A 56,432-nucleotide genomic window follows, 5' to 3' on the forward strand; every position below is an offset into this window, starting at 1 on the left:
GCAGCCCGAAGACTGGCTGGGAATGACTACGCCGGTGAACGTGCCGGGCACGGTGGATCAGTATCCTAACTGGCGGCGCAAGCTGAGCAAAACGCTGGAGGCGATCTTTGCCGATAAGGAAGTGAATGCGCTGCTCAGGGTGGTTAGCCAGCAGCGTCCATCAGGACAGAAAGAGAAGTAAGCAGGGCGCGGCAGCGGGGCTGCCGCGCTTTATCATCAGTAGAACGAGTGTTCGCCGCGCTGATGTTCGGTAATATCCCGCACGCCTTTCAGTTCCGGGAAGGCGGCCAGCAGCTCTTTCTCAATGCCATCTTTCAGGGTCACATCGATCATCGAACAGCCGTTACAGCCGCCGCCAAACTGCAGAATGGCGTAGCCGTCATCGGTGATCTCCATCAGCGAAACGCGACCACCGTGGCCCGCCAGCTGTGGGTTGATTTGCGCCTGCAGCAGGTACTCCACGCGCTCAACCATCGGCGCATCATCAGAGACTTTACGCATTTTGGCATTCGGCGCTTTCAGCGTCAGCTGTGAGCCGAGATTGTCGGTCACGAAGTCGATTTCCGCATCTTCCAGATACGGCTTGCTCAGCTCATCAACGTAGGCAGAGAGCTTTTCGAACTTCAGTTCAGTGTCGGTGGCTTCAACCGCATCGGGCGGACAGTAAGAGACGCCACATTCTGCGGTTGGCGTACCCGGGTTAATCACGAATACGCGAATCTGGGTGCCATCTTCTTGTTTGGATAGCAGTTTAGAAAAATGTTCCTGGGCAGAGTCAGTAATTCGGATCATGTCGATTGCTCAATAGTTGACTAATTTAGTTGGTTATAATACGCCCATCAATGACGCTCTACAAGGTACGGCACAGGCACCAGACCTGCACGCTGGCCGCGCCCTGCGCCAGTAACAGACGGCTGATTTCATCTACGGTACTGCCGGTAGTAATGACGTCATCCAGCAGGGCAATATGGCGTCCCTGCACCGCCATTTCAAGGCGGAAAGCACCGCGTAAATTGGTGCAGCGCTGGCGGGCGCTGAGTTGATGCTGTAATGCGCCCCTTCGCTGGCGCGAAAGCCCTTCACGCCATTCACATCCCAGCCAGTGCGCCAGCGGTGCAGCCAGCAGGACCGTCTGATTAAAGCCGCGTTGCCAGCGTCGTCGCCGATGCAGCGGAACCGGCAGCAGCAAATCGGGACGGGGCGCACTGCCACGCCGGTAAGCCTTCTGCCAGCTTAGCAAAAGCAGCCGCGCCAGCATCACCCTGAGTGCGGTTATGTGAGAAAACTTAAGCTGGTTAACCCACTGGCTGAACGGCGGGCAATAGTCATTAACGCAGACCAGCGCCTGCCAGGCGGGTGGCTTAAGCTGGCAGCGGCCACAGGCGACCTTCACAGAGCCTGCGGGTAATCCGCAGCGCGGACAGAGCAACGGTAACGGCGGCAATCCGCGCAGACAGTGGCTGCAGATGCCGTGCCGGGCGATGCGTAATGGCATCCGGCATAGCCAACACAGGGCGGGCATTGTTAGCATAGCGACCTCCTTATCATTTTCGGGATAGTAACTGATGACGTCGCTCTACTGGCACACCTGCGGAGAAGGAAAACGCGATCTTGTGCTGCTGCACGGATGGGGACTGAACGCCGAAGTCTGGCAAAGCATTATTCCGCGACTCAGCACGCACTATCGCCTGCATCTGGTCGATCTGCCCGGTTATGGCCGCAGCCAGCATTTCGGCGCGCTGACGCTGGAGCAGATGGCTGAGCAGGTGCTGCCTGCGCTGCCTCCGCAGGCCATTGTGATGGGCTGGTCGCTGGGCGGGCTGGTGGCAACGCAGCTGGCGCTGACCGCCCCAGACAAGCTGGGCGCACTGATCACCGTGGCTTCGTCACCCTGTTTCACCGCCACAGATCGCTGGCTCGGCATTAAACCGGAGACGCTGCAGAACTTTCAGCAGATGCTCAGCAACGATTTCCAGCGCACGGTGGAGCGCTTTCTGGCGTTGCAGACGCTGGGGACTGAAACGGCTCGCGCTGATGCACGGCAGCTGAAAGAGGTGGTGCTGTCACAACCGATGCCGGAAGTGGCGGTCCTGGATGGCGGTCTGGAGATTCTGCGTCAGGTCGATCTGCGCGCTGCATTACCGGATATTACCCTGCCGTTCCTGCGGCTGTACGGGGCATTAGATGGACTGGTGCCGCGCCGGATAGCCGCTGACATTGATGAAATGTTGCCAGATTCGCCGTCGGTGGTTATCGAAAAAGCAGCGCATGCGCCTTTTATTTCCCATCCTGATACCTTTTGTCAGCATGTTGTTAACTTTATCAGTGATTTACCGGGATAATGTTGCTTTACATTGGCAAAATCTCAGACAGCAGCAATACTTCTCTCTGTGAGCGAGGCCGCTGCAATTTTATGTGATTAGTCACGGAAAGGACTATGCCGTTCCATACTGCCTTGCGCGTTTAGCGGCTGCTTACATCTCACAATGGATCATGAATGAGGGTAAACATAATGAAGATTTTTAAATGGGTTGTGGCTTCAATGATGATGGGCGCGATTTCATTTTCTGCGATGGCAGCGAAAGAAGTCACCAAAGAAGAAGTTAAGACAATGAACCTGCAGAAGATTGGCACCGTGAATACCACCGCGGAAACCACCTCGCCAATGGATGCCAAAAAAGTGCTGTCTCAGCTCGCTGACGAAAAAGGCGGTAAATATTACCTGGTGATCGCCGGTCGCGAACACGGTAAGTTCAGCGCCACCGCTGAAGTCTACAAGTAATTAACGTAGCCACATGAACTGCCAGGCATCCAGCTTAACCGGCTGGGTGCCATCAATTTTCTCTCCGCTCACCACATCCTGTAACGTATGCGCCACCGGCAGCTGCGTCTCCACTGACCGTCCACTGAGATTAAACACGCACAGCAGCCCGTCGCCGCTGTCCGCCTGATGACGACGGAGCACCAGCAGGGCGTTTTCACTGTCATAGATCGTCATCGGATTATCGGGATGAAAGGCAGGCTGGCGACGTCGTAACTGAATTAACTGGCCAAGACGGGTGTAGACCTGCTGACGCAGCCAGTCACCGCCTGCCAGCGCCGTCTCAATCTGCTGTAAATCATACTTTTGCCGGTTTATCGCCCGGTTGTGTCCGGCGGCCCGCACGCCATCATAATGATTGCGACCGCCCAGGATGCTCTGGATATAGATGGCTGGCACGCCAGGAAAAACCAGCAGAATCGCATGGGCCAGCAAAAAGCGTTTCAGCCGCGTGGCATCGTCGTCAGCTTCGCTATTTAACGCATCCAGATAGGTAACGTTGATTTCATAGGGGCTGGTGGTGCCGTCCGGGTTGTTTTTATAGGAGACCAGTGCGCCTTCCAGTGCCAGATCGCGCACCAGTGCCACAATCTCCACTTCAGACAAAATGCCGCGCGCCGGATTAAGCCCGATGCCATCGTGTGACGCCAGAAAGTTGAAGAAGGTGGTGTCGTTGCTGCTGAGATCCAGGGTGCTGGCCCACTGTCGCAGCGCGCGCGCCGATCCGGTGTGAAGGGCATGCAGCACCAGCGGCGGCAGCGAAAACTGATAGACCATCTGTGCTTCATCGTGCCCGTTGCCTAGATAGCTGATGTTGTCCTGATGCGGCACGTTGGTCTCGGTGATAATCACCGTGCCTGGCGCGACATGGTTGGCAATGGCACGAAACAGCTTCACCAGCTGATGGGTTTTTTCCAGGTGAATACAGCGCGTGCCGGGCGTTTTCCACATATAGCCGACCGCATCGAGGCGCACATAATCAGCGCCACGTATCAGGTAGTCGAGCAGCACGTTGACCATGCGCAGCAACACCTCAGGATTGGCAAAGTTAAGGTCGATTTGGTCGGCACTGAAGGTGGTCCAGATAAAACGGGTCTCGCCTTCTGCCATCGTAAACGGCGTCAGCAGCGGCGAGGTTCGGGGACGCGTCACGGCGCTGAGATCGGTGGCGGGCGGCATGCTGATAAAGAAATCGTCCCAGCCGGGGTCCTGCGCCAGAAAGTGGCGGAACCAGGCGCTCTGCGACGACATGTGGTTGCAGACGAAATCAAACATCAGCCGGGTTTCCTGATGCAGCCGCGCAATATCCTGCCAGTCGCCGCACACCGGATCGACCTGATGGTAATCAATCACTGAAAAGCCGTCGTCCGACGACCAGGGGAAAAAGGGCAGCAGGTGAACCAGCGGGAAAGTTGATTGCAGATGCTGCTGATAGAAACGGGAAAAAGAACGGAGCGCAGGCTGACCGGCTTCACGAAACTGATCGGCGTAGGTAATCAGTACCACATCCTGCTCATCCCAGTGTGCTTTGCGCGGTAGCTTAATCGCCTTCCGGGCGGTCGCGATGTCGGCCAGCAGGCGCGCCAGCGTCGCGTCGGGAAAGGTGCCAGCATAAATCTTATCAATCAGATCGGTGATCGTTTCCATTGTGAATTGGGTGCCACAGCAGGTGTTGTTTTTATGACAGGCGTCTTTTTAGCGTAGCGCGATGGCGGGGATTTTCAACCGGGGTCGAGGGCGTTAAGAAGGGGCCAGAAGATGGCCCCTGAAAAGCTTAGCGTTTTTTACCGAAGGCTGCGGCCAGCGCATCACCCATCGCGCTGTTACCTGCGGACGCGCTCACCGGACGCGAACGACCTTTCGCGGCGGTCTGGCGTTTATCTTCACGCGGGGCGGCGTTTTTCGCGCCGCCACGGGCATTGCCTTCGCCGGGCTGCTCATCAAGACGCATGGTCAGGGCAATACGTTTGCGCTGGAGATCGACTTCCATCACTTTCACTTTGACGATATCACCCGCTTTCACCACCTGATGCGGGTCTTCCACAAAGCGGTCAGAGAGCGAGGAGATATGGACCAGGCCATCCTGATGTACACCGATATCCACAAACGCACCGAAGTTGGTGACGTTGGTGACGGCACCTTCGAGGATCATGCCTGGCGTCAGATCGTTCAGCGTCTCAACGCCTTCCGCAAACTGTGCGGTTTTAAATTCAGGACGTGGATCGCGGCCTGGCTTCTCCAGCTCTTTCATGATGTCGGTGACGGTCGGCAGACCAAAACGCTCATCGATGAAATCGCGGGCGCTAAGATTACGCAGGCTGCCCGCGTTGCCCATCAGATCGCTGAGGGCCTGTTCGGTGGCCGCCAGAATGCGCTCCACCACCGGGTAGGCTTCCGGGTGAACGGTTGAGGCGTCCAGCGGGTTATCGCCGTGGTTGATGCGCAGGAAGCCCGCACACTGCTCAAAGGCTTTTGGCCCAAGACGGCTGACTTTCAGCAACTGCTGACGGTTCCGGAAGCGGCCATTCTCATCACGCCAGCCGACAATGTTCTGCGCCATCATGCGCGTCAGGCCCGCGACGCGGGTCAGCAGCGGCACCGAGGCGGTATTAAGGTCAACGCCGACGGCGTTTACGCAATCCTCCACCACGGCGTCGAGCTTCTTCGCCAGCTGGCTCTGACTGACGTCATGCTGGTACTGGCCGACACCGATCGATTTCGGGTCAATTTTTACCAGCTCAGCCAGCGGATCCTGCAGACGGCGGGCAATCGACACCGCACCACGCAGCGAAACATCGAGATCCGGGAACTCCAGTGCCGCCAGTTCAGAGGCCGAGTAGACCGATGCACCGGCTTCACTGACAATCACTTTCTGCGCCGTAACCTGCGGGAACTGCTGCTGCAGATCCAGGAAGAAGCGCTCGGTTTCACGGGAAGCGGTGCCGTTGCCAATCGCCACCAGCTCCACCTGATGCTTCATGCAGAGTGCCGCAACCGCGGCTGCGGCTTTGGCAGTCTGGCCGGTGTGCGGATAGACGGTATCGGTCGCCACGACTTTGCCGGTGGCATCGACAACCGCCACTTTCACGCCGGTGCGCAGGCCGGGATCCAGTCCCATGGTGGCACGCATGCCAGCCGGTGCTGCCATCAGCAGGTCGTGCAGGTTGCGGGCAAAGACGTTAATCGCTTCATCTTCTGCACGTTCGCGCACCGTGCCCATCAGTTCGGTTTCCAGATGCAGCATCACCTTAATGCGCCACGTCCAGCTCACGACGGCTTTACGCCAGCTGTCGGCAGGGGCGTTATTCAGGCGCAGATTAAGATGCTCAGCAATCAGGGTTTCGCCGTGGCTTTCACGCGGGGCTTCATCAAACTGCGGATCGGCATTCAGCGAGAGTTGCAGTACGCCTTCGTTGCGGCCACGCAGCATCGCCAGCGCACGGTGCGACGGCACGGTGCTCAGCGCTTCGTGGTGATCAAAGTAGTCACGGAACTTCGCGCCCGCTTCCTCTTTACCTTCCACCACGCGTGACACCAGATGGGCATTTTTCCACAGATAGTTACGCACTTTGGCCAGCAGGGCGGCATCCTCGGCGAAACGCTCCATCAGAATGTAGCGGGCACCATCCAGCGCGGCACGGACGTCGGCGACGCCTTTGTCAGCATCAACATACTGCTCAGCCAGCTGCTCAGGCGTATGAGACGGGTCCTGCCACAGGGTGTCTGCCAGCGGTTCCAGACCCGCTTCGATCGCGATCTGTCCCCGCGTGCGTCGTTTCTGTTTGTAAGGCAGGTAGAGGTCTTCAAGCTCGGTTTTGCTGAGGGTGGTATTGATGGCGCGGGCGAGGTCGTCGGTAAGTTTTCCCTGATCGTCAATCGACTTCAGAATCGACTGGCGTCGCTCGTCAAGTTCACGCAGATAGCTGAGGCGGGTTTCCAGCTGGCGGAGTTGGGTGTCATCCAGCCCGCCGGTTACCTCTTTACGATAGCGTGCGATAAACGGCACGGTATTCCCTTCATCTAACAGGCGAACGGCGGCGTCAACCTGCTCGGCACGCGCCTGTAGCTCACTGGCAATTATCTGGCTCAGAACGTTCATCATCAGGACTGTCTTGCTTTCCGGGTTGAGAAATAGCCGACAGTTATACGGATTGATGGTTAAAATTGCCAGAGACGCGGGCGGCTTTCAGCGATAATCTGAATCGTTATTGCGGGTAGTCAATCGCGTTGACATACCACAGCGCCGGACCCAGCGGCGTCTCGACGGTGGCGGCATCGCCGACCTCTTTTTTCAGCAGCGCCCGCGCCATCGGCGAGTCGATAGAGATGTAATCTTTGCGGCCAAAAATCTCATCGTAGCCCACAATGCGGAAACGTTTGAGGTCGCCGTCCTCGTTTTCAATTTCTACCCAGGCACCAAAGAAGACTTTGCCATCCTGCTGAGGTGAATAATCAACAATACGCAGCTGTTCAAGACTTTTGGTCAGATAGCGTACGCGGCGGTCAATTTCACGCAGCCGTTTTTTGTTGTACTGATAGTCAGCATTTTCACTGCGATCGCCAAGGCTGGCAGCCCAGGTGACTTTTTTCGTCACTTCTGGTCGCTCTTCACGCCACAAATAGTCGAGCTCCGCTTTCAGCTTATCGAAGCCTTCGCGGGTAATAAGTCGGGTTTTCATGCTATACCGGCCAGAGAGATCTCAAGGGCAACAGTGTAAGGCAAACAGGGCGCGGCAAAAAAGAGTCGGGGAAAGGGTTTTTAAAGGCTAAAAACCCACGTTGATTTCCCCGGCGGCGAAAGGGTTGGTGCTCAATAGCAAACTGAAACCCGTTATCTGAAGCGGGTAAAAAGGGTGCCTGATGTTATTTTCCGGCGTGGGTCGCCGTGGTGGTCGACGTGCCGGTGCTGTGACCGTCACCGCCGCCGCCGCCCATGGTAGCCAGCGCAACGCCCAGCACGGCTGCGACTGCACCAACACCGATGGCGTCAGAGTTACCTTTTGCAGTTGTTGTCGCTGCGGCACCGGCTGCTTCACCGGTAGCTGTGGCAGCATAACCTGGGCTAACGCTGCTTAATGCCAGCGCGCTCAGCAGTAAAATTGTTTTTTTCATTGTGTGTAATCCCCGTTGAGACGTCGAATGTCGCCAGAGCAGTCTGGTTGAAAACGGAGAGGGCGAAAAGTTGGCTTTACTGATTGATTTAAAGGACTTTACTTTAAACTGGCCTTGCTGATGACACCCCTGAAACTATTCCGAGAGGAGCGTGAGGTGTAAGAGGGGTTTGCTGGAATATTATGCTGCCGCCTGACTCCTGAGGTAGATTATCTGGAGCTTATCAGCCGTGATGGCTGATCATTAAGTCAAATTATCTGCTAACTCACTGAATTGATTCGTTGATTAAAAACTGGCTCGCTTCTGACGCCAGCCATACAGAGAAACAGGGCCGTTTTTTCAGATTTGCCGTATCAGGCGCTGTGCGGGGAGAAACGCGTTAAAACGGGCCCGAAATGACCCGGATTCAAATATAAGCTCCTGTTTAATATGCTTTGTAACAATTTTGGCTAGAATATAAACCAATAATGACTGTCACTATAAGGCATCTTTTTTTAACAATGTTGGCTCAGGCAATAGCGCCTTTGGGAGTTGAAAATGCAAGAGAACTACAAAATTCTGGTCGTCGATGATGATATGCGTCTGCGTGCACTGCTTGAACGCTATCTCACCGAGCAGGGCTTTCAGGTGCGCAGTGTCGCTAATGCCGAGCAGATGGATCGTCTGTTAACCCGTGAATCCTTTCATCTGATGGTGCTCGACCTGATGTTGCCAGGCGAAGATGGCCTTTCTATCTGCCGTCGTCTGCGCAGTCAGAGCAACCCGATGCCCATTATTATGGTGACCGCTAAAGGCGAAGAGGTGGACCGTATCGTGGGGCTGGAAATCGGTGCTGACGACTATATTCCTAAACCCTTTAATCCGCGTGAGCTGCTGGCGCGTATCCGTGCGGTGCTGCGCCGTCAGGCCAACGAGCTGCCAGGCGCACCCTCCCAGGAAGAGGCCATTATCGCCTTCGGTAAATTCAAACTTAACCTCGGCACCCGCGAGATGTTCCGGGAAGATGAGCCGATGCCGCTGACCAGCGGTGAGTTTGCCGTGCTGAAAGCCCTGGTCAGCCATCCGCGTGAGCCGCTGTCACGCGATAAGCTGATGAACCTGGCGCGTGGCCGTGAATACAGTGCGATGGAACGTTCTATCGACGTCCAGATCTCCCGCCTGCGTCGCATGGTGGAAGAGGACCCGGCACATCCGCGCTATATCCAGACCGTCTGGGGTCTGGGCTACGTCTTTGTGCCGGACGGCAGTAAAGCATGAAGCGACTGCGCTTCTCGCCACGCAGTTCGTTTGCCCGCACCCTGCTGCTGATCGTTACCCTGCTGTTTGTCAGCCTGGTAACGACCTATCTGGTGGTGCTGAACTTCGCCATTCTTCCCAGCCTGCAGCAGTTCAATAAGGTGCTCGCTTACGAAGTGCGTATGCTGATGACCGACCGGTTGCAGCTGGAAGATGGCACGCAGCTGGAAGTGCCCCCGGCGTTCCGCCGGGAAATCTACCGCGAACTGGGGATCTCGCTCTACACCAATGCAGCAGCAGAGGAGAGCGGATTGCGTTGGGCGCAGCACTATGAATTCCTGAGCGAGCAGATGGGGCAGCAGCTTGGCGGGCCGACCGATGTCCGGGTTGAGGTGAATAAAAACTCGCCGGTGGTCTGGCTGAAAACCTGGCTGTCACCCGATATCTGGGTGCGGGTGCCGCTGACAGAGATTCATCAGGGCGACTTCTCGCCGCTGTTCCGCTACACCCTGGCGATTATGCTGCTGGCGATTGGCGGAGCCTGGCTGTTTATCCGCATCCAGAACCGACCGCTGGTCGATCTGGAGCATGCCGCCCTGCAGGTCGGGCGCGGGATTATTCCGCCGCCACTGCGCGAATATGGCGCGTCAGAAGTGCGGTCGGTGACCCGCGCTTTTAACCAGATGGCGGCCGGTGTGAAGCAGCTGGCCGATGACCGCACGCTGTTAATGGCGGGCGTCAGCCACGATCTGCGTACGCCGCTGACCCGAATTCGTCTCGCTACCGAGATGATGAGCGAGCAGGATGGCTATCTGGCCGAATCGATTAATAAAGATATCGAAGAGTGCAACGCCATCATTGAACAGTTCATCGACTATCTGCGAACCGGTCAGGAGATGCAGACCGAGCGCGCCGACCTGAACAGCGTGCTGGGTGAAGTGGTGGCGGCGGAAAGCGGCTATGAACGTGAAATCGAAAATGCGGTGATGCCGGAAGAGTTAATGCTGGATATTAACCCGCTGTCGATTAAACGGGCACTGGCTAACCTGGTGGTTAACGCTGCGCGTTACGGCAATGGCTGGATCAAGGTCAGCAGCGGACGTGAACTGCATCGCGCCTGGTTCCAGGTGGAAGATGACGGGCCTGGCATCAAGCCGGATCAGCTGGCGCATCTGTTCCAGCCGTTTGTGCGGGGCGACAGCGCCCGCAGCACCAGCGGGACCGGTCTGGGCCTGGCGATTGTGCAGCGTATTATTGATGCCCATCAGGGCTCGCTGGAAATTGGCGAGAGCGAACGCGGGGGATTACGTATTCGTGCCTGGTTGCCGTTAATGGAGAATATGGCGCTGAGCCACAATAACGGCAGCAACAGCGTATCAGGCTGATAAACGCGGCGCGGCTTTTATTGCCGCGCCGGTTCTTTTAGCGTTGCGGGCCTGCTTTCACCAGTGCAGCACCTGCGGCGTTATCTGTGTACTTGTCGAAGTTATCAATAAAGCGCTGTGCCAGATCTTCGGCGGCAGCGGTCCACTTCTCTTCGCTCTCCCAGCTGTGACGCGGATCGAGCGTGTTACTGTCCAGCTCGCCCAGTGCAACCGGCATCTGCAGATTAAAGATTGGCAGGGTTTCTGTCGGTGCATCATCCAGCTCACCCGCCAGGATCGCATTGATAATGGCACGGGTATTCTTCAGGGAGATGCGTTTACCGCTGCCGTTCCAGCCGGTATTGACCAGATAATCCTGCGCACCGGACGCCTCCATCCGTTTTACCAGCACTTCAGCGTATTGCGTCGGATGCAGCGTCAGGAATGCCGCGCCGAAGCAGGCGGAGAAGGTCGGGGTCGGTGCCGTCACGCCACGCTCAGTACCGGCCAGTTTGGCGGTGAAGCCTGACAGGAAATGATACTGCGTCTGCTCCGGCGTCAGGCGGGAAACCGGTGGCAGCACGCCAAAGGCATCGGCGGTCAGGAAAATCACTTTCTTCGCGTGGCCCGCTTTTGAGACCGGCTGCACGATATTGTCGATGTGATTGATCGGATAAGAGACGCGGGTGTTCTCTGTTTTGCTGCCGTCGGCGTAATCGATGCTGCCATCTTCACGCACCACCACGTTTTCCAGCAGTGCATTACGGCGAATGGCGCGGTAGATCTCCGGCTCAGCCTGCTCAGAAAGGTTGATGGTTTTGGCGTAGCAACCGCCCTCGAAGTTAAACACGCCATCATCATCCCAGCCGTGTTCATCATCGCCGATCAGCTGACGCTCGGGATCGGTGGAGAGCGTGGTTTTACCGGTGCCGGAGAGGCCGAAGAAGACCGCCACATCGCCCGCTTTACCCACGTTAGCGGAACAGTGCATCGAGGCGATGCCTTTCAGTGGCAGCAGGTAGTTCATGATGGCGAACAGACCTTTCTTCATCTCGCCGCCGTACCAGGTGCCGCCAATCAGTTGCATGCGTTCTGTCAGGTTGAAGGCGACAAAGTTTTCCGAGTGCAGACCCTGCGCCTGCCAGTCAGGATTGGTGCATTTGGCCCCGTTCATCACCACAAAGTCGGGTGTGAAGTCGGCCAGTTCAGCGTCGGTGGGCTGGATGAACATGTTTTTCACGAAGTGCGCCTGCCAGGCTACCTCGGTGACGAAACGTACGCTCAGACGTGAATCAGCATTGGCACCACAGAAGGCATCGACAACAAACAGACGCTTGCCGGATAGCTGGCGGGTGACGCAGCTTTTCAGCGCGTTCCAGGTCTCCTGCGACAGAGGCTGGTTGTCATTTTTGCCGGTGCCCTTGTCGTTCCACCACAGGGTATCGCGCGTGGTGTCGTCACGCACAATGTACTTATCCTTCGGCGATCGCCCGGTGAAAATCCCGGTGTCTACTGCAATCGCGCCGCTCTGCGTCAGGGTGCCACGAGCAAAACCTTCGAGGTCCGGGCGCGTCTCTTCCTGAAATAGCGTGTCGTAATCAGGGTTGTAAACCACTTCCGTGGTATCCACGATGCCCAAAGCGGCAAGGTCTTGCGAGGTCAGGCCGTTAACGCGCATTTTACTGCTCCTTAAATCGGTGTCTGTTCTGCAAAGCAGAGATAGGTTGGGATCGTGCCACCGGCTGTCGTATCGGGTGCGGTGAAGCACTGACGTTTACTGCGCATCGTTACGACAGCCAGCAAAGATAACCGGGCGATTCAGGGCATATGCCTCTGGCTTCCGGGCGTTTGCACGATCGCGCGCAGTTTACTCTTCTGCGATAAGGGAAAAAGGGCAGTCATCTAAAAATGCGACCCAGGGCGCGTTAAGACCATGTTTCGAACGTTTAAAAGATGTTATGAAAGTAAAAAAAGATAATTTGTCTGAAAAATTATGGGGATAGGCAGGGGGAGGGGAGAAGGGGCGGCAGACGCCGCCCGATTAATCAGTGCAGTCGGTCATTATTCTCAAGAGAGTGGCTGCGGATGCCGGCAATATCCACTGCGTCAAACACATAATTTGAGCCGCAATAGTCACAGTGCATGTCGATTTTGCCATCTTCCGCGATGATCTCATCCACTTCTTCCTGCGGCAGCGTGGTCAGCACTTCGCCACAGCGTTCACGCGAGCAGGTGCATTTGTAGATCACCGGCTGTGGATCGTAAAGGGTGACCTCTTCCTGATGATAGAGACGCCACAGCGCTTCATTCGCAGGCAGATCGATCAGCTCTTCGGTTTTAATGGTTTCGGTCAGTGTCGCCAGGTGTTCAAAGACCTCTTTTTCCGTATCCTGCGCGGGCAGCACCTGCAGCAGAATACCGGCAGCGCCTTTGTCGCTGGTGCGGATAAACAGCCGCGTGGGCAGCTGTTCTGAGCGCATGAAGTAATCTTCCAGGCACGCCGCCAGGGTGTCTCCTTCCAGCCCGACCACACCCTGATAACGCTCACCCTTTTCAGGGGAGATGGTGATCACCAGATAGCCATTGCCGACCATGCTTTTCAGGGTGCTGTCGTCCGGGATATCGCCTTTGATACGTGCGACGCCGCGCAGCTCCTGATTGTTGTTACCGTTGATCACCGCCAGCGACAGCGGACCGTCACCCTGCAGCTGCACGGTGATTTCGCCATCAAACTTCAGCGTAGCGGTCAACAGGCTGGTGGCGACCAGCATCTCGCCCAGCAGCGTTTTGACCGGTGCCGGGTAGTCGTGGTTTTTCACGGTTTCACGCCAGGTGTCAGAGACGTTCACCAGCTCGCCGCGCACGGCGGCATTTTCAAACAGATAACGGTGCAGTTGATCCTGGACTGACATATTTTTTTCTCTCACTGGGACGGGGCGATGGTGCGTCAGGGAAGACGGCGTTATTCATCACCCGATAATTTAAACTTCATCAAATCGCGACGCTCTTTTTTGTCTGGTCGCCGATCGGGATGGGGCATAGTCAGCGCATTCATTTTGCGCGCCTGCGCCATTTTTTCGCGTTTTTCAATGCTGGCATCGGTTTCGCGATAGAGCTGCTGAGCCTCGCTGGCGGGACGGCGCTGCGCGGTGATGCCCGCGACCACCACGGTGCGTTCATCGTTGCCCTGACGCAGTGTCAGTTCCGCATTCAGCTCAACCACTTTGCCGGGTTTGCTGCGCTGGCCGTTGTAATGCACTTTGCCGCCTTCAATCATCTCCCGCGCCATCGCCCGGGTTTTGTAGAAGCGTGCAGCCCACAGCCACTTATCGAGGCGGACTTCTTCGCTACTTTTCTCTTTCATTGCTGCTCCTGACTCAGATCAGCGTCCGGTAATCGTCCGTGGCGCGGTGACGCTGAAAGGTTTGCTCAGGACGGCCCGAATCGGGGTTCTTCACGCCTAAACATCCGCCGATACCCCATAGCTTCGCCGCATCCAGAATCACTTCGCTGTCATCAATAAACAGTGTGCGCGACGCAGAAAAGCCGGTGTGCTGTTGTACCGCCTGCCATAAACGCTGGTCTTCTTTCGGATACCCAAAGGTATGGGTGGAAAGTAATAAATCAAGGTGCGGCGCTAAACCTGTCTGCGCCAGTTTGACGTCCAGATTGTAAGGATGCGCGTTGGTCAGCAGAATCGTGGACTTGCCCGCACGACGCAGTGCCTGCAAAAAAGGCAGCGTATCGTCCCGCAGTGCAATCCGGCTGCGCATCGCCCAGGTCATGGCGCGGATGTCCAGCGACAGGGCGTCTGTCCAGTAATCCAGACAATACCAGTTTAGCGTATGGGCGACGGCCTGATACTTTTCCGTGATGATCGCGTCGGCTTCCGCGCGGGTGATGCCGCGTTGCTGACTGAGCTGTTCAGGTACATGCTCCAGCCAGAAGTGGCGATCAAACGCCAAATCCAGCAGCGTGCCATCCATATCGAGCAGCACGGTATCAATCTCAGACCAGTTGAACATCGTCGCGTCAGACCCTGTAAAAAACCGGGCGACAGGGTAGCACAGAAGGGCAGGGCTCAGAATATCGAGCGCACGCTCTGCAAAGTGCCGAGGTTATGGTTGAAACACTTGTCGTAGTATTGCTGGATATCGACCATGCGCTGGCGATTACGGTGCATACGGCGCAGCGCCAGCAGCCCATTGATCACGCCGCAGGCCAGCAGCACCAGCAGCAGTAATACGGTGCCGAGATAGCGCCACTGTGCCATAGCATCCGGCTCATTGTGCAGCGCGATGTGACGTGTACCGTTGGCATCGGTTGAAATGCTGGTGATGATACCGCTGGCGCTGAAAGGCGTATGCAGCAGCATGGCAGAGATACGTTGCAGTTCGCGCCACTGGGATGGCGGATCGAGGTCAAACAGCGACACGGTGGGCTGTGGCTGATTCACCAGCTGTCGGCCTTCGTCACTGACGATCAGGAATCCCCCTGGCGGCGGGCTGTTGAGATTTTCAGCCGCACGACGGGTTTCGCGGAAAAAGAAGGTGGAGGTGGCGGTATTGACCAGGTTTTCCAGCGCTTCCGCGCTCACCGGGCGCAGCAGCACATTCATGCCGTTTAGCTGACCGGAATCTGCCCGGCGCATCAGTGCTTCCCAGTCTTTGGCATTGCCCAGGTTTACCAGCGCATTTTTCAGGCGCATACAATCCTGCGGCTGATTACAGAGATCCTGCGTTTTTATCACCAGATCGGAAAAATCATCCAGCAGGATCATACCGGACTTCTGAATCGCGGACGCCAGCTGCGGGTTGAGTTTGGGATCGGTGTTGGTTTCCGGGTGCAGCTGCTTTGTTGTGGTATCCAGCAGAGCCGCGGCTTTATCAATGATGTCCGATTGTGGCTGCGGCAATGGCGTGGCGTTATTCCAGTAGACCGCCGAGCAGTCGAACGGCATAAAGGCGTAGCTGCGGTTGCTCTGGTAGTTGTCCGGCACCGAACACATGCCGGTGCCACTCACCTTAAGGTTGTCGCCAATATTCAGAGGCACGCTGCTGAGTTTATCAACGCTGTTAACTTCCAGACTGTCGGTGCCCCTTGCCCAGGCCAGACTGAGCTTAATTGGCATGCCGAGCGGGATCCAGGTAACCAGCATGGTCAGCACCATGAGCGAACCACAGGCCAGCACCACATTTTTTCGCCAGCGCTGGATAGGAAAGTTTTTGACTTCATCCTGCAGCGACAGGAAACGCCCCTGACGCACCACCTGACGGTTGAGGTAGATTTCCACATCGGTCACCTGACCGAGATCGTGCGCGACATAGGGCTGCCAGTGCGGAGGATAGGCGAGGTCAATAATCCCCAGCGTGATGTTGCTCTGCTCCTGATTTGACTCACTGAACAGGCCCCAGCGCTTTGGCGCACCGCGCAGGCAGTGGATATCACGCAGCCCGCGCTCACCGGGAATGCGATAGAGCAGCCACAGACTGGCTGCGATCATGACTGCGCCCGTCAGCACCAGCCAGATCATCAGCGTGGTGGGCACTAACAGGCTGAAGAAGAAAAGTAAGAAGGCAAGGGAGATCATCACCGCTTCACGCGTGCCGTCTGGCCGCGACAGACGATACTCTTCCGCTGTCTCTTTACGCACCTGCAGCAGTTCGACATTTTCGGTTTCTGCTTTGCGGATAGACGCATTGGTCGACACCGGACGCATCAGCGTCGGCAGCGATTGCTGGTCCACGGCATAATCCACCAGCGAGTGGCCGTTCAGTGAGATCACCAGCGGAATAGATTGGGTGCGGATTAACTCAACGTAGTTTTCGTCGGTGATGTACTGCTCCCACAGCGGCGGCAGATGAACTTCAACTTCATCCAGGTAGTAGCGCCATTTATGGGGATCGTCAGTAGAGAGGCCGTAGCGGGTAATCGCGCGGGTAACCGGATAGACATTATTGCTCTGCGCCGTCAGCGTCAGACGTTCAGATGCGCTTCGCTTATCGGCAGTGACCGCGGTACGCGGCTGCTTTTCCAGCGCCGCCACATATTTATCGACCGCCTCATGCTCCTGAGCGGAAAGTTTACGGCAGGGCGGACTGATGAATGGCAGCGGTTTCGCCAACGGCGGGCGATGCCGCATAGCGTACCAGAACCCAATGCCTGCCAGGATTGAACAGGTCAGCACTATGGCCAGGATCATAAAGATTGTGCTCATGCTCTGCTCAATTCAGCCAAAATGCTGCCTTCACTTTAAACTTTCGCTCCCGGTTATGCTCACTATAAAAGAGGCATTCCGGAAGATTATATAACCCTGAGGAGTCAGGCACCCGATGAAATAGTGCCAGCGTATATCTGACTGGCATTTATTAAACCCTGCCTTGCCCGAATGGTAACCGGCACCGACTGGATTAAATATCGGTATTATCTGAAACTTATCGCAGCATATTGACTAATGCAAATTTAGTCTTAACTGATAACCAAAGGCTGTTATTCAATCACGGTAATCTGTGCAACGATAACGCCACTGTCTGACTGTCGCACAATTGCCTGTGGTTAGGTATGCTAATTCGCTCCTGATAGCCGGCGCAGAATAATTTGAGGCTGATATGAAAATTCCAAAAAAACCTGACATCCTCAATATCACCGCCGTGGCACGTTCACGGTTATTTACCATTGAATCGGTCGATCTGGCTTTCAGTAATGGTGCGCATCGCGTTTATGAGCGAATGAAGCCCTCTGAACGTGAAGCGGTGATGATTGTGCCTATTATTGATGACCATCTGATCCTGATTCAGGAATATGCCGTCGGCCTGGAAACCTACGAGCTGGGTTTTCCGAAAGGGCTGATCGATGCAGGTGAAACGGTGAATGAAGCGGCGGTGCGCGAACTTAAAGAAGAGGTTGGTTTTGGTGCCGAACAGTTAACCACGCTGGGCAAGCTCACCATGGCCCCCTCTTACTTTTCCAGCAAAATGAACATTGTGGTGGCCGAAGGTCTTTATGCCGAAAAGCTGGAAGGCGATGAGCCTGAGCCACTGATTGTCCACCGCTGGCCGCTGAGCGATATGCTGTCGCTGCTGGAAGAGCCCGATTTCCGCGAGGCACGTAATGTCAGTGCGCTATTCCTCGCGCGTGAATGGCTGGTAAAACAGGGGCGGTTACATTACTGAAAAACAAAGGCCGACTGACGTCGGCCTTTGTTATTGTGCGGCTGCGGAGGTCACATCAGAACAGCTCGTGACTCTCGCCATTATCCATAATGGTGGTACCCACATCATGAACCGAATATTCGGTTGGCTGGGTGCCATTGATGAAGTACTCCTGACGGGTGTTGCCACCGCCATTGGCCAGCTTGCCGGTGCTGCGATCGATCGTCACCGTGACCACGCCATCCGGCGGCGTTAACGGCTGCACCGGCACACCTTCCAGCGCGCTCTTCATATACTCGTCCCATGCCGGTTGCGCACTCTTCGCACCGCCTTCATAGCCCGAAATCTGATCTGGAATAGCACCAGAAAGCGTGCTGCGACCCAGATTGCGGCGCGCATCATCAAAACCGATCCAGACTGAGGTCACCACGCCAGGGCCGTAACCCGAGAACCAGGCATCTTTCGAGCTGTTGGTGGTACCGGTTTTACCACCGATATCATTACGCTTGAGATCGCGCCCGGCACGCCAGCCGGTTCCAAGCCAGCCCGGTTCGCCGAAGATGTTACTGTTCAGCGCGCTCTTAATCAGGAAGGTGAGCGGGGTGTTGATCACGTGCGGCGCATAGTGCTGCTCACCCTGCTGTGACTGAGCCGGAACCTGCTCCAGTTCAGGCTGAGGAACGGCCTGGTTCTGATTGTTATTTGAGGCGGCAACGTTCTCGACGCTCTCTTCGTTAAGCGCCAGCGCTTTTTTGGTCTCGCCGTAGATCACCGGCAGATTGCACTGTGGACAGGCGATCTTCGGTTTCTCTTCAAAGACGGTGCCGCCCTGTTCGTCCTCAATTTTCGTAATGAAATAAGGGTCGATCAGGAAGCCGCCATTCGCCATCACGGAGTAGCCGCGCACCACCTGTAACGGCGTGAACGAGGCCGCACCCAATGCCAGCGACTCGGTGTGAACAATATTTTGAGCCGGGAAACCAAAGCGCTGCAGATACTCTGCGGCGTAGTCCACGCCCATCGCACGCATCGCACGCACCATGACGACGTTTTTCGACTGGCCTAATCCCTGACGCAGACGAATCGGACCATCATAAGTCGGCGGTGAGTTTTTCGGACGCCAGTCAGCACCGGCACCCGCATCCCAGCGTGAAATCGGCACATCGTTCAGGATCGAGGCGAGCGTCAGCCCGCGATCCATCGCAGCGGTATAAAGGAAAGGCTTGATGTTAGAACCGACCTGGCGCAGCGCCTGGGTCGCACGGTTAAACATGCTCTGGTTAAAGGCGAAACCGCCCACCAGCGCACGTACCGCACCATCATTCGGATCCAGCGAGACCAGCGCCGAGTTCACATCCGGCACCTGGCCCAGCCACCAGTCGTCACCCACTTTACGCACCCAGACCTGCTGACCCGCCTGCAGGACCTGCGTCACGCTTTTCGGTGTCGGACCCTGCACGGTATCTGACTTATAAGGCCGCGCCCAGCGCACACCGGCTAATGCCAGCGACACATTGCTGCCATCTTTCAGCATCACAGTCGCTTCATCGCTGCGTGCTTCTGTGACCACGGCCGGATGGAGCGGACCATAGACCGGCAGCGCCTTCAGCGTTTTCTCGATCTTCGTCTGATCCCAGGCGGGTTCACCCACTTTCCAGAGCACGCTGGTCGGGCCGCGATAGCCATGACGCATATCGTAGGCCATGACGTTATTGCGCACCGAAGTCTGAGCGGCTTCCTGCAGGCGGCGGGTCACGGTGGTGTAAACCTTGTAACCGTCGGTGTAGGCATTGTCGCCGTAGCGTTTCACCATCTCCTGACGCACCATCTCGCTGAGATAGGGGGCCGAGAAGGCGATTTCCGGACCGTGATACTTCGCCACCAGCGGGGTATTACGTGCCTCGTCATACTGCTGCTGCGTGATGTAATGCTGATCCAGCATACGCGCCAGTACCACGTTGCGGCGCGACAGGGCGCGGCTCGGCGAGTACAGCGGGTTAAAGGTAGAAGGCGCTTTCGGCAGACCCGCAATCATCGCCATCTCACTCAGCGACAGCTGGTCAACCGGCTTACCAAAATAGACCTGTGAGGCTGCGCCGACGCCATAAGCGCGGTAGCCGAGGTAGATCTTATTCAGATAGAGCTCAAGAATTTCATCTTTATTCAGCAGCTGCTCAATGCGGATGGCCAGGAACGCTTCCTTTATTTTACGCATCAGGGTGCGTTCCGGGCTCAGGAAGAAGTTACGGGCCAGCTGCTGAGTGATGGTACTGGCACCCTGTGAGGCATGGCCGGAGACCAGCGCAATGCTGGCCGCACGGAAAATACCCACCGGGTCAACACCATGATGCTCATAGAAACGGCTGTCTTCGGTCGCAATAAACGCTTTCACCATCACGGGTGGCACTTGCTGCAGAGTCAAAGGGATACGGCGCATTTCGCCATACTGGGCGATTAAATCGCCGTCGGCGCTGTAAACCTGCATAGGGGTTTGCAGACGCACATCTTTCAGCGTGTTTACGTCGGGCAGCTGTGGCTCTATGTATTTGTATAAACCATAAATCGAGCCAGCTCCCAACAGGATGCAACACACTGTAAGGATCAATAAATACTTTACGAACTTCACCTGGAATTTCCCATCTGTTGTCGTTTGAGCAGTTTATAAACAACCGCGCGGTAGTATAAAGGCAAGCCAGACGCTTTGATATGTCCATTTTCCCGGACGATAAGGAGATCGCGCGCATGGCTTTTCATACCTGGCAAATTGGGCTGGATATTCAGAACAGGCAGATGTGTGCCCTGGCCCTCCAGCCTCGTCGTGATGGCTGGCAGCTACGCCACTGGTGGCAGCAGCGGCTGCCGCAAGATACGTTAAGAAACGGCGTGCTGCAATCTTCGCCTGAATTACTGTCAGCCTTAACAGCCTGGCGTCAGCGGTTGCCGCGTCGTTACTCGCTGCGGGTCGCACTGCCAGCCCGGCTGGTGCTGCAGCGCCAGCTTCCCCTGCCCGCACAGTCGCTGAAGGAGCCCGCGCTGGGGCATTACGTGCAGGCGGCCGCACGCAGGCTCTTTCCCCTGGAGCCTGCTGCGCTGGCGCTGGATTATCGGGTCGATGCCGAGAGCGGCCAGCTCTGCGTTACGGCAGCACGGCTGGAGATTTTAGATCAGTGGGCAGCGCCACTGTTGCAGGCGGGATTAAAGCCGCAGGTGTTTGAACTGACGACCGAAGCGCTGAAGCGGTTAGCCCGGCAGGCTGCGCTGCAGGATGGCGCGGTGCTGGTGTTGCAGCAGGATAACCGCTGGCTCTGGAGTGATGCGCATACCGCCGCTGACAGTGGCGAAGCCGCTACGCTTGCGGCACTGCAGCAGCAGGCCTTCCCCGATGCCCGTTCAGTTGCCTGGTGCGCAGCAGAGCAAACCGGGCTTCCCGCTGACGCCCTCGCGTTTTCCCCGTTTGATCTCTTCCGTTATAAACAGCCGCCGTGGCCGGAAAATCCCGGTGCCTTTGCGCTGGCAGCTGGCCTGGCACTGCGCGACGGGGACAAATGATGGTGGCGGTCAATCTGCTGCCCTGGCGGCAGCGTCGTCAGCAACAGCAGCGGCGACGGAGCCTTGTCGCGCTGTCACTAATGCTCAGTGCTCTGCTGCTGGTGGTGATGCAGCAAACCTGGCGAATCCGTCAGGCGCGTCAGCAGGTCGCGGAGACGGGCAGGGTGCAGCAGCGGGCGCTGGAAAGCCTGGAAGCGCAGTTAGCGCAGCAGAAGCAGTTACTGGCGCAGCTCACTGTGGTGCAAAAACAACAGGCGAAGCAGCGTCATCAGACTGTGCAACTGGCCGCATGGCATCAGTTCTGGATCGATTTACCTGCGTTGCTGCCCGACACCGCCTGGCTGACCCGCCTGGAGAAGCGCGACAGTCGCCTTACGCTGGAGGGGCAGGCGCAGGATATGGCGGCGATCCGGCAGTTCCGTGAGCAGTTAACCACCGTCGCCCTGTTTGGTCAGGTTAAGCAGGGCGGGGTCAAACGTCAGGCGAGTGGCCGTTATCAGTTTTCTCTGCGGGCAGAGGTGCAGGAGGTGGCTGATGAATGAGTGGTGGGATCGGTGGTGGCAGATGGCCGCTGTGCCGCGCTACGGCATGCTCGCCGCCGTTTCATCGGGCCTGTTGCTGCTCTCATGGGTTTTCTGGTTGCGGCCACAGCAGCAGGCGCTGATCGTCGAACAGCAGACGCTGACGCAGTTGAACCGTACTCTGGATCAGCGCCAGCAACAGTGGCATCAGAATCCCGACAATGCACAGTTGCAGGCCCAGCTCCAGGCGATGCAGAACGCCAGGCCTGCATCGGGCGCATCGGGCCGGGCAGTGGAAGCGATCCTGGCGGCACGCCGTCATCAACTGGAGGAGTGGCAACCGGATGCCCCTTCACGCACGCTGACTTTGCATCTGCAGTGGCAGCCGTTTCAGTCGCTTTTTGCCGAGTTTGCCGATGCTTCCGTACCGTTTCCCGTGCATTTCCAGCTGCTGTCGCAGCCGCAGCATCTGGTGGCTCAACTCTGGCTGGAGCCTGACGATGCGCCATAGCCTGCTGATTTTGCTGTTGTGCTGTGGCGGTGTGCTGGCGCGTGATCCCTTCCGGCCCGTTGCCGGTTCATTTTGCCAGGCGCTCGTGGCACCCCTTACCGGCTGGCGTCTGCAGGGCATCATTGGCCGGGAGGCCCGGTTCCATGCCTGGCTGCTGACTCCGCAGGGAGAGAGCATTATGGTCCGCACCGGCAAACCCTTTTCGTTAGCGCCCTGGCAACTCGCTGATATGACCCGACGCAGCATTACCTTAGCAGTACCGGATAGCTGCACTGCTCAACAGACTGCGTTTTACTTAAAAGGACGTTCGCATGATAAGGATAGCCACGCTGCTGCTGGTCATAAGCTGCCTGCTGCCGGTTTACGCCGCTGATGAGGAGCCGCTCAGCCTGACGTTTGATAATGCGCCGGTCGCACGTATTTTCCAGGCGCTGGCTGACTATCAGCAGATCAACCTGATGATTGCGCCAGAGGTTGAAGGATCGTTGTCACTGCGGCTCGATAACCTGCCGTGGCATCAGGCGCTGGACCTGGTTGCGCGTATGGCAAAGCTGACGGTGATTGAGCAGGATAATGTCCTGCTGGTCTATCCGGAAAGCTGGCAGCAGGCGCAGCAGGCTGAGCAGCAGGCGCGGTTGCAGCAGGTGCCTTTGCAGCAGCGCGCCGTGATATTGCGTCACGCCAGCGTCAGCGAGGTCTATACCAGCCTGCTGAGTGAGCGACAGTCTCTGATGACGCCGCGCGGGAGCGTCACCGTCGACAAACGCACCAACGCCCTGTTGCTGCGCGATACGGCAGAAGCGTTGAAAGAGACGGTGCGCTGGATACGGGCGCTGGACCTGCCACTGGAGCAGATTGAGCTGGCGGCTCACATCGTCACCATCAGCCAGGAGCATCTGCAGGAGCTGGGGGTGAAGTGGGGAGGGCAGGCGGGTGACGCCGCAGTAACCGACCTCCTGCATCATCCCCGGCTGGATATCCCGCTGGCGGTGAGTACACCCGGCATCAGCGTGGGGATGGCGCTGGCGCGCATCGGGGGGCAGCTTCTGGATCTGGAGCTCAGTGCGCTGGAGCAGGAGAACCAGATTGAAATCATCGCCAGTCCGCGCCTCTTTACCTCACACCAGCAGACCGCCTCGATTAAGCAGGGCACTGAAATTCCCTATGAAGTGTCAGCGGGAAACAGCGGTGCCACCAGTATTGAGTTTAAAGAAGCGGTGCTGGGCATGGAGGTCACACCGACTGTGTCCGGTAATGGTCGCATCCAGCTGAAGATCCATATCAGTCAGAACATGCCCGGTCGCAGCATCAGAACCGGCAGTAGCGACATATTATCCATTGATAAACAGGAAATTGAGACTCAGGTCACGGTCAGTGACGGGCAAACCCTGGCGTTAGGGGGTATCTTTCAGCAGCAGCGAAGTCGCGGAGAGAATAAGGTGCCGCTGCTGGGAAATGTGCCGCTGATTGGCGGGCTGTTTCGCCAGCAATCTGAGCAGCGCAAAAAAAGAGAGCTGGTGATCTTCATAACGCCGCGATTGGTCAGGGAAGCAGCGCTTACGGCTGGATAAAACGGAAAATGCGTCCCTTAAGGCCATCTGCGTTGACGCAGGAGAGGAATTAGCTTACAAGGTTTAGCGATTTTCAATACGGTGTAACCGTCTATGCAGGGTAAATCCCGGCAAACAGATCAGCAAACTCCTCTGTAAGCGGCGTTGTAAAGACGCAGCGCTGGCGCGTTACAGTTTCGCGAACACAGGCCAATTCAGAAATGGATGTGCTGAAGGCAATATAATCGGTTGCCAAACAGCCTTGAGTGTTGAGATAATTTTTCATCTGACTCTTGCTAACGCTCATGAGGTCTCAGTTCCTGTCCCGCCAGCAAATGCTGAACGCGGGGTATCATTAACGAATTCTTAGTAATACCGACAAAATGGCAGAGAAACGCAATATCTTTCTGGTTGGGCCGATGGGTGCCGGCAAAAGCACTATTGGCCGTCAGTTGGCTCAGCAACTCAACATGGAGTTCTTCGATTCCGATCAGGAAATTGAGCGACGCACCGGAGCGGATGTGGGCTGGGTTTTTGATGTCGAAGGCGAAGCTGGCTTTCGCGATCGCGAAGAAAAAATCATTAACGAACTGACCGAGAAGCAAGGCATCGTCCTGGCGACAGGCGGTGGTTCCGTCAAATCCCGGGAAACGCGTAATCGTCTCTCCGCCCGCGGTGTTGTGGTTTATCTTGAAACCACCATCGAGAAGCAACTGGCGCGCACTCAACGTGACAAAAAACGTCCGTTGCTGCAGGTGGATTCACCGCCGCGTGAAGTGCTTGAAGCGCTGGCTGGCGAACGTAACCCGCTCTACGAAGAGATCGCCGATGTAACCATTCGCACAGATGATCAGAGTGCGAAAGTGGTGGCGAATCAGATTATCCACATGTTGGAAAAAAGTTGATCCAACGTTCGAAGGCTTTTTAACAGGTATCGGGCATCAATGGAGAAGATCACCGTCTCACTGGGGGAACGCAGTTACCCCATCACTATCGCCGCCGGACTGTTTAACGATCCGGCTTCTTTTTGGCCGCTAACCGCGGGCGAGAACGCTATGGTGGTGACAAACCAGACGCTGGCTCCGCTCTATCTTGACCCGCTGACAGCGCGGCTGACGGCGGCAGGGGTCAAAGTGGATCAGGTGATCTTACCCGACGGCGAGCAATATAAGACGCTGGCCGTGATGGAACAGGTTTTTACCGCGCTCCTGCAAAAGCCGCACGGTCGTGATACGACGCTTGTCGCCTTAGGCGGCGGCGTCATTGGCGATCTTACCGGTTTTGCTGCGGCCAGTTATCAGCGTGGCGTACGCTTTATTCAGGTACCGACCACCTTACTGTCGCAGGTTGATTCTTCGGTTGGCGGCAAAACCGCCGTCAATCATCCGCTGGGCAAAAACATGATCGGCGCGTTTTATCAACCCGCGTCGGTGGTGATTGATACGACCTGTCTGCGGACGCTGCCTGCACGCGAGCTGGCGTCCGGCCTGGCGGAAGTCATTAAGTACGGCATCATCCTTGACGGTGCGTTTTTCCAGTGGCTGGAGCAGAATCTTGATGCTCTGCTGGCGCTGGACGAACAGGCGCTGGCGTACTGCATTCGTCGCTGCTGTGAACTGAAAGCTGAGGTTGTGGCGGCCGATGAGCGTGAAAACGGTCAGCGGGCGTTGCTCAATCTGGGCCATACTTTTGGTCATGCGATTGAAGCGCACATGGGCTACGGCAACTGGCTGCACGGTGAAGCAATTGCGGCGGGCATGGTCATGGCGGCACGCACGGCTGAACGTCTTGGGCAGTTCCAGGCTCAGGAGACCGACCGCATTATTGCCCTGTTCCAGCGTGCCGGTTTACCGGTGCATGGGCCACAGGCGATGCGTGCAGAGATGTATCTGCCGCACATGATGCGCGATAAAAAAGTTCTTGCGGGCGAACTGCGGCTGATACTTCCGCTGTCGATTGGCCGCTCTGAAGTGCGTGGTGGCGTGGCACATGATATTGTGCTGGCTGCAATAAATGATTGTCAGCAACCCTGAGATTAAGCAGTTGAGTGGTGACGCGGCGCGCAGGGTGCGCAGTGCGGAATGCCGCTTTACGGAGGAGGCAAAATGGATGAGTTTAAACCGGAAGATGAGTTAAAACCTGACGCCAGCGACCGCCGTCCCTCGCGCCCTCGTAAGTCGTCTACCGCAGCCAAAGTACCGGTTTCGCGCCAGCGCATCATGATGGGTGTCGGGATCCTGGTTCTGCTGTTACTGGTACTGGGGATCGGTTCGGCGCTGAATGGCCCGGATGAGAAAACCCCGGCCACGGCGGGCAATACGCCTGCAGCCGGTAACGGTTCCGGTAACGAGAAGAATATCGATCTGGCTGGCTCCTCTTCTATGTCAGGTGGACAGACGACGCCTGCCGCCAGCGAGAATAACGCGGCGACCTCCGGTGATGCTGCCTCTAATCCTCAGCGCGACATCTCGATGCCGCCTGTGGCGTCAACGCCTACGCAGGCTGCACCGGTTGACGCACCCGCGAATCAGCAGCGTGTTACGTTGCCGGGCGATCTCAACAGCGCGCTGTCTAATCAGCAGCAGCAGGTTGACAGTGCTGCGATGGGAACGCAAGGCGGCAGTTCACTGCCAACGGCACCTGCGACGGTCAGCGGCAATGCTGCCGGCACGGCTGTCAATCCTGTGACGGCACCGTCAGTGCGTCAGACGCCGAACAAATCAAACGCGGCGGCTCGTCCTGCGCACGATACATCGCATAAAACGGCGTCAAAGCCTGTAACCCGTGACAGCAAAACGCATACCACGCCAGCGCGTACACTCGCGAGTTCAGCGCCCGCGACGGCAGCAGCAGGCAGCAGTTCAGCCAGCAAATCATTGCCAGGCGGCAGTTATACCCTGCAGCTGAGCGGTGCGTCGAAGCCGGAAAGCCTGAATGCCTGGGCTAAGAAACAGAATCTGAGTGGGTATCACGTCTATAAAACTACCCGTAACGGTCAGTCGTGGTATGTGCTGGTGAGCGGCTCCTATGCCACACCGGCTGATGCCAAACGCGCGGTGGCATCGCTGCCTGCAGACGTGCGTGCGAAGAACCCGTGGGTTAAGCCAGTAAGCCAGGTGAAGAAAGAAGCCAGCCAATAGCGGATGTGGGGCCAGGCTCTGGCCCCGTTTTAAGCGCAGATCTGCTGTCGGTCCAGCCACAGCCTCATAATAAGATGTAATAACCACGACAGCATGAAAAAGAATCGCGCTTTCCTGAAATGGGCAGGGGGAAAATTTCCCTTAGTAGAAGAGATCCATCGTCATCTGCCGCAAGGCGACTGTCTGGTCGAGCCATTTGTTGGCGCGGGCTCGGTGTTTCTGAACACTGAATTTGATCGCTACCATCTGGCTGATATCAACAGTGACCTGATTAATCTCTACAACATTGTCAAAACGCGCACGGCGGATTTCATTCGTGACGCGCAGCTGCTGTTTACGCCGGAAGGTAACAACGAGATCTGTTATTACCAGCGCCGTACCGAATTTAACACCAGCATCGACGCTTATCAGCGTGCGCTGCTGTTCCTCTATCTGAACCGTCACTGTTACAACGGCCTGTGCCGCTATAACCTGCGTGGTGAGTTTAACGTGCCGTTTGGCCGCTATCGCAAACCCTACTTTCCGGAAGCCGAACTGTTATGGTTTGCCGAGCGTGCGCAAAAAGCGACGTTTGTCTGTGAATCGTACGATGTTACCCTGAGCAATGCCGGTAAAGGTTCGGTGGTCTATTGCGATCCGCCTTATGCGCCGCTGTCGGCAACTGCCAATTTCACGGCTTATCACACCAACAGTTTCAGCCTGCGTGAGCAGGAGAATCTGGCGGCGTTAGCGGCAAAGCTGGCTTCGTCGGAGCACCGGATTCCGGTACTGATTTCTAACCACGACACTGCACTGACGCGTTTGTGGTATCAGGATGCAGTGTTACATGTGGTCAAAGCCCGGCGTTCCATTAGCCGAAGCATAACCGGTCGCACTAAGGTCGACGAACTGCTGGCACTTTATCGCTAGTCTGTTTCGTCCGCGACCAACGCATTACGCCAGCCGCAGGCTGGCGCACAACAGTGGGAGAATCGGATGAAACAATATTTGCTGGCCCCTTCAATCCTTTCGGCGGACTTTGCCCGCCTGGGCGAAGACACAGCCAAAGCGCTGGCGGCCGGAGGTGACGTGGTTCACTTCGACGTGATGGACAACCACTATGTCCCTAACCTGACCATGGGTCCGATGGTGCTGAAAGCACTGCGTGACTATGGCATCACTGCCCCCATCGATGTGCATCTGATGGTGAAGCCGGTGGATGCACTGATCCCGGAGTTCGCCAAAGCGGGTGCCACCTATATTACCTTTCATCCCGAAGCCAGCGAACACGTTGATCGTACCCTGCAACTGATTAAAGAGCATGGCTGCAAAGCGGGCCTGGTGTTTAATCCGGCGACCCCGCTGAGCTACCTTGATTACGTCATGGATAAGCTGGATATCATTCTGCTGATGTCCGTCAATCCCGGTTTTGGCGGTCAGTCATTTATCCCCGGCACCCTGGATAAACTGCGTGAAGCGCGCAGACGTATCGATCAGAGCGGCTACAACATTCGTCTTGAAGTGGATGGCGGCGTGAAGATCGACAATATCCGCGAGATTGCTGCCGCAGGTGCCGACATGTTTGTCGCCGGTTCCGCAATCTTCGGTCATCCTGACTATAAAAAAGTGATCGACGAGATGCGCAACGAACTGGAGAAAGCCAATGGCTCATTTCACTGATATCCGGGCGCTGGCGTTTGATCTTGATGGAACGCTGGTTGATAGCGCGCCAGGCCTTGCCGATGCGATCGACCGCACGCTGAACGATCTCCGCCTGCCACAGGCGGGCCTTGAGCGTGTCTCAACCTGGATTGGCAACGGTGCGGATATTATGATGGCGCGTGCGCTGACCTTCGCGCTGGGCCGTGAGCCGCAGCCGGAAGAGCAGCGTGATGCGCGGGCGCTGTTTGACCGCCATTATGCTGATACCGTGGATGCGGGCAGTACGTTGTTCCCGCAGGTTAAGGAGACGCTGGCTGCTTTAAAAGCTGCCGGGCTGCCGATGGCGATTGTGACCAACAAACCGACACCGTTTGTGGCACCGCTGCTTCAGTCGCTTGGCATTGCCGATGCGTTTTCGCTGATTATCGGTGGCGACGATGTGCCGGTTAAAAAACCACATCCTGCGGCAATCTTTATGGTGCTGGGCACCTTTGGCGTGCTGCCGAACGCGTTGCTGTTTGTTGGCGACTCACGCAATGATATCCAGGCGGCGCAGGCAGCAGGTGTACCCAATGTCGGCATGACCTTTGGCTATAACTATGGCGAGCCGATTGCCACCAGCCAGCCCGATTTAACCCTCGACGCCTTTGACGAACTTTTGCCCACACTGGGGCTGTAAATATCAGGACTTAAGAATGAAACCCATCGTTTTCAGCGGCGCACAGCCGTCCGGCGAACTGACCATTGGCAACTATATGGGCGCGCTGCGTCAGTGGGTGCAGATGCAGGATGATTTTCACTGCATTTACTGCATCGTTGATCTGCACGCGATCACCGTGCGTCAGGATCCTGCTGCACTGCGTAAAGCGACGCTGGACACGCTGGCGCTCTATCTGGCCTGTGGTATCGACCCGCAAAAAAGCACCATCTTTGTTCAGTCGCATGTACCCGAGCACTCGCAGCTGAGCTGGATCCTGAACTGCTACGCCTATTTCGGTGAACTGAGCCGCATGACGCAGTTCAAGGATAAATCAGCGCGTTATGAAGAGAATATCAACGCCGGTCTGTTCGACTATCCGGTGCTGATGGCCGCCGATATTCTGCTCTATCAGACCAATCAGGTGCCGGTTGGCGAAGATCAGAAGCAGCATCTGGAGCTGAGCCGCGATATCGCGCATCGCTTCAATGCGATCTATGGCGATATCTTCCGGGTGCCAGAGCCGTTCATTCCGAAGTCTGGCGCACGCGTGATGTCATTGCTTGAGCCGACCAAAAAAATGTCCAAGTCGGATGATAACCGTAATAACGTGATCGGCCTGCTGGAAGATCCGAAAGCGGTGGTGAAGAAGATTAAACGCGCCGTTACCGACTCTGAAGAGCCGCCAGTGGTGCGCTACGACATCAAAGAGAAAGCGGGCGTCTCTAACCTGCTGGATATTCTGTCGGGCGTCACCGGTAAAACCATCGCCGAGCTGGAGCAGGAGTTCGAAGGCAAGATGTATGGCCACCTGAAAGGCGCAGTAGCCGATGCCGTATCGGGCATGCTCTCTGAGCTGCAGGCGCGTTATCACAGCTTCCGTAACGATGAAGCGTTACTGGAGCAGGTGATGCGTGATGGCGCGGCAAAAGCACGCGCACAGGCGCAGGAAACGCTGAAAAAGGTTTATGAAGCGGTGGGCTTTGTCGCCATGCCGTAATGGCTGAGCAGACAAACAACACGGCGGGCACCCTGCCCGCCGTGTTTATTTATCACATTCAGAACCAGCGGAGAGTGTCGCGCAGACTCACCACGCTGCCGATGATCATCAGGCTGGGACTGCTGACCTGACCGGCTAACGCGTCCAGCTCGTTCAGTGTCCCGGTGACCACGCGCTGATGCGTGCTGGTGCCGTTTTCCACCAGCGCCACTGGCATGTCATGGCGCATCCCGTGCTTAATCAATTGCTGCTGAATCTCTCCTGCCTGCGCCAGCCCCATATAAAAGACCAGCGTCTGCTGTTCCGCTGCCAGCGTCTGCCAGGCGAGCGTGCCGGATTTCTGCAGATGCCCGGTAACCAGTCTGACACTCTGTGCATGATCGCGGTGGGTCAGGGGGATGCCGCTGTAGGCCGCACAGCCGGAGGCGGCAGTGATGCCCGGTACCACGCTGAACGGAATCTCCAGCTGCGCCAGTGCCTCAAGCTCTTCACCGCCGCGACCAAAGATAAAGGGATCGCCCCCTTTCAGCCGCACCACGCGTTTTCCGCGCTGCGCCTGTTCGCAGAGCAGCTGGTTGATCTCATCCTGAGTGACGCAGTGGTGTCCGGCGCGTTTTCCGACAAAGATGCGTTCGGCATCGCGGCGCACCAGATTCAGGATCGCATCGGAGACCAGCCGGTCATAGACGATAACGTCCGCCTGCTGGATCAACTGCAAGCCTTTGAGTGTGAGCAATCCTGCATCGCCCGGACCGGCTCCGACCAGCGCCACTTCACCCTGTTGCGGAAGATCTGCGTTAAAAAGGACGTCGGTAATCAGCGCCGCACGTTCACCGTCGCCGTTAGCCAGCGTCTGGGCCAGCCGTTCGCTGTTAAAGAAGCGTTCCCAGAAGTGACGGCGGGCATTGAGGGAAGCGAACTGTGTTTTCACCCGCGCACGCAGCGTGCCCGCCAGCTGTGCCAGCTGACCCAGATGTTGCGGCAGCATCGCCTCCAGTTTCTCCCGCAGCAGCCGCGCCAGCACCGGCGCACGTCCGCCGGAAGAGACGGCAACCATCAGTGGGGAGCGGTCGATGATCGACGGCATAATGGCGCTGGCCTGCTGCGGAGCATCCACCAGATTGCAGAAGATCTGCTGTTTTTCGGCTGCGTCAGCCACCTGCTGATTGACCGTGTCATTACTGGTTGCGGCGACCACCAGCCAGCAACCGGTCAGCCAGGCGGGATCGAAATGCCCCGGCAGCAGTGTGACGGCGTTCTGCTGCGCCCACTGCAGAAAGGCAGGGGAGAAATCAGGGGCACCGACCCGCAGTTCGGCTCCGGCCTCCAGCAGCAGGCGGGCTTTACGTTCAGCCACATCACCCGCGCCGACCAGCAGGCAGCGTCGACCCTGCAGGCGGCAGAAGAGCGGGAAGTATTCCATCAGCGATCCTTAAAAAACGCCCGCAGAGGCGGGCTGTTGACGGGCATTACAGGCAGACTTCGACCTGCCCGGCAGTGACCCGCACCGGCCAGGCCGCTACGGAGCGCGTTTCATCCTCCATGCAGAGGCCATCGCTGAGGCGAAAACGCTGTTTCTTCAGCGGGCTGGCCACCCACAGCGCATCCTGATGTTCGGCGATAATGCCGCGTGACAGCACGCTGGCATCGGCAAACGGATCGATATTGCTGATGGCATAGAGCTGCTCATCATCGCGCGGGCGGAAGATAGCCACCTGCTGGCCTTTAACCAGCGCGCAGACGCCCGTGGCGGGCAGGATCTGCGTCAGCGGGCACACCGGATTCCACTGGCTCATGATTCGGTCTCCTTAATCAGGGTCACGGCAATACGTTCATCGGCGCGTGCAGGGCGGTGCTGGTCGCGCTCGGCCACCCGCTGCACGCCCGGATCGCGCTGCGGCGAGTTGATAAAGTGGGCAAAGCGCGTCAGGTGGTTTTCATCTTCCAGCGTCTCCTGCCATTCACAGCGGACGCTGGCGCGCAGCGTGGCAAGCTGCTGTTCCATCTGGCTGTTGAGACCCAGCTTGTCCTCCACGATCACCTGACGCAGATAGTCGATGCCGCCTTCCAGACTCTCCAGCCATAGCGAGGTGCGCTGCAGGCGGTCGGCGGTGCGGATATAGAACATCATGAAGCGGTCGAGATAGCTGACCAGCGTCTGCTGATTGAGATCCGCTGCCAGCAGATCGCCATGACGCGGTTTCATGCCGCCATTGCCGCACACATAGAGGTTCCAGCCCTTTTCCGTGGCGATGATGCCAACATCTTTGCCCTGTGCTTCCGCACATTCGCGTGTGCAGCCGGAAACACCAAACTTCATCTTGTGCGGCGTGCGGATGCCTTTGTAGCGGTTTTCCAGCATCACGCCGAAGCCAAGGCTGTCGCCCACGCCGTAACGGCACCAGGCACTGCCGACGCAGGTTTTCGCCATACGCAGCGCCTTGGCGTAGGCCTGACCGGTTTCAAATCCGGCAGCGATCAGCTGAGACCAGATAGCGGGCAGATCGTCTTTCTGTGCGCCAAACAGACCGATGCGCTGCGAGCCAGTGATTTTGGTGTAGAGCTGGTAGCGTTCGGCGATGTCGCCAATGACTTTCAGTCCCTGCGGCGTGATTTCACCGCCGGGTGAGCGCGGGATCACCGAGTAGGTGCCATCTTTCTGAATATTACCCAGATAGAGGTCGTTGCTGTCCTGCAACGGCGCGTGCTGCGGCCTGAGCACGTACTCATTCCAGCAAGAGGCGAGCAGTGAACCAGCGACAGGTTTGCACACTTCACAACCGTAACCCTGACCATAACGCGCCAGCAGCGCATCAAATGTTTTGATCTCCTCCACCTGAATCAGGTGATAAAGCTCCTGACGAGACCAGGCGAAATGGGCACACAGATGGTTACTGACCTCAATGCCCTGGCGGCTGAGTTCGCTGTTGAGTACCTGAGTGATAAGAGGGATACAGCCACCGCAGCCGGTGCCTGCGCGGGTGCTGCTCTTCAGGGCTGCCACGGTATGACAGCCCCCCTGAACCGCCTTGACGATGTCGCCTTTGCTGACGTCGAAGCAGGAGCAGATTTGCGCACTGTCAGGCAGAGAATCGACGCCGATCGCCGGTTTATCGCCGCTGCCTGCAGGCAGAATCAGCGCTTCCGGGTTAGCGGGCAGCGGAATCGCATTCAGCACCAGTTGCAGCAGGTTGCCATAATCGCTGGTGTCGCCCACCAGCACGGCACCCAGCAGGGTTTTCTGGTCTTCGCTGATAATCAGGCGTTTATAGACCGATTTGCCTTCATCCAGCCAGACCACGCTGCGTGCGCCAGGTGTGGTGCCGTGCGCATCGCCAATCCCGCCGACATCGACACCCAGCAGCTTAAGTCTGGCGCTCATGTCCGCGCCGGTAAACGTATTGTCGCGGCCCAGCAGATGGTCGCTGGCGACCTGCGCCATTTTGTAACCCGGTGCCACCAGGCCATAGACGCGGTTCTGCCAGGCGGCACACTCACCGATGGCGTAAATGGCCGGATCGCGGGTCCGGCACTGGTCATCAATCACGATGCCGCCACGCGGACCCAGCGTTAATCCGCACTGCTTCGCCAGTTTGTCCTGCGGACGAATACCGGTGGAGAAGACGATGAAATCGACGTCCAGCGCGCTGCCGTCGGCAAACCGCAGTGTTTTGCCGCCATGCTCATGGTGAACAATCTGTTGGGTGTTTTTGCCGGTATGGACCCGCACGCCCATCTGCTCAATCTTGCGGCGTAGTTGCTCGCCACCTTGCTGATCTAACTGCTCCGCCATCAGGACAGGCGCAAATTCAATGACGTGGGTTTCAATCCCGAGATTTTTCAGTGCGCCCGCCGCTTCGAGTCCCAGCAGGCCGCCGCCCATGACCGCACCGCGTTTGCTGCGGCGCGAGCAGGCTTCAATTGCGTTGAGATCCTCAATGGTGCGGTAGACAAAGCAGTCGCTGCCCTGCGCGCCATCAATCGGCGGGATCCACGGATAAGAGCCGGTGGCAAAAATCAGCGTGTCGTAGTGAACGGCGCGGCCAGTGCTGGAGTGGATGAGCTTCTCATCACGGTTAATGGTAATGGCGCGCTCGCCCAGCAGCAGAGTAACCTGATGCCTTTCATAATACCCTTCACGAACCAGTGACAGTTCTTCAGCAGTATGATGGGAAAAGTAAGCGGAAAGGTGGACACGATCGTAGGCGACGCGGGGTTCTTCACAAAAGACGGTCAGCGAAAACTGGTCGGGTTCCGCTTTCTCAAGTAACTCTTCTATGAAGCGGTGGCCGACCATGCCGTTACCGATAACGACGACATTGTGCTTGCTCATTTTTGCCTCAAATTTGCGATATCTGCGGCTACAATAGCGCGCCTTTTCTGACGCTTATTGATATGCATCAACCACGACGCCATATACCCATTAAGAGGTATATGGTTGATTTTCATTGCCTTTATCTGGTGCGGCTAACCTGTTGAATAGGTTGCATTGCCGCTGAGGGTATGAATCGTGCTAGTTTTAACCACACAGGTTAATCGGATAAGGAATCAGCCATGCTGTCACCTAAGTGGATCAATAACGTGCGTTTACCCTGGCGGGAAGGATTGTGGCAAATCGAAATCGCCGACGGAAAAATAGCCCGCATTTCAGCGCAGCCGCAGCAGCCTTCACCGGCAGCGCAATCGCTGGATGGCGAGGGCGGCTTAGCCTGCGCGCCGTTTATTGAGCCGCATATTCATCTGGATACCACCCAGACGGCGGGTGAACCGGCATGGAATCAGTCCGGCACGCTGTTCGAAGGAATTGAGCGCTGGGCCGAGCGTAAGGCGCTGCTCAGCCACGAAGATGTGAAACAGCGGGCGTTACAGACGCTGAAATGGCAGATCGCCAACGGCATTCAGTTTGTGCGCACCCACGTTGATGTGTCAGACCCGTCCCTGACGGCGCTGAAAGCGATGCTGGAGCTGAAAGCGGAGATGGCACCGTGGATCACGATTCAGATAGTGGCGTTTCCTCAGGAGGGTATTCTCTCCTATCCCAACGGCGAAGCGTTGCTGGAGGAGGCGCTGCGGCTGGGTGCAGATGTGGTCGGTGCGATCCCGCACTATGAATTTACCCGTGAATATGGCGTCGAGTCGCTGCATAAAACCTTTGCGCTGGCTAACCGCTACGACCGGCTGATCGACGTTCACTGCGATGAGATCGATGATGAGCAGTCGCGCTTTGTGGAAACCGTGGCGGCGCTGGCGCATCGCGACGGCAACGGCGCACGCGTGACGGCCAGTCATACCACCGCGATGCACTCTTACAATGGCGCGTACGCCTCAAGGCTGTTCCGCCTGCTGAAGCTGTCGGGCATTAACTTTGTCGCGAATCCGCTGGTCAATATTCACCTGCAGGGGCGCTTTGACACCTATCCTAAGCGGCGCGGCATTACGCGGGTGAAAGAGATGCTGGAGGCAGAGATTAACGTCTGCTTCGGCCACGACGATGTGTTTGATCCCTGGTACCCGCTGGGCACAGCTAACATGCTGCAGGTGTTGCATATGGGCTTACATGTCTGTCAGCTGATGGGCTATGAGCAGATCGATGCAGGACTGGATCTGATTACGCACAACAGCGCGAAGACGATGCAGCTGGCAGGCTATGGCATTCAGAGTGGCAACGATGCCAGCCTGATTATACTGCCAGCAGAGAGCGGTTTTGATGCGGTAAGAAGGCAGGTCCCGGTGCGCTATTCACTGCGTCGCGGTGTGGTGGTGGCAGAGACGAAGCCCGCAGAAAGCGAGATTTACTGGCAGGAGCGGGAGCGCATCGACTTCCGGCGTTAACTCACAGGGCGGCGATTAATCGCCGCCCTGAATGATTAATGCGTAACGTGACCGTGCGTACGATGACGGCTGACAAAGCCGAGCAGGGCACACATCACAAACACCACGGCGTAAAGCGCGTTAGCCGTCGCCAGTGCGGTATGCACGCCACTTTTCTCAACGATAGGTGCCGTGACCACAAAGGTCAGCATGGTGCCGACGGTGCCGCAGGTCAGAATGAAGTTCACCAGCTTCGGTGACGCCACTTTGGTCTGCAGTGAACCCAGGGTGATGATAGTGGTGTAGATTGCGCTGGAGCTGAAGCCCAGAATCATGATGATCCATTTCAGCATGCTGGCATCGCTGCTGCTGACGAACCAGTACATCAGCACCGTGGCCAGACCCGCCAGCACCATCAGAATGCGTTGCAGATCGAAGAAACGCAGCAGGAAGCTGAAGACCCACATCCCGACCATATACGCCGTCCAGAAGCTGCCTACCAGCTGTCCGGCATCGTTAATGTTCATGCCCATGACTTTGGTGGCGTATTCCGGTACCCAGGAGATAAAGCCGAGCTGGCCCAGAATGTAGCAGAGTGCCGCGACAGCCAGCAGCAGCACGCCCACTCCCCATTTCTCTTTCTCAACTGTCGGGCTGTTTTCGGGCTTACGCAGCACCGGGAACTCCACAAACAGCGTCATGATGAAGATGGCGACGTAGATAAAGCCGATGCAGACATAGACCCAGTACCACGGCAGCTGACGCGCCAGCAGAATCCCGGCCAGCACCGGAAACAGCGTGCCCGCCATGCTGAAGAAGGAGTCGGTAAACAGCAGGCGTGAACCGCGCTGACGGCCTTCATACATGTGGGTGATCAGGAAAGTACCAATCGACATGGTAATGCCGCTGACCACGCCCAGCACAAACATACAGAGCGAGAAGACGGTCAGATCGCGGCTGGTCATCAACCCGATGATTGCCAGCACCATCAGGACGAAGCCAAAAATCAGCTGGCGCTTCAGTGGCACAATGACCATCAGCCAGGCGTTCAGGAAAACCGCCGCCAGGATGCCGCTGTTGAGGAAGGTGAAGGTATTACTCATGCTGGAGATGGGGATCTGGAAATCTTTTGCGATATCGCCCATTACCATGCCGGTAACGATCACCAGCGCGCCGGTCAGCGCGTAGGAGAAGAAGCTTATCCAGGTAAGGCCAATACGATTACGGTTTGTCATGTTCTGAACCTGTTGAGAACCGGGTGCCAAAAAGTGTCAGAAAGTGTAAACGGAACTGTGATCTTAATAAACAAGCAGTGAAACTACAGATCCATATTTCATGTGTTGTGTGATTTTAATCACGCAATTGCGGTTGTTTAACGTTTGCTCAGGCCTTTTGCCGCATCAGCGTAAATATAGGTAAAACGCTGGCTCATGGAATAGAGTCTCTCTACAATCAATCACGTTTTTGTGCCCGCTCTCCCAGGTAAGGAATCTTTCATGTTTAAACGTACTTTAACAGCGGCAATCACCCTGTTAGCGCTCTCTTCCGTTTCCGCCCAGGCGCTGGCTGCAAAAGGTGACACCCACGTTCTGCTCACCACCTCCGCCGGCAATATCGAACTCGAACTGAATAACCAGAAAGCGCCGGTTTCTGTGAAAAACTTCGTTGATTACGTCAACAACGGTTTTTATAACAACACCATTTTTCACCGCGTGATCCCGGGCTTTATGGTGCAGGGTGGTGGCTTCACCACGGACATGCAGCAGAAGCAAACCAACGCGCCGATTAAAAATGAAGCCGATAATGGTCTGCGTAACCTGCGCGGTACCATTTCTATGGCGCGTACCGCGGACAAAGACAGTGCCACCAGCCAGTTCTTCCTTAACGTCGCGGATAATGCGTTTCTCGACCACGGCCAGCGCGATTTCGGCTATGCCGTATTTGGTAAGATTGTGAAAGGCCAGGATGTGGTTGAAAAAATTTCTCAGGTACCTACCAAAGATGTCGGACCGTACCAGAATGTTCCGTCCAAACCGGTAGTTATCCTCTCTGCTAAAGTCCTGCCTTAATGCTTTTCGTCGCCATCTGCGGATGGCGACCGCCTGCCGCCTCCGGCAAAGCCAGAATTTGCTCTTATACTTAGGGCAAAAACCTGAGCAGGAGGCGGTATGGCGAACACACTCACCGAAAAACAGAAAGTCACGCTGTGGCAACAGCGGCGTAGCGCCAGCTATCAGGCCAGCTGTAAGCTGGAAGGCTTTCCACAGAATGAAACCAGCCTGAACAGTGAAGATGCGGCTGCACGCCTGGCCTCACTGAGGAGGCAATATGGACGCTAATACCGCCGTCAGCCAGGATCCCTACCTGTGGCAGCATGACAATGTGCTGAAAAATCTGATCGATATTCATGATGCCGCCCAGCTGCGAAAAGCAGAGCTGAGCTTCAGTGCGGCACGTGCCGCCACGCTGGAACTGGGACCGCGTAATCCCGGACTGCCCTACCTGCGCCAGATCCACCGCACGCTGTTTCAGGATATCTACAGCTGGGCCGGTGAATTACGCATCCTCGATATCTGGCGTGACGAGACGCCATTCTGTCATTTCGAATACATTGAAAAAGAAGGCAACGCTCTGATGGCCACGCTGGAAGAGGAGAAAGGACTCGCTGAGCTGCCGCGTGACGCATTTATTCAGCGCCTTGCCCACTACTACTGCGAAATCAATATGCTGCATCCTTTCCGCCACGGAAACGGTCGGGCACAGCGGATTTTCTTTGAACAGCTGGCGCTGCACGCCGGTTATCTGCTGTCGTGGGAAGAGACGGACGCTGAGAGCTGGAAAGCAGCTAATCAGGCGGGTGTCGCGGGCGATCTGACGCCGCTGGAGCAGGTGTTTGCGAAAGTGGTGAGCGAGGCAGCTTAACCGCGTAGAATAGCGGCGCGGTTTATTATTCTGGACGCCTCATGCTGCTGCTTATCGACAATTACGACTCCTTTACCTGGAATCTTTATCAATATTTCTGCGAGCTGGGCGCGCAGGTTCAGGTGGTGCGCAATGATGCCATCACCCTGGAGCAGATGGCAGCGTTACCGCTGACCCATCTGGTCATTTCCCCTGGTCCCTGCACGCCGTCGGAGTCGGGCATCTCGCTGGCGGCGATCAGGCATTTTGCCGGTCAGCTGCCGGTGCTGGGCGTCTGCCTGGGCCATCAGGCGATTGCGCAGGCGTATGGCGCACAGGTCGTGCGTGCGCGTCAGGTTATGCACGGCAAAACTTCAGCGATTCAGCACACCGGCCAGGGCGTGTTCCGCAATCTTAGCAATCCCCTTACCGTTACCCGCTATCACTCGCTGATTGTGCAGCGCGATTCACTGCCCGATGCGTTCGAAGTGACTGCCTGGACGCTGCGTGACGGCGAGCCCGACGAGATTATGGGATTCCGTCATAAAACCCTGGCGCTGGAAGGCGTACAGTTCCATCCCGAAAGCATTCTCAGCGAACAGGGACATCAGCTGCTGCGCAATTTCCTTGCGCAATGAGTTGCCTTTGAGTGATTTTTTATGCATATTTTGTGATTATTATTTCAATGTTGCACAACAATCATTCAAATGGGGTCATCAATGGCAGCCGAAAAAATTGCGGTCACGCGGGAAACGTTCGATAACGTTATTTTGCCTGTTTATGCACCTGCGCAGTTTGTGCCGGTAAAAGGCAAGGGCAGTCGCGTATGGGATCAGCAGGGCAAAGAGTATATCGACTTCTCGGGCGGTATTGCCGTCACCGCACTGGGTCACTGCCATCCTGCGCTGGTGGAAACACTGAAAAGCCAGGGCGAAACGCTGTGGCACACCAGCAACGTTTTCACTAACGAACCGGCGCTGCGTCTCGCCAGTAAGTTAATTCAGGCGACCTTTGCTGAGCGCGTTTTTTTCGCCAACTCCGGTGCCGAAGCCAACGAAGCGGCGTTTAAGCTGGCGCGCTACTACGCCTGCAAACGTCACAGCCCGTTCAAAAGCAAGATCATCGCTTTTCATAACGCCTTTCATGGCCGGACGCTGTTTACCGTTACGGTCGGCGGGCAGCCAAAATATTCTGACGGATTCGGGCCAAAACCGGCAGATATCGTCCACGTGCCGTTTAACGACCTGGATGCCGTGAAAGCGGTGATAGACGATCACACCTGCGCCATCGTGGTTGAACCGATTCAGGGAGAGGGCGGCGTCATGCCCGCGACGCAGGAATTTATGCAGGGACTGCGCGAGCTTTGCGATCGGCATCAGGCGCTGCTGGTGCTGGATGAAGTACAGAGCGGCATGGGGCGCAGCGGCAAGCTGTTCGCCTATGAGCATTATGGCATTCAGCCCGATATCCTGACCTCAGCTAAAGCGCTGGGCGGCGGTTTCCCGGTCAGCGCCATGCTGACCACGAACGAGATTGCCTCGACCATGGCACCGGGCGTGCATGGCACCACTTATGGCGGTAATCCGCTGGCCTGTGCCATCGCTGAAACTGCACTGGATATCATCAATACACCGGAGGTGCTGGCGGGCGTGGAGATGCGTCGTCAGCACTTTGTCACGGCGCTGCAGGCCATTGATGCGAAGTATGATCTGTTCAGTGACATTCGCGGCAAGGGGCTTCTGATTGGCGCGGCGCTGAAACCACAGCATGCTGGCAGGTCACGCGACATACTCAATGCCGCCGCCGCTGAAGGTGTGATGGTGCTGGTTGCCGGAACTGACGTCATGCGTTTTGCCCCGTCACTGATCATTGAACCGGCGGACATTGAAGAGGGCATGAGCCGCTTCGCCACCGCCGTCGGCAGGGTGCTCAACGGCTGATTTAGTTTTTGCGTAAGCGTCTGATTAACCAGCGGCCATGTTGCGGTCGCTGGTTCCACGCCAGCGATGAAATGGTGTACATCACGCTCAGATGATCGAGAATGCGCCGCACATGCTGCTCCACCACCGTGACTGGCCCCTCACTGATGTTCTCCAGGTCATCCAGCAGATTAACCTGTGAGCTTTCACCATCATATTCCAGCCGCTGCTGACACCGCTGCAGCGCGATTTCACAGGATTGCAGATAGCGTTCAGCCAGCGAGGCCGTCAGCATGGTGTGCTCACGCGCCAGAATCGTTATTGCGTTGATATGCTCGACGATAAACTGACTGTGTGTGACCCAGAGCCGCATATCACTCAGGTAGCGGGCGTTGAACGCGGGTTCCTGCATCGCCTGATTCAGCGAGTTAAACAGCGCATTGTGCGCCTGATTGACCTTTATACGCTGATACGCGAGTTTTTCTGGCGATTGTTCGTCGCCCAGCAATAGGCGCAGCGCATCCTGATAGGTTTCCAGCGCGTCATGGGCGTTCTGCCGCAGTAAGCCGCTCTGCCACTGTGGCCACAGCCATAGCATCCCGCCAAAGGCAATCAGACAGCCCATCAGCGTATCCATCAGTCGCGGCAGCAGAAACTGCGCACCATTCAGTGACAGCAATTGCAGCGAGTAAACCGCCGTAACCGTAAAGCCAATCATCGACCAGCCATAGAACTGGCGGGTAAAGCGATAGCTGATAAAGGTTATCGCCAGCATGATCAGCAATACCAGCGACTCCGGCACCGCCAGCCGCAGCGTGGCGGCCGCGATCACCAGACCGGCAAAGGTGCCCAGCGCCCGGTGCTGGATACGAACACGGGTCGCGCTGTAACCGTTCTGACTGACGAACATAATGGTCATCAGGATCCAGTAAGGCTTGGGGATGTTGAAGAACAGCGCCAGCGCGCTGCCCAGCATCAGCATCACCGCAAAGCGACCGGCGGTGCGCAGTGCCGATGAGCGAAACGAGAGATAGCTGCGAAGCGCCGGTAACAGCGGCAGACGGCGCTGACGGTCTGCCATCAGATCGCGCGTGTACAGCGGTTTCTGGGTGCGCAGTACCCGCGCAATGCGGTTGAAGTGATAGAAGCAGAAGTTACCTACCGGATTATCGGGATGCTGACGGGCGATTTTCTCCAGCGCGCCGAGCTGTTTATCCATCGCAAAGCGATCGGGTAACTGGTGATAAAGAATGTCATCCGCCAGCACCCGCAGCCGGGCCGAGATGGTTTTGGCATTCCAGCGGATCACCGCTTCAGCATGACTCTGTTCCACCAGCTTCTGTACCTCTTCCGGCCGATGCAGGCTGACTGAGATATGCTCCTGCAGATCCAGCGCTACCTGAAAAGCACGCGTCAGCCTCTTATGGCTGTGATCGCGGCTTGCCGACAGCATGTGCATCTGCTGATAACAGGTGTTGATCAGATCGACCACTTTCTGCTGACGAGCCAGCAGCGGCGGCAACGCCTTTTCCGGGTCGGTCAGCTGTGTCAGCAGGGTATATTTGGCGTCACAGTAGCTGGCCAGCTCGCGGTAAATGAGACTCAGGCTCTCGCGCATCGGCTGCTCTTTCCACAGCCAGAACCAGAACCAGTTAAACAGCCCATACCAGAGCGTGCCGCCGATATAGAGCAGCGGGGTGACATAGATGGGCATGCGCCCAACCAGGCTCAGGGTAAAGATGGCGGCAATTAGAGTACCGGGCAGAAGGCGGCCATGCAGCGGGCTGATCTCACCCGTGACGCCGAGCAGCAGCGGCAGGGCGAAGAGGATCAGCGGCAGTGGAATCGCATGCAGGGTAAGCCACTGGATCAGGAAGCTGCCGAGGGCAAACAGGCTGCCACCCACGATCAGACGTTTGAAGAAGCGTTTATGCGGCGTATCGAGACCGGCGATATTGCAGCAGGCGGGCACTAACGAGAACAGCAGACCTTTTTGCAGGTCGCCAGCCAGCCAGCCCAGCGCGACCGGCAGGCAGAGCACCAGCGTTTGCCGCAAGGCGTAGTTAACTTCAGGATGGTAAATAATTCGACGCCACATCGGCCCAACACAAACAATAACGGCGTGATGTTGCCATCACGCCGTGGGTGACAGGAATTAGCGGGTGCCGTAAACGACGATGGTTTTGCCGTGTGCAGAGATCAGGTTCTGATCTTCCAGCATCTTCAAAATACGGCCCACGGTTTCACGTGAACAACCAACAATCTGGCCAATTTCCTGACGAGTGATTTTAATTTGCATGCCGTCGGGATGCGTCATGGCATCTGGCTGCTTCGCCAGGTTAAGCAGAGTCTGTGCAATGCGTCCGGTGACGTCGAGGAAAGCGAGGTTACCCACTTTTTCAGACGTTACCTGCAGGCGACGCGCCATCTGCGAAGAGAGTCGCATCAGGATGTCGGGATTAACCTGGATCAGCTGGCGGAATTTCTTGTAAGAAATCTCTGCCACTTCGCACGCGCTTTTCGCACGTACCCAGGCGCTGCGCTCCTGGCCTTCTTCGAACAGGCCAAGCTCACCAATAAAATCGCCCTGATTCAGGTAGGAAAGGATCATCTCTTTGCCTTCTTCATCTTTAATCAGAACCGCGACGGAACCTTTCACGATGTAGTAAAGCGTTTCTGCTTTTTCACCTTGGAGAATCAGCGTACTTTTGGATGGATACTTGTGAATATGGCAATGGGACAGGAACCATTCGAGTGTAGGGTCTGTTTGCGGTTTGCCGAGAACCATTCGCTATTATCCTCTGTTGTAATCGTGCCCAAAATACAGGGGGCAGTTTTCCCTGTCAGGCGGTGAAAGCTTCAAGCGTTTCCTTTTCAGGAAATTATTCGGGCCGCATCAGGCGCAGTGCGCATCATTCTTCCCGGCTTCGCCATCGGGTGACGAAAAATATTTTCAGCACTGTTTGTAGCACAGCTTTTGCCGACTGTCTTCTGTTGTCTCGCTTCAGCTTCGGGCGGATTTCTCTGGATTGCTGTTTACCAGACGAAAGCGTACTCTGGCGACAAAACAGCGTATTCCGGAGCAAAAAACATGCAGGCAAGAGTGAAATGGGTAGAAGGGCTGACATTCCTCGGAGAATCCTCATCCGGCCATCAGATACTGATGGATGGCAATTCGGGTGATAAAGCGCCCAGCCCAATGGAGATGGTGCTGATGGCGGCGGGCGGATGCAGCGCGATTGATGTGGTGTCAATTCTGCAAAAAGGCCGCAACGATGTGGCTGATTGTGAAGTAAAACTCACCTCAGAACGTCGTGAAGAGGCACCGCGAATCTTTACGCACATCAACCTGCATTTTATCGTGAGTGGCAAAGCGCTCCAGGATAAGGCGGTCTCACGCGCCGTCGATCTTTCGGCTGAAAAATATTGCTCGGTGGCGATCATGCTGGGCAAAGGTGTAACGATTACGCACAGCTATGAGGTGGTTGAGCTTTAATGGCCGCGGGGGCTTTTAAGGTCACTGACAATATCGGTTCCGCATAGCTGACAGACGACGCCTGCGCAGAGCATCCGCTTTGAGACAGTGCCTGCGCAGGGAACCGGGTCAGATCGGAAAGACGCAAAAACTGCCATCCATGGCATGTTCGGCCCGCGCCGTCCCTGGCGCGGGACGCTTTCCTCTTCTGACCCGGTTCCCTGCGAGTTGAGCTTCTTTATCGCTATCGCTGCCAGATCCTCTGTGCCCCCGGTCAGCCAGCAGTAGTCTTTCTGAAACGGGAAGCGGCTGCCGGACGTGAAGCCTGCTCAGCAGTAAGCCTTTACCCGCAGAAAAGCCAGTTTTACATCTTTGTAAAGGGCATGTGTTATCAGCGCTCTTTTCTGACCGCTCACTCTATGCGCTTGCCTTCCATCAGCCGTTTCACCAGCGGGCCCATAATCAACTCCATCGCCAGCCCCATTTTACCGCCAGGCACCACCAGCGTATTAATGTGCGAGATAAACGATCCCTGCAGCATCGCCAGCAGATAGGGGAAGTCGATATCCTCCAGTCCCTGAAAGTGAATCACCACAAAGCTTTCATCAAGTGAGGGGATGGCGCGGGCGGCAAACGGGTTTGAGGTATCCACGGTCGGGACACGCTGAAAGTTAATATGGGTGCGTGAGAACTGGGGTGTGATGAAGTTGATGTAATCTTCCATTGAACGCACCACGGAATCCATTACCGCTTCACGTGAATGACCGCGTTCGCCCGTGTCGCGCACCAGTTTCTGAATCCATTCCAGGTTAACAATGGGCACCACGCCCACCAGCAGATCGACCTGTTCCGCCACGTTGTGCTGGGCCGTTACAACGCCGCCATGCAACCCTTCATAGAAAAGAATATCGGTGTTCTGCGGCAGCGGCTGCCACGGCGTAAAGGTGCCTGGCACCTGATTCCACGGCACCGCTTCATCGTAGGTGTGCAGATATTTACGCGACTGCCCCTGTCCGCTGTGACCATACTCTCTGAAACTCTGTTCCAGCAGGCCAAAGTCGTTGGCTTCCGGGCCGAAATAGCTGACATGACGTCCTAAATCGCGCGCCTTGCGAATGGCCATATCCATTTCAGGGCGGGTAAAGCGGTGAAAACTGTCACCTTCCAGCTCTGCCGCATGCAGATCGAGCTGCTGAAAGATTTTGCGGAACGCCAGGCTGGTGGTGGTGGTTCCTGCACCGCTGGAACCAGTGACCGCAATAATGGGATGACGTGCAGACATAAAAAAGCTCCCTGTGAGGTCGGGCGATGAGCATTGTTATCATGAAACGGTGCCGGGTGCATCAGCCACGAAATTCTTTGCGTGGCATGATATTGACCGATTCATGCAGTTCCGACCACACCAGCACCACTTCACCGGTTTCCAGCTGACGTCGCACATCAGCCACCTTGTCCGGCAGGCTGCGTTCATGTTCGCCATAGTCCGTGCCTTCGCGCAGGACAAAGGTTTCAATCAGATTTTCAAGGGTCTCAGGTGAGACCTGTTGCCAGGGAATAATCACGAGATCAGTTATCCAGAAAAGGGGCGATCCACTGTGGGATGCGCTGTTCCAGCCACATTTCAGGCTGGCGTAACGTCCCACCGACAAAACCTACGTGGCCGCCGTGTGGGCTCAGTTGATAGGTAATAGTGGCAGATAATTGGCTGCTGTGCGGAATCACCTCATCACTCATAAAGGGATCGTCTTTGGCGTGGATGATCAGCAGCGGTTTTTCGACCTGCCTGAGCCACGGCATGGCGCTGGCACGATGATAGTAATCGGCCGCATCGACAAAACCGTGGGCGCGGGCGGTAATCGCATCATCAAAATCGCGCAGCCGCCGCAGCGCTTTCAGCTGTGCCAGATTGACCGGCAGAGTGTCCGGCCAGGCGTGCAGTTTACGGCGGGCATTTTTCTTCAGCTGCGCCAGCAGATAGTACTGATAGAAGCGGGAAAAGCCGCGCTCCAGTTTGATGCTGCACGGTTCCAGCAGCAGCGGGGCGGAGACAATCACGCCTGCCTCCACCTCAGCGGCGGCACCCTGCTGGCCCAGCAGGCAGCCCAGCATATTGCCGCCCAGCGAAAAACCGACGGCGGCGGTGGGCACGTAGCCCCAGCGCGTGCGCAGCCAGTGCAGGAAAAAGCGGGCATCGTCGGTTTCACCGGAGTGATAGATGCGGTTCAGCCGGTTAGGTTCGCCGCTGCAACCGCGAAAATGCATCACCACCGCCAGCCAGCCACGTGCGCGGCAGATCGCCATCAGGCCATGAATATAGGGGCTGTGAAAACTGCCTTCCAGTCCATGAAACAGCACCACGCGCGGTTTATGCTGCGCGAACTGCGGATCTTCACTCCAGGCGAGATCGACGAAGTCGCCATCCGGCAGGTCGAGACGCTGCCAGAAGGGGTCGGCTGTAATACGGCGACGCAGCAGGCGCGGCAGCAACGTCTGCAGGTGCGCGTTACGCAGGCTGTCAGGTGGCGTGAACGGCTCGTTTTCGGGGCCGGTAAATTTCATGTGGTAAAAGCTTGTCTGTTCCATATCACACTGTTAGCTTCGTTTAGTTTTTTCTTGCAGGGGTAAGGAGTACCCGATTGCCATGGAACTGAGTCTTTTCTTATCAATGCTGGGATTTCTTTGGGTCGCGGCGATTACGCCCGGCCCTAATAATATGTTACTCACCGCCTCGGGCGCTAATTTTGGCTTTGTGCGCACCCTTCCGCTGATGATTGGCATCATGATCGGTATGCAGGTCATGCTGCTGATGGTGGCCTTTGGCATAGGCGGTCTGATCCTGCTTTATCCTTCGCTGCACCTGGTGCTGAAGATTGCGGGCAGTCTTTACCTGCTCTGGCTGGCGTGGAAGATAGCGACGTCGAGCTATGAAAAGCTGGAAACCGATCAGGCACCAAATGCACCGATGCCATTCTGGCAGGGTGGATTGCTGCAGTTAATCAATCCCAAGGCCTGGCTGATGGCGCTGGGCGCGGTCGCCAGCTTCAGTCTGGCCGGAGAGGCTTATCGTCATTCGGTGATGGCGATAAGCATCGGCATGTTTCTGGTTAATCTGGTATCAGGCGTGATCTGGATGGGATTTGGCGCGATGATCGGCCGCATTCTGCGCAGCCGTCGCGCCTGGAAAATCTTTAACCTTGCGATGGGGCTGCTGACTGCGGCCTGCGTGCTGTTAATCTGGCACTGAGTCAGCTGGATGCGCGTTCAACGCGCGTCCAGGGCAGCACGTCACGAATCACTGGCGCGTTCGGGTTACGGATTTTCTGCAGCAGCAACTGCACGCTGCGTGCGCCCAGCTGGTTCATCGGCTGCTCGATGGTGGTCAGCGGTGGATTAAGGCTGCGGGTAAACGGCACGCCATCAAACCCGACGACCGCCAGATCCTCCGGCACGCGCAGACCCGCTTCCAGCGCCGCATGAACGACCCCGACCGCCAGCACATCTGACACCGCAAATACCGCATCCGGCGGTTCTGGCAGCGTCATCAATTCCCTCAGCCCCTGACTGCCCGCTTCAGGGGAAATTTCATAGGTATAAGAGATGCCGGACCACGCAAACCCCAGCTCGTCAATCGCCTGCCGGTAGCCCTTTTCACGATGATGTGAGTAGAGGTAGCGCATGTCACCATTGACCAGCCCGATGCGCTTACGCCCTTTACCCGCGAGGTAGTGGACAGTGTCGCGTGCGGCTTCCAGGTGATCAATGCTGACCGAAGAGGCGGGAATATCCGGATCAAATTCACAGCACTGCACCCAGGGGGCACCCGCAATCAGCGCCTGCAAATCCTGTAAGCCGGAGGCCGCATCCATCGTAATCACGCCATCCACCACTTTGCCGGTCAGCAGGCTCAGATAGGCGGCTTCGCGCTGGAGCTGCGAGGCAGAGTTACAGAGCAGGATGTGATAGCCGTGCAGTTCCGCTTCGGCCTCAATGCCCTGAACCACGCGTGAGCAGAAGGGGTTGGTGATATCCGAGATCAGCACCAGCAGCATGTTGCTTTGCGCCGTGCGCAGCTGACGCGCCAGCAGGTTGGGCTGATAGTCGCAGGCAGAGATTGCCGCCAGAACTTTCTCACGCGTATCGGGTTTTACGCCGGGATGCGCATTGAGAACCCGCGATACCGTGGCTTTGGAGACGCCAGCCAGCTGAGCGACTTTCTCGATCGACATCGGATACAGTGACCTTAACAGGCAAAAATTGGGAACGCATATGAATAGCACAGGGACAATGTGAGCGCCTGACATTTTTGCTTACTTTAGCTATTTTCAGCATTTGCGATTTTTGTCTTAGTTTTGCAGATAGTGATCTAAGAACTTATTTCTATTAGGGATAATTTTTAATTCCTTTATGAAACTATAGCGGCCAGAGACACTGCCTCCACGATAAAAACGGCGGGGTAATGATCATGGCAGCAACACGATTAACTTTTTTAGCCGCAGCGCTGGCGCTGCTGGCATTTCGGGCTGATGCGGTCACTGTCACCGTGGCGTACCAGACCTCCGCCGAACCGGCAAAAGTGGCCCAGGCTGACAACAGTTTTGCGAAAGAGAGCGGGGCCAGCGTTGACTGGCGCAAGTTTGACAGCGGCGCAGGCGTCTTACGCGCACTGGCTTCCGGCGACGTGCAAATTGGTAACATCGGTTCCAGTCCGTTAGCGGTCGCCGCGGCACAGAAACTGCCGATTGAAGCGTTCTTGCTCGCCTCTCAGCTGGGCAACTCAGAAGCGCTGGTGGTGAAGAAGAACATCACTACGCCTCAGGATCTCATCGGCAAGCGCATCGCGGTGCCGTTCATCTCCACTACCCATTACAGCCTGCTGGCTGCACTGAAACACTGGGGCATCAGCCCGTCGCAGGTTCAGCTGGTGAACCTGCAGCCGCCCGCGATTATCGCGGCATGGCAGCGTGGCGACATTGATGGCGCCTACGTCTGGGCACCCGCAGTCAATGCACTGGAAAAAGAGGGCAGGGTGTTAACCGACTCTGCGGAAGTCGGGCGCTGGGGTTCACCGACGCTGGATGTCTGGGTGGTACGCAAAGATTTTGCCGAACAGCATCCGGACATCGTTACCGCTTTTGCCCGCAGCGCGATTGATGCGCAGCAGGCCTATCTTAACAGCCCCGACAGCTGGCTGAAGCAGCCCGATAACCTCAGCAAACTCTCACGCCTGAGCGGCGTGCCGGAAGCACAGGTGCCGGGTCTGGTGAAGGGGAATACCTACCTGACGGCGCAGCAGCAGGTTGAGCAACTGGGCAAACCGGTCAACAAAGCGATCGTCGATACCGCGCAGTTCCTGAAAGCACAGGGCCGGGTGCCGCAGGCCGATAACGACTACAGCAGTTACGTGACCTCCCGCTTCGTCGAGCCACTCGTAAAACCGTAAGGAGGCATCATGCTGCGCATCGCTCACCTCAATGCCCGTTATGCCGGACAGCCGGTGTTGCAGGATATCAATCTGCAACTGGATAGCCATGAACTGCTGGTGGTGCTTGGCCCCTCTGGCTGCGGCAAAACCACGCTGCTTAATCTGGTGGCCGGATTTCTGCCGGTGGAGTCGGGCAGTATCACGCTGGATGACCGGCCAGTGACCGGGCCTGGTGCGGAGCGCGGCGTAGTGTTTCAGCATGAAGGGTTACTGCCGTGGCGCAACGTGCTGGATAACGTGTCCTTTGGTCTGCAACTGGCGGGGATGGAACGCCCGGCACGGGAGGCGATTGCGCGGAAACTCATCAGGCAGGTCGGGCTGGAAGGCGCGGAAAAGCGTGCCATCTGGCAATTGTCCGGGGGGCAGCGTCAGCGGGTGGGGATTGCGCGCGCACTGGCTACCGATCCGCAACTGCTGCTGCTGGATGAGCCTTTCGGCGCACTGGATGCCTTTACCCGCGAGCAGATGCAGACCCTGCTGCTGACGCTGTGGCGCGACAGCGGTAAACAGATCCTGCTGATTACGCACGACATAGAAGAGGCAATTTTCCTCGCCAGCGAACTGATTCTGCTGTCTCCGGGGCCGGGACGCATCGTGGAGCGACTGCGGCCCGATTTTGGCCGGCGCTTTGCCGCCGGAGAGTCGTGCCGCAGCATCAAATCCGATCCGCAGTTTATCGCCCAGCGCGAGTATGTGCTGAGCCGGGTGTTTGATCAGCGGGAGGCGTTTGCATGAGCGCGTTAATCCACGACAAGTCTCTGCCGGTGCGCCGTCGGCTGCGCTGGCCGTTTTCAACGGCTTTTACGCTAAGCATGCTGAGCCTCTCGCTGTTGTTACTGCTCTGGTGGAGCGTCACTGCGCTGGGCCTGATTGCCCCGCTGTTCCTGCCGCCGCCGCAGCAGGTATTCAGTAAGCTGCTGGTGATTGCCAGCGCACAGGGCTTTATGGATGCCACGTTGTGGCAGCATCTGGCCGCCAGCCTGACAAGAATGCTGATTGCGCTGGCTGCTGCTGCCGCTATCGGCATTCCGGTGGGAATTCTGATGGGCCTTAGCCCCGTAGCACGCGGGCTGCTCGATCCGCTGATTGAACTTTATCGTCCGATTCCGCCCCTCGCCTATCTGCCCCTGATGGTGATCTGGTTCGGGATTGGTGAGACGTCGAAAATCCTGCTGATCTACCTGGCGATCTTCGCGCCCGTGACGCTCTCCACCCTGGCCGGGGTGCGTAATACGCAGCAGGTGCGCCTTCGTGCTGCGCGCTCGCTGGGGGCGAACCGCTGGCAGCTGCTGCGCTGGGTGATTCTGCCGGGCGCGCTGCCGGAGATTCTGACCGGTCTGCGCATAGGGCTGGGGGTTGGCTGGTCAACACTGGTGGCGGCTGAGCTGATCGCTGCCACGCGTGGCCTCGGTTTTATGGTGCAGTCCGCCGGAGAGTTTCTCGCCACCGATGTGGTGCTGGCGGGTATCGCGGTGATCGCTTTTATCGCTTTTAGCTTAGAACTCGGGCTCCGCGCAGTGCAGCGCCGTCTGACGCCCTGGAGTGGAGAACAGTCATGAATGAACGTCTCAGTTTTACCCCGCTTGGTCCTTATATTGGTGCGCAGGTTTCAAACCTGGATGTCTCACGGCCATTAAGTGATGCGCAGTTTGAGCAGCTTTATCATGGCCTTCTGCGCCACCAGGTGCTGTTTCTGCGTGACCAGAAAATAACACCGGAACAGCATCGCGCACTGGCCATCCGCTTTGGCGACCTGCATATCCATCCGGTCTATCCCCACGCAGAAGGCGTCGAGGAGATTATCGTGCTGGATACCCATCAGGATAATCCGCCTGACAATGATAACTGGCACACCGACGTTACTTTTATCGACACGCCACCGGCCATCGCATTGCTGGCCTCAAAAGTGTTGCCGGAGGCGGGCGGTGACACGCTCTGGACCAGCGGCATTGCGGCTTATGAGGCGCTCTCTGAACCTTTTAAGCAGCTGCTGGACGGGCTGCAGGCCGAGCACGATTTCAAAAAGTCATTCCAGGAGTATAAGTACCGCAAAACCGAAGAGGTGCATCAGCGCTGGCAGCAGGCGGTGGCAAAACATCCGCCGGTGCAGCATCCGGTCATCCGCACGCACCCGGTCAGCGGTAAGAAAGCACTGTTTGTGAACGAGGGTTTTACCACGCGGATTGTGGCGTTAAGCGAAAAGGAGAGTGATGCGCTGCTGGGCTTCCTGTTTGCGCACGCCACCAAACCGGAGTTTCAGGTGCGCTGGCGCTGGCAGCCAGACGATCTGGCTATCTGGGATAATCGGGTGACGCAGCATTATGCCAATGCCGACTACTATCCTGCCCGGCGAATCATGCAGCGGGCAACGGTGCTGGGTGACAAACCCCGCTGAGCGAGATTCTCCCCGCACGCGGGGAGATGTTGGGATAGCCAGCATCAGCTGCACGATAAACCGAAGATTCTCCCCGCACGCGGGGAGATGTTTTACGAGGCGATCATCTGTTCGAGCTGTTCCTGCGCCTCCAGCCACGCCATCTCAACGTCTTCCAGCGCAGATTTGCTCTCCGCCTGACGCTTCAGCGCAGTGGCCAGGTCCGCTTTACGGCTCTGATCATAAATTGCACTGTCTGAGAGCTGCGCTTCGGCATCGGCCAGCTGGCTTTGCCATTTACTCATCTGCTTTTCCAGCTTCTCGATCTCTTTACGCAGCGGTTGCGTCTGGGTGCGAAGTTCGGCATCACGGCGCTTCTGGTCTTTACGCACCTGGGCGCTGTTGGCGTTATCCTGCTTCGGCGCAGCATCCTGTTGCGCCTGCTGTTTCTGCAGATCGCTCAGCCACTGCTGATAATCTTCCAGATCGCCCTCAAACATATCCACTTTGCCATCGTGCACCAGATAAAGATCGTCGGTGGTGGCCCGCAGCAGGTGACGGTCGTGCGATACCACTACCAGCGCCCCTTCAAAGTCGATCAAGGCTTCGGTCAGCGCCTGGCGCATATCAAGGTCCAGGTGGTTAGTGGGTTCATCCAGCAGCAGCAGGTTAGGGCGCTGCCAGACAATCAGCGCCAGCACCAGTCGCGCTTTCTCACCGCCGGAGAAGCGGCCGGTGTTTTCAGTGACTTTATCGCCGCGAAAATCGAAGCCGCCCAGATAGTCGCGCAACTGCTGTTCCAGCACGTTAGGGGCAATGCGCGCCAGATGCTGTAGAGGTGACTCATCGGCCCGCAGATACTCCAGCTGATGCTGAGCGAAGTAACCCAGCTTGATCCCTTTCGCCAGCCCCATCTTGCCGTCCATCGCTTGCAGTTCACCCGCCAGCAGCTTTATCAGGGTCGATTTACCGGCGCCGTTACGCCCCAGCAGCCCGATGCGCGAGCCCGGAACCAGGTTCAGCTTGATGGCGTCAAGAATAATACTGTCACCATAGCCTGCGGTGACCTTCTCCATCTTCATCAGCGGATTAGGCAGGTTCTCCGGCTTGCGAAAGGTGAAGCTGAACGGATTATCGACATGGGCAGGCGCGATCATCGTCATCCGCTCCAGCATCTTGATGCGGCTCTGCGCCTGCCTGGCTTTGGTGGCCTGCGCACGGAAGCGATCAATGTAGCTGTGTAAATGCGCGACTTTCTCCTGCTGACTCTCATACAGCGCCTGCTGCTGAGCCAGCTTGGCGACGCGCTGCCGCTCAAAGGAGCTGTAGTTGCCGGTGTATTCGAACATCGACTCCTGTTCGATATGAATAATTTTGTCGATGACCGGATCGAGAAAGTCACGATCGTGCGAGATCAGGATCAGCGTGCCTTCATAACTTTTCAGCCAGCGCTCCAGCCAGATCACCGCATCGAGGTCCAGGTGGTTGGTGGGTTCATCCAGCAGCAGCAGATCGGAGCGGCAAATCAGCGCCTGTGCCAGGTTAAGGCGCATACGCCAGCCGCCGGAGAAGTCGCTGACCGGACGTTGCAGCTGGTCCTGACTGAAGCCCAGACCATGCAGCAGGCTTGAGGCACGTGCATGAATGCTCCACGCCTGGACCGCATCCAGTTTGCCATGCAGCAGCGCAATGGCATTGCCATCGTCACGCTGGTTTGCGTCCGCCAGTTCTGCTTCAAGCTGGCGAAACTGGCGATCGCCATCAATTACGTATTCCAGCGCGGCTTTATCCAGCGCAGGGGTTTCCTGATTCACCCAGGCCAGCGCCCAGTGCGAAGGAAGCGTGACGGTACCGGCATCGCTGGTGATTTCACCTTTTAACAGCGACAGCAGCGTGGATTTCCCACAGCCGTTTTTACCCACCAGCCCGACCTTCTGACCGGGATTAATGGTGGCGGTGGCGTTGTCGAGCAGGACGCGGATGCCGCGGCGAATTTGTAAGGCTGAGAAGACAATCATGTAAGCGCCGTATCGTCAGAATATGTTAATTTACTGGCAACATAATGAGATTTTGCTGCGTCGTGCATGGTAGCGGAAAACCGCACCAATGACGACGCTTTGGAGGGAAAGGATGTCGCAGCCACCCAGGGTTTTGCTGCTTTATGCTCATCCGGAATCACAGGATTCGATCGCAAATCGGATTCTGCTACAGCCGGCTCAGGCACTGGAACACGTTACCGTGCACGATCTGTACGCGACCTATCCGGATTTTTTCATCGATATTCATCATGAACAACAATTGCTGCGCGAACATGACGTCATCATTTTCCAGCATCCGCTCTATACCTATAGCTGTCCGGCGCTGCTGAAAGAGTGGCTGGATCGCGTTTTGTCGCGCGGTTTCGCCAATGGTGTGGATGGGAATGCGCTGGAAGGCAAGTACTGGCGCAGCGTGGTGACGACCGGGGAACCGGAAAGTGCCTTTAAACAGCAGGGTCTGAACCGCTATTCACTCAACGACATTATGCGTCCTTTTGAGCTGACCGCGCAGATGTGTCGTATGCACTGGATGCCGCCGATGATTGTTTACTGGGCGCGTCGTCAGAGTTCTGAATTAATGAAAAATTACGCCCGCGCCTATGGCGACTGGCTGGCGGCACCGCTGCCGAATGGAGGGGTATAGATGGAAGGGCAAACGCTGCTGACCGCGGGGGTGATTTATCTGGTCGCGGCGGTATTAATTGTACCCGTGGCGGCTCGCCTCGGTATTGGTGCGGTTTTGGGTTATCTGGTGGCGGGTATCGCTATCGGCCCCTGGGGATTAGGCTTTATCAGCGACGTCGATGAGATTCTCCACTTCTCAGAGCTTGGCGTGGTTTTCCTGATGTTTATTATCGGGCTGGAGCTGAACCCGGCAAAGCTTTGGGCGCTGCGCCGCTCCATTTTTGGCGTCGGCGCGGCGCAGGTGATCTTCTCGGCGGCGATTCTGGGCGGCCTGTTGTGGCTGACCGACTTTAGCTGGCAGGCTGCGATCATCGGCGGGATTGGTCTGGCGATGTCGTCGACCGCCATGGCGCTGCAGCTGATGATGGATAAAGGCATGAACCGCAGTGAGGCGGGGCAACTGGGCTTTTCAGTGCTGCTGTTTCAGGATATCGCGGTTATCCCTGCTCTGGCGCTGATCCCGCTGCTGGCTGGCACCGACAGCGGTCATATCGACTGGATGAAGGTCGGCATGAAAGTGCTGGCGTTTGCCGGCATGCTGGTGGGCGGACGCTATCTGCTGCGACCAATTTTCCGCTATATCGCCGCATCGGGCGTGCGCGAAGTCTTTACCGCAGCGTCGCTGCTGCTGGTGCTGGGTTCCGCACTGTTTATGGATGCGCTGGGGTTGTCGATGGCGCTGGGCACCTTTATTGCCGGGATCCTGCTGGCAGAAAGCGAATACCGGCATGAGCTGGAAGTCGCTATCGACCCGTTCAAGGGGTTGCTGCTGGGGCTGTTCTTTATTTCGGTGGGCATGGCGCTCAACCTCGGTGTGCTCTATACCCATATTGTGACCATCCTGCTGGGCGTGGTGACGCTGGTGGCGGTGAAAACGCTGGTGCTCTACCTGCTCGCACGCATTTATGGTCTGCGCAGCTCCGAGCGGCAGCAGTTCGCAGGCGTACTGAGTCAGGGGGGCGAGTTCGCCTTTGTCCTCTTTTCAGCCGCTTCCTCGGCAAAGCTTTTTTCAGGCGATCAACTGCCGATGCTGCTGGTAACGGTGACGCTGTCGATGATGACCACGCCGTTGCTGATGCAGGCAATCGACCGGCTGCTGGCACGCCGCTTCAACGAGCCGGATGAAGAGGCGGAGAAACACTTTGTCGAAGACGATCAGCCGCAGGTGATAGTGGTGGGCTTTGGCCGCTTCGGGCAGGTGGTAGGCCGCTTGCTGATGGCGAACAACAAACGCATCACCGTGCTGGAGCGCGACATCAGCGCGGTGAGTCTGATGCGGAAATATGGCTATAAGGTCTATTACGGCGATGCCACCGAACTGGAGCTGCTGCGTGCCGCCGGTGCGGCCAGCGCCCAGGCGATTGTGATCACCTGTAATGAACCTGAAGATGTGATGACTATCGTACACCTGTGCCAGCAGCATTTTCCGCAGCTGCAGATTCAGGCACGCGCCC

At 56.9% G+C, this 56,432-nt stretch carries 56 protein-coding genes (2 of these 56 running past the window's edge); 32 read left to right on the forward strand and 24 right to left on the reverse strand.

Annotated elements, in window-relative coordinates:
* Positions 1-181, forward strand: partial view of a 4-alpha-glucanotransferase gene (gene malQ, locus N5J69_RS18075; protein ID WP_279771972.1) — the 3' portion only. It extends 1,901 nt beyond the left edge of the window; the window shows 181 of its 2,082 coding nt (coding positions 1,902-2,082); its start codon lies beyond the left edge, outside the window; its stop codon occupies positions 179-181.
* Positions 182-216: 35 nt separating this feature from the next.
* Here the strand turns inward: malQ and nfuA are convergent, their stop codons facing one another.
* Together nfuA and gntX are read right to left on the reverse strand one after the other, a co-directional pair.
* A complete protein-coding gene (gene nfuA, locus N5J69_RS18080) occupies positions 217-792 on the reverse strand; it encodes a Fe-S biogenesis protein NfuA (RefSeq protein WP_009087718.1) in 576 nt (191 codons plus the stop codon).
* A gap of 58 nt (positions 793-850) precedes the next feature.
* Entirely contained in the window at positions 851-1,531 is a 681-nt protein-coding gene (gene gntX / locus N5J69_RS18085) for a DNA utilization protein GntX (RefSeq protein ID WP_279771974.1), read from the reverse strand.
* Positions 1,532-1,565: 34 nt separating this feature from the next.
* Here gntX and bioH point away from each other — a divergent pair, with 34 nt between their 5' ends.
* Positions 1,566-2,342: a pimeloyl-ACP methyl ester esterase BioH gene (gene bioH, locus N5J69_RS18090; RefSeq protein WP_279771976.1), complete on the forward strand. Its 777-nt coding sequence runs from the start codon at positions 1,566-1,568 to the stop codon at positions 2,340-2,342.
* A gap of 170 nt (positions 2,343-2,512) precedes the next feature.
* Complete coding sequence (locus N5J69_RS18095) at positions 2,513-2,782, forward strand: YdgH/BhsA/McbA-like domain containing protein (protein ID WP_279771977.1); 270 nt, start codon at positions 2,513-2,515, stop codon at positions 2,780-2,782.
* On the opposite strand, the gene N5J69_RS18100 is transcribed toward N5J69_RS18095, so the two are convergent.
* The 4 genes from N5J69_RS18100 to yjbE form a co-directional block, all read right to left on the reverse strand.
* The gene (locus N5J69_RS18100; protein WP_279771978.1) at positions 2,783-4,468 is read right to left on the reverse strand and encodes an alpha-amylase family glycosyl hydrolase; all 1,686 of its coding nucleotides are present in this window, start codon (positions 4,466-4,468) and stop codon (positions 2,783-2,785) included.
* A 127-nt stretch (positions 4,469-4,595) separates the two neighbouring features.
* A complete protein-coding gene (locus tag N5J69_RS18105; protein WP_279771979.1) occupies positions 4,596-6,923 on the reverse strand; it encodes a Tex family protein in 2,328 nt (775 codons plus the stop codon).
* Between the two features lie 103 nt (positions 6,924-7,026).
* A complete protein-coding gene (gene greB / locus N5J69_RS18110; RefSeq protein WP_279771980.1) occupies positions 7,027-7,500 on the reverse strand; it encodes a transcription elongation factor GreB in 474 nt (157 codons plus the stop codon).
* 184 nt (positions 7,501-7,684) lie between these two features.
* Positions 7,685-7,933, reverse strand: coding sequence for an exopolysaccharide production protein YjbE (gene yjbE, locus N5J69_RS18115; protein WP_279771981.1), 249 nt, complete (start codon positions 7,931-7,933; stop codon positions 7,685-7,687).
* A 537-nt stretch (positions 7,934-8,470) separates the two neighbouring features.
* Here yjbE and ompR point away from each other — a divergent pair.
* Complete coding sequence (ompR, locus tag N5J69_RS18120) at positions 8,471-9,190, forward strand: two-component system response regulator OmpR (RefSeq protein WP_003853014.1); 720 nt, start codon at positions 8,471-8,473, stop codon at positions 9,188-9,190.
* Positions 9,187-10,554 (forward strand): two-component system sensor histidine kinase EnvZ, encoded by a 1,368-nt coding sequence (envZ, locus tag N5J69_RS18125; RefSeq protein WP_279771982.1) that lies wholly within the window; start codon positions 9,187-9,189, stop codon positions 10,552-10,554. Before ompR ends, envZ begins: the two co-directional genes overlap by 4 nt.
* Positions 10,555-10,591: 37 nt before the next feature.
* On the opposite strand, the gene pckA is transcribed toward envZ, so the two are convergent.
* The 5 genes from pckA to N5J69_RS18150 all read right to left on the reverse strand — a co-directional run bounded on the left by pckA (position 10,592) and on the right by N5J69_RS18150 (position 16,750).
* Positions 10,592-12,211, reverse strand: a complete 1,620-nt coding sequence (gene pckA / locus N5J69_RS18130) for a phosphoenolpyruvate carboxykinase (ATP) (RefSeq protein WP_279771983.1) — start codon at positions 12,209-12,211, stop codon at positions 10,592-10,594.
* A 367-nt stretch (positions 12,212-12,578) separates the two neighbouring features.
* On the reverse strand, positions 12,579-13,445 hold the full coding sequence (gene hslO / locus N5J69_RS18135) for an Hsp33 family molecular chaperone HslO (protein WP_279771984.1): 867 nt from the start codon (positions 13,443-13,445) through the stop codon (positions 12,579-12,581).
* A 50-nt stretch (positions 13,446-13,495) separates the two neighbouring features.
* Positions 13,496-13,897 carry a ribosome-associated heat shock protein Hsp15 gene (hslR, locus tag N5J69_RS18140; RefSeq protein ID WP_033734209.1) on the reverse strand — a complete coding sequence of 134 codons (402 nt, stop codon included), beginning with the start codon at positions 13,895-13,897 and terminating at the stop codon, positions 13,496-13,498.
* Between the two features lie 13 nt (positions 13,898-13,910).
* Positions 13,911-14,558: a GMP/IMP nucleotidase gene (gene yrfG / locus N5J69_RS18145; protein WP_279771985.1), complete on the reverse strand. Its 648-nt coding sequence runs from the start codon at positions 14,556-14,558 to the stop codon at positions 13,911-13,913.
* A gap of 56 nt (positions 14,559-14,614) precedes the next feature.
* Positions 14,615-16,750 (reverse strand): intracellular growth attenuator family protein, encoded by a 2,136-nt coding sequence (locus tag N5J69_RS18150; protein WP_279771986.1) that lies wholly within the window; start codon positions 16,748-16,750, stop codon positions 14,615-14,617.
* Positions 16,751-17,141: 391 nt separating this feature from the next.
* Here N5J69_RS18150 and nudE point away from each other — a divergent pair, with 391 nt between their 5' ends.
* Positions 17,142-17,705, forward strand: a complete 564-nt coding sequence (nudE, locus tag N5J69_RS18155; protein ID WP_279771987.1) for an ADP compounds hydrolase NudE — start codon at positions 17,142-17,144, stop codon at positions 17,703-17,705.
* Positions 17,706-17,760: 55 nt separating this feature from the next.
* Here nudE and mrcA read toward each other — a convergent pair whose 3' ends face one another.
* Positions 17,761-20,310 (reverse strand): peptidoglycan glycosyltransferase/peptidoglycan DD-transpeptidase MrcA, encoded by a 2,550-nt coding sequence (gene mrcA / locus N5J69_RS18160; RefSeq protein WP_279771988.1) that lies wholly within the window; start codon positions 20,308-20,310, stop codon positions 17,761-17,763.
* A 116-nt stretch (positions 20,311-20,426) separates the two neighbouring features.
* Here mrcA and pilM point away from each other — a divergent pair, with 116 nt between their 5' ends.
* Genes pilM through hofQ form a run of 5 tightly spaced genes read left to right on the forward strand, consistent with a single transcriptional unit; the run spans position 20,427 to position 23,836 of the window.
* Positions 20,427-21,233, forward strand: a complete 807-nt coding sequence (pilM, locus tag N5J69_RS18165) for a pilus assembly protein PilM (protein ID WP_279771989.1) — start codon at positions 20,427-20,429, stop codon at positions 21,231-21,233.
* Positions 21,230-21,775 carry a PilN domain-containing protein gene (locus tag N5J69_RS18170; protein ID WP_279771990.1) on the forward strand — a complete coding sequence of 182 codons (546 nt, stop codon included), beginning with the start codon at positions 21,230-21,232 and terminating at the stop codon, positions 21,773-21,775. The genes pilM and N5J69_RS18170 overlap by 4 nt, the downstream gene beginning before the upstream one ends.
* Positions 21,768-22,265: a hypothetical protein gene (locus N5J69_RS18175; protein ID WP_279771991.1), complete on the forward strand. Its 498-nt coding sequence runs from the start codon at positions 21,768-21,770 to the stop codon at positions 22,263-22,265. The genes N5J69_RS18170 and N5J69_RS18175 overlap by 8 nt, the downstream gene beginning before the upstream one ends.
* Complete coding sequence (locus N5J69_RS18180) at positions 22,255-22,638, forward strand: HofP DNA utilization family protein (protein WP_279771993.1); 384 nt, start codon at positions 22,255-22,257, stop codon at positions 22,636-22,638. Before N5J69_RS18175 ends, N5J69_RS18180 begins: the two co-directional genes overlap by 11 nt.
* The gene (gene hofQ, locus N5J69_RS18185; protein ID WP_279771995.1) at positions 22,577-23,836 is read left to right on the forward strand and encodes a DNA uptake porin HofQ; all 1,260 of its coding nucleotides are present in this window, start codon (positions 22,577-22,579) and stop codon (positions 23,834-23,836) included. Before N5J69_RS18180 ends, hofQ begins: the two co-directional genes overlap by 62 nt.
* Before the next feature lie 91 nt (positions 23,837-23,927).
* On the opposite strand, the gene N5J69_RS18190 is transcribed toward hofQ, so the two are convergent.
* Positions 23,928-24,122, reverse strand: a complete 195-nt coding sequence (locus N5J69_RS18190) for a hypothetical protein (protein WP_279771997.1) — start codon at positions 24,120-24,122, stop codon at positions 23,928-23,930.
* Positions 24,123-24,198: 76 nt separating this feature from the next.
* Between N5J69_RS18190 and aroK the strand changes: the two genes are divergently transcribed.
* The 7 genes from aroK to trpS all read left to right on the forward strand — a co-directional run bounded on the left by aroK (position 24,199) and on the right by trpS (position 30,293).
* On the forward strand, positions 24,199-24,720 hold the full coding sequence (gene aroK, locus N5J69_RS18195; RefSeq protein WP_003852989.1) for a shikimate kinase AroK: 522 nt from the start codon (positions 24,199-24,201) through the stop codon (positions 24,718-24,720).
* A gap of 39 nt (positions 24,721-24,759) precedes the next feature.
* The gene (gene aroB, locus N5J69_RS18200) at positions 24,760-25,848 is read left to right on the forward strand and encodes a 3-dehydroquinate synthase (RefSeq protein WP_279771999.1); all 1,089 of its coding nucleotides are present in this window, start codon (positions 24,760-24,762) and stop codon (positions 25,846-25,848) included.
* Between the two features lie 72 nt (positions 25,849-25,920).
* On the forward strand, positions 25,921-26,955 hold the full coding sequence (locus N5J69_RS18205) for an SPOR domain-containing protein (protein ID WP_279772002.1): 1,035 nt from the start codon (positions 25,921-25,923) through the stop codon (positions 26,953-26,955).
* A gap of 93 nt (positions 26,956-27,048) precedes the next feature.
* A complete protein-coding gene (gene dam, locus N5J69_RS18210) occupies positions 27,049-27,864 on the forward strand; it encodes an adenine-specific DNA-methyltransferase (protein ID WP_279772003.1) in 816 nt (271 codons plus the stop codon).
* Positions 27,865-27,930: 66 nt separating this feature from the next.
* Positions 27,931-28,614 (forward strand): ribulose-phosphate 3-epimerase, encoded by a 684-nt coding sequence (gene rpe / locus N5J69_RS18215; RefSeq protein ID WP_279772005.1) that lies wholly within the window; start codon positions 27,931-27,933, stop codon positions 28,612-28,614.
* Positions 28,598-29,275: a phosphoglycolate phosphatase gene (locus N5J69_RS18220; protein WP_279772007.1), complete on the forward strand. Its 678-nt coding sequence runs from the start codon at positions 28,598-28,600 to the stop codon at positions 29,273-29,275. The genes rpe and N5J69_RS18220 overlap by 17 nt, the downstream gene beginning before the upstream one ends.
* Positions 29,276-29,291: 16 nt before the next feature.
* Positions 29,292-30,293 carry a tryptophan--tRNA ligase gene (gene trpS, locus N5J69_RS18225; RefSeq protein ID WP_279772009.1) on the forward strand — a complete coding sequence of 334 codons (1,002 nt, stop codon included), beginning with the start codon at positions 29,292-29,294 and terminating at the stop codon, positions 30,291-30,293.
* A 58-nt stretch (positions 30,294-30,351) separates the two neighbouring features.
* On the opposite strand, the gene cysG is transcribed toward trpS, so the two are convergent.
* The 3 genes from cysG to nirB are packed head-to-tail and all read right to left on the reverse strand — an operon-like array spanning position 30,352 to position 34,626.
* Positions 30,352-31,716, reverse strand: coding sequence for a siroheme synthase CysG (gene cysG / locus N5J69_RS18230; RefSeq protein WP_279772011.1), 1,365 nt, complete (start codon positions 31,714-31,716; stop codon positions 30,352-30,354).
* Between the two features lie 46 nt (positions 31,717-31,762).
* Positions 31,763-32,089: a nitrite reductase small subunit NirD gene (nirD, locus tag N5J69_RS18235; RefSeq protein ID WP_279772013.1), complete on the reverse strand. Its 327-nt coding sequence runs from the start codon at positions 32,087-32,089 to the stop codon at positions 31,763-31,765.
* Positions 32,086-34,626, reverse strand: coding sequence for a nitrite reductase large subunit NirB (gene nirB, locus N5J69_RS18240; RefSeq protein ID WP_279772015.1), 2,541 nt, complete (start codon positions 34,624-34,626; stop codon positions 32,086-32,088). The genes nirD and nirB overlap by 4 nt, the downstream gene beginning before the upstream one ends.
* Positions 34,627-34,847: 221 nt before the next feature.
* Here nirB and N5J69_RS18245 point away from each other — a divergent pair, with 221 nt between their 5' ends.
* Positions 34,848-36,125 (forward strand): cytosine deaminase, encoded by a 1,278-nt coding sequence (locus N5J69_RS18245; RefSeq protein WP_279772017.1) that lies wholly within the window; start codon positions 34,848-34,850, stop codon positions 36,123-36,125.
* A 35-nt stretch (positions 36,126-36,160) separates the two neighbouring features.
* On the opposite strand, the gene tsgA is transcribed toward N5J69_RS18245, so the two are convergent.
* A complete protein-coding gene (tsgA, locus tag N5J69_RS18250) occupies positions 36,161-37,339 on the reverse strand; it encodes an MFS transporter TsgA (protein WP_279772019.1) in 1,179 nt (392 codons plus the stop codon).
* Between the two features lie 261 nt (positions 37,340-37,600).
* Between tsgA and ppiA the strand changes: the two genes are divergently transcribed.
* The 5 genes from ppiA (at position 37,601) to N5J69_RS18275 (ending at position 40,945) form a co-directional block, all read left to right on the forward strand.
* Positions 37,601-38,173, forward strand: a complete 573-nt coding sequence (ppiA, locus tag N5J69_RS18255; RefSeq protein WP_003852970.1) for a peptidylprolyl isomerase A — start codon at positions 37,601-37,603, stop codon at positions 38,171-38,173.
* A 99-nt stretch (positions 38,174-38,272) separates the two neighbouring features.
* On the forward strand, positions 38,273-38,443 hold the full coding sequence (locus N5J69_RS18260) for a YhfG family protein (protein ID WP_279772022.1): 171 nt from the start codon (positions 38,273-38,275) through the stop codon (positions 38,441-38,443).
* Positions 38,433-39,026: a putative adenosine monophosphate-protein transferase Fic gene (locus N5J69_RS18265; RefSeq protein ID WP_279772024.1), complete on the forward strand. Its 594-nt coding sequence runs from the start codon at positions 38,433-38,435 to the stop codon at positions 39,024-39,026. The genes N5J69_RS18260 and N5J69_RS18265 overlap by 11 nt, the downstream gene beginning before the upstream one ends.
* 41 nt (positions 39,027-39,067) lie before the next feature.
* Positions 39,068-39,643: an aminodeoxychorismate/anthranilate synthase component II gene (locus N5J69_RS18270; protein WP_279772026.1), complete on the forward strand. Its 576-nt coding sequence runs from the start codon at positions 39,068-39,070 to the stop codon at positions 39,641-39,643.
* A gap of 81 nt (positions 39,644-39,724) precedes the next feature.
* Positions 39,725-40,945: an aspartate aminotransferase family protein gene (locus N5J69_RS18275; RefSeq protein WP_279772028.1), complete on the forward strand. Its 1,221-nt coding sequence runs from the start codon at positions 39,725-39,727 to the stop codon at positions 40,943-40,945.
* Position 40,946: 1 nt separating this feature from the next.
* On the opposite strand, the gene N5J69_RS18280 is transcribed toward N5J69_RS18275, so the two are convergent.
* Complete coding sequence (locus N5J69_RS18280; protein WP_279772029.1) at positions 40,947-43,022, reverse strand: YccS/YhfK family putative transporter; 2,076 nt, start codon at positions 43,020-43,022, stop codon at positions 40,947-40,949.
* Between the two features lie 57 nt (positions 43,023-43,079).
* Positions 43,080-43,712 carry a cAMP-activated global transcriptional regulator CRP gene (gene crp, locus N5J69_RS18285; RefSeq protein ID WP_279772030.1) on the reverse strand — a complete coding sequence of 211 codons (633 nt, stop codon included), beginning with the start codon at positions 43,710-43,712 and terminating at the stop codon, positions 43,080-43,082.
* A gap of 303 nt (positions 43,713-44,015) precedes the next feature.
* Here crp and N5J69_RS18290 point away from each other — a divergent pair, with 303 nt between their 5' ends.
* The gene (locus N5J69_RS18290) at positions 44,016-44,420 is read left to right on the forward strand and encodes an OsmC family protein (protein WP_013359265.1); all 405 of its coding nucleotides are present in this window, start codon (positions 44,016-44,018) and stop codon (positions 44,418-44,420) included.
* A 391-nt stretch (positions 44,421-44,811) separates the two neighbouring features.
* Here N5J69_RS18290 and N5J69_RS18295 read toward each other — a convergent pair whose 3' ends face one another.
* The 3 genes from N5J69_RS18295 to N5J69_RS18305 all read right to left on the reverse strand — a co-directional run bounded on the left by N5J69_RS18295 (position 44,812) and on the right by N5J69_RS18305 (position 46,982).
* Positions 44,812-45,681 carry a phosphoribulokinase gene (locus N5J69_RS18295; RefSeq protein WP_279772031.1) on the reverse strand — a complete coding sequence of 290 codons (870 nt, stop codon included), beginning with the start codon at positions 45,679-45,681 and terminating at the stop codon, positions 44,812-44,814.
* A gap of 61 nt (positions 45,682-45,742) precedes the next feature.
* Positions 45,743-45,961, reverse strand: coding sequence for a YheU family protein (locus tag N5J69_RS18300; protein ID WP_279772032.1), 219 nt, complete (start codon positions 45,959-45,961; stop codon positions 45,743-45,745).
* 4 nt (positions 45,962-45,965) lie between these two features.
* On the reverse strand, positions 45,966-46,982 hold the full coding sequence (locus N5J69_RS18305; RefSeq protein ID WP_279772034.1) for a hydrolase: 1,017 nt from the start codon (positions 46,980-46,982) through the stop codon (positions 45,966-45,968).
* Positions 46,983-47,040: 58 nt separating this feature from the next.
* On the opposite strand from N5J69_RS18305, the gene N5J69_RS18310 reads away from it, so the two are divergent.
* Positions 47,041-47,643 (forward strand): LysE family translocator, encoded by a 603-nt coding sequence (locus tag N5J69_RS18310; RefSeq protein WP_279772036.1) that lies wholly within the window; start codon positions 47,041-47,043, stop codon positions 47,641-47,643.
* 1 nt (position 47,644) lies between these two features.
* On the opposite strand, the gene N5J69_RS18315 is transcribed toward N5J69_RS18310, so the two are convergent.
* Positions 47,645-48,625, reverse strand: a complete 981-nt coding sequence (locus N5J69_RS18315) for a LacI family DNA-binding transcriptional regulator (protein ID WP_279772038.1) — start codon at positions 48,623-48,625, stop codon at positions 47,645-47,647.
* Positions 48,626-48,861: 236 nt separating this feature from the next.
* Between N5J69_RS18315 and tauA the strand changes: the two genes are divergently transcribed.
* From tauA to tauD, 4 genes are read left to right on the forward strand one after another with little or no spacing between them, the layout of a single operon-like run.
* Positions 48,862-49,839, forward strand: a complete 978-nt coding sequence (gene tauA, locus N5J69_RS18320; RefSeq protein ID WP_279772041.1) for a taurine ABC transporter substrate-binding protein — start codon at positions 48,862-48,864, stop codon at positions 49,837-49,839.
* A gap of 9 nt (positions 49,840-49,848) precedes the next feature.
* The gene (gene tauB / locus N5J69_RS18325) at positions 49,849-50,616 is read left to right on the forward strand and encodes a taurine ABC transporter ATP-binding subunit (protein WP_279772043.1); all 768 of its coding nucleotides are present in this window, start codon (positions 49,849-49,851) and stop codon (positions 50,614-50,616) included.
* A complete protein-coding gene (gene tauC, locus N5J69_RS18330; RefSeq protein ID WP_279772045.1) occupies positions 50,613-51,440 on the forward strand; it encodes a taurine ABC transporter permease TauC in 828 nt (275 codons plus the stop codon). The genes tauB and tauC overlap by 4 nt, the downstream gene beginning before the upstream one ends.
* On the forward strand, positions 51,437-52,276 hold the full coding sequence (gene tauD, locus N5J69_RS18335; RefSeq protein ID WP_279772047.1) for a taurine dioxygenase: 840 nt from the start codon (positions 51,437-51,439) through the stop codon (positions 52,274-52,276). Before tauC ends, tauD begins: the two co-directional genes overlap by 4 nt.
* Before the next feature lie 92 nt (positions 52,277-52,368).
* Here tauD and N5J69_RS18340 read toward each other — a convergent pair whose 3' ends face one another.
* A complete protein-coding gene (locus N5J69_RS18340; protein WP_279772049.1) occupies positions 52,369-54,273 on the reverse strand; it encodes an ABC transporter ATP-binding protein in 1,905 nt (634 codons plus the stop codon).
* A 112-nt stretch (positions 54,274-54,385) separates the two neighbouring features.
* Between N5J69_RS18340 and kefG the strand changes: the two genes are divergently transcribed.
* Positions 54,386-54,937 carry a glutathione-regulated potassium-efflux system ancillary protein KefG gene (gene kefG, locus N5J69_RS18345; protein ID WP_279772051.1) on the forward strand — a complete coding sequence of 184 codons (552 nt, stop codon included), beginning with the start codon at positions 54,386-54,388 and terminating at the stop codon, positions 54,935-54,937.
* A protein-coding gene (gene kefB / locus N5J69_RS18350; protein WP_279772052.1) for a glutathione-regulated potassium-efflux system protein KefB crosses the window boundary here: on the forward strand, positions 54,938-56,432 show its 5' portion. It continues 311 nt past the right edge of the window; the window shows 1,495 of its 1,806 coding nt (coding positions 1-1,495); the start codon lies at positions 54,938-54,940; its stop codon lies off the right edge, out of view.

Source organism: Pantoea sp. GD03673, from assembly GCF_029844725.1.
Lineage (GTDB): Bacteria > Pseudomonadota > Gammaproteobacteria > Enterobacterales > Enterobacteriaceae > Pantoea.

Coding starts and splice junctions, on each gene's coding strand:
- nfuA (WP_009087718.1), bottom strand. CDS start 792: ATGATCCGAATTACTGACTCTGCCCAGGAACATTTTTCTAAACTGCTA.
- gntX (WP_279771974.1), bottom strand. CDS start 1,531: ATGCTAACAATGCCCGCCCTGTGTTGGCTATGCCGGATGCCATTACGC.
- bioH (WP_279771976.1), top strand. CDS start 1,566: ATGACGTCGCTCTACTGGCACACCTGCGGAGAAGGAAAACGCGATCTT.
- N5J69_RS18095 (WP_279771977.1), top strand. CDS start 2,513: ATGAAGATTTTTAAATGGGTTGTGGCTTCAATGATGATGGGCGCGATT.
- N5J69_RS18100 (WP_279771978.1), bottom strand. CDS start 4,468: ATGGAAACGATCACCGATCTGATTGATAAGATTTATGCTGGCACCTTT.
- N5J69_RS18105 (WP_279771979.1), bottom strand. CDS start 6,923: ATGATGAACGTTCTGAGCCAGATAATTGCCAGTGAGCTACAGGCGCGT.
- greB (WP_279771980.1), bottom strand. CDS start 7,500: ATGAAAACCCGACTTATTACCCGCGAAGGCTTCGATAAGCTGAAAGCG.
- yjbE (WP_279771981.1), bottom strand. CDS start 7,933: ATGAAAAAAACAATTTTACTGCTGAGCGCGCTGGCATTAAGCAGCGTT.
- ompR (WP_003853014.1), top strand. CDS start 8,471: ATGCAAGAGAACTACAAAATTCTGGTCGTCGATGATGATATGCGTCTG.
- envZ (WP_279771982.1), top strand. CDS start 9,187: ATGAAGCGACTGCGCTTCTCGCCACGCAGTTCGTTTGCCCGCACCCTG.
- pckA (WP_279771983.1), bottom strand. CDS start 12,211: ATGCGCGTTAACGGCCTGACCTCGCAAGACCTTGCCGCTTTGGGCATC.
- hslO (WP_279771984.1), bottom strand. CDS start 13,445: ATGTCAGTCCAGGATCAACTGCACCGTTATCTGTTTGAAAATGCCGCC.
- hslR (WP_033734209.1), bottom strand. CDS start 13,897: ATGAAAGAGAAAAGTAGCGAAGAAGTCCGCCTCGATAAGTGGCTGTGG.
- yrfG (WP_279771985.1), bottom strand. CDS start 14,558: ATGTTCAACTGGTCTGAGATTGATACCGTGCTGCTCGATATGGATGGC.
- N5J69_RS18150 (WP_279771986.1), bottom strand. CDS start 16,750: ATGAGCACAATCTTTATGATCCTGGCCATAGTGCTGACCTGTTCAATC.
- nudE (WP_279771987.1), top strand. CDS start 17,142: ATGAAAATTCCAAAAAAACCTGACATCCTCAATATCACCGCCGTGGCA.
- pilM (WP_279771989.1), top strand. CDS start 20,427: ATGGCTTTTCATACCTGGCAAATTGGGCTGGATATTCAGAACAGGCAG.
- N5J69_RS18170 (WP_279771990.1), top strand. CDS start 21,230: ATGATGGTGGCGGTCAATCTGCTGCCCTGGCGGCAGCGTCGTCAGCAA.
- N5J69_RS18175 (WP_279771991.1), top strand. CDS start 21,768: ATGAATGAGTGGTGGGATCGGTGGTGGCAGATGGCCGCTGTGCCGCGC.
- N5J69_RS18180 (WP_279771993.1), top strand. CDS start 22,255: ATGCGCCATAGCCTGCTGATTTTGCTGTTGTGCTGTGGCGGTGTGCTG.
- hofQ (WP_279771995.1), top strand. CDS start 22,577: ATGATAAGGATAGCCACGCTGCTGCTGGTCATAAGCTGCCTGCTGCCG.
- N5J69_RS18190 (WP_279771997.1), bottom strand. CDS start 24,122: ATGAGCGTTAGCAAGAGTCAGATGAAAAATTATCTCAACACTCAAGGC.
- aroK (WP_003852989.1), top strand. CDS start 24,199: ATGGCAGAGAAACGCAATATCTTTCTGGTTGGGCCGATGGGTGCCGGC.
- aroB (WP_279771999.1), top strand. CDS start 24,760: ATGGAGAAGATCACCGTCTCACTGGGGGAACGCAGTTACCCCATCACT.
- N5J69_RS18205 (WP_279772002.1), top strand. CDS start 25,921: ATGGATGAGTTTAAACCGGAAGATGAGTTAAAACCTGACGCCAGCGAC.
- dam (WP_279772003.1), top strand. CDS start 27,049: ATGAAAAAGAATCGCGCTTTCCTGAAATGGGCAGGGGGAAAATTTCCC.
- rpe (WP_279772005.1), top strand. CDS start 27,931: ATGAAACAATATTTGCTGGCCCCTTCAATCCTTTCGGCGGACTTTGCC.
- N5J69_RS18220 (WP_279772007.1), top strand. CDS start 28,598: ATGGCTCATTTCACTGATATCCGGGCGCTGGCGTTTGATCTTGATGGA.
- trpS (WP_279772009.1), top strand. CDS start 29,292: ATGAAACCCATCGTTTTCAGCGGCGCACAGCCGTCCGGCGAACTGACC.
- cysG (WP_279772011.1), bottom strand. CDS start 31,716: ATGGAATACTTCCCGCTCTTCTGCCGCCTGCAGGGTCGACGCTGCCTG.
- nirD (WP_279772013.1), bottom strand. CDS start 32,089: ATGAGCCAGTGGAATCCGGTGTGCCCGCTGACGCAGATCCTGCCCGCC.
- nirB (WP_279772015.1), bottom strand. CDS start 34,626: ATGAGCAAGCACAATGTCGTCGTTATCGGTAACGGCATGGTCGGCCAC.
- N5J69_RS18245 (WP_279772017.1), top strand. CDS start 34,848: ATGCTGTCACCTAAGTGGATCAATAACGTGCGTTTACCCTGGCGGGAA.
- tsgA (WP_279772019.1), bottom strand. CDS start 37,339: ATGACAAACCGTAATCGTATTGGCCTTACCTGGATAAGCTTCTTCTCC.
- ppiA (WP_003852970.1), top strand. CDS start 37,601: ATGTTTAAACGTACTTTAACAGCGGCAATCACCCTGTTAGCGCTCTCT.
- N5J69_RS18260 (WP_279772022.1), top strand. CDS start 38,273: ATGGCGAACACACTCACCGAAAAACAGAAAGTCACGCTGTGGCAACAG.
- N5J69_RS18265 (WP_279772024.1), top strand. CDS start 38,433: ATGGACGCTAATACCGCCGTCAGCCAGGATCCCTACCTGTGGCAGCAT.
- N5J69_RS18270 (WP_279772026.1), top strand. CDS start 39,068: ATGCTGCTGCTTATCGACAATTACGACTCCTTTACCTGGAATCTTTAT.
- N5J69_RS18275 (WP_279772028.1), top strand. CDS start 39,725: ATGGCAGCCGAAAAAATTGCGGTCACGCGGGAAACGTTCGATAACGTT.
- N5J69_RS18280 (WP_279772029.1), bottom strand. CDS start 43,022: ATGTGGCGTCGAATTATTTACCATCCTGAAGTTAACTACGCCTTGCGG.
- crp (WP_279772030.1), bottom strand. CDS start 43,712: ATGGTTCTCGGCAAACCGCAAACAGACCCTACACTCGAATGGTTCCTG.
- N5J69_RS18290 (WP_013359265.1), top strand. CDS start 44,016: ATGCAGGCAAGAGTGAAATGGGTAGAAGGGCTGACATTCCTCGGAGAA.
- N5J69_RS18295 (WP_279772031.1), bottom strand. CDS start 45,681: ATGTCTGCACGTCATCCCATTATTGCGGTCACTGGTTCCAGCGGTGCA.
- N5J69_RS18305 (WP_279772034.1), bottom strand. CDS start 46,982: ATGGAACAGACAAGCTTTTACCACATGAAATTTACCGGCCCCGAAAAC.
- N5J69_RS18310 (WP_279772036.1), top strand. CDS start 47,041: ATGGAACTGAGTCTTTTCTTATCAATGCTGGGATTTCTTTGGGTCGCG.
- N5J69_RS18315 (WP_279772038.1), bottom strand. CDS start 48,625: ATGTCGATCGAGAAAGTCGCTCAGCTGGCTGGCGTCTCCAAAGCCACG.
- tauA (WP_279772041.1), top strand. CDS start 48,862: ATGGCAGCAACACGATTAACTTTTTTAGCCGCAGCGCTGGCGCTGCTG.
- tauB (WP_279772043.1), top strand. CDS start 49,849: ATGCTGCGCATCGCTCACCTCAATGCCCGTTATGCCGGACAGCCGGTG.
- tauC (WP_279772045.1), top strand. CDS start 50,613: ATGAGCGCGTTAATCCACGACAAGTCTCTGCCGGTGCGCCGTCGGCTG.
- tauD (WP_279772047.1), top strand. CDS start 51,437: ATGAATGAACGTCTCAGTTTTACCCCGCTTGGTCCTTATATTGGTGCG.
- N5J69_RS18340 (WP_279772049.1), bottom strand. CDS start 54,273: ATGATTGTCTTCTCAGCCTTACAAATTCGCCGCGGCATCCGCGTCCTG.
- kefG (WP_279772051.1), top strand. CDS start 54,386: ATGTCGCAGCCACCCAGGGTTTTGCTGCTTTATGCTCATCCGGAATCA.